Here is a 57,671-nt window from a genome sequence, read left to right on the forward strand (position 1 = left end):
ATTGCATTTAACATTCCTGCCGCTGTTTCTGCTACACGCGGAGTTGGATTACCAGGACGTGTTTCCACAGTCGTTGCTTTTATCATAATAGCGCCAAGTTTTGATAAATCGTAAAGCTGCGCATATTCACGCCCAAAGCCGAAGCAGCCTGAAGCTGGCATTATTGGATTTTTTAAATCTAAACCTGGTAATTGAATAGTTAATCGACTCATAATGCCACCGTACCTTTCGGGAAAACTGGACCATCAGAGCATACTTTGACATAATCTTTTGCTACTTGATCTGTTGTTTTACACACGCATGCGAAACAAGCACCGATACCGCAGCCCATACGCTCTTCAAATGATAAATAACCTTCTTTTTCTGGATAGAAGCCTTCTAATGCTTTTAACATTGGTAGCGGACCACAAGAATAGAATACATCGAATTCAGGTGCTCGTGACTCTAATACATTTGTCACAAAGCCTTTTGTTCCTTTAGAGCCATCAACCGTTACATAATGTGTTTCTCCAAGCGCACTGAATTGTTCCTCATAGAAGCATACATCCTCCGTTTGGAAGCCAAGTACATGAATCGTTTTAACACCTCGAGCATTCAATTGTTTAGAAAGCTCATGTAATGGTGGTACTCCGATTCCTCCGCCAACTAAAAGTGCAGTACCGCCCTCTTTTACTGCCTCAACAGGGAAACCATTTCCAATTGGACCGAGTACATTGACGAGCTGCCCCTCGCGATTTGTCGCTAAAACCTTTGTTCCGCGACCTTCCGCACGATAGATCATCGTAAATTCGTTGTTGTCTTTGTCTATATTTGCAATACTGATTGGTCGACGTAAAAGCGGCTCCATTGAATCTGACACCTTTACATGGACAAACTGGCCAGGAGTCATATCCTGAACCAGTTCACCACGAAGTGTCAATTCGAAAATGTTTGTCGCAATTTGCTTTTGAGAGACGACCGTCATTTTCTCTTGACGAATCATATTAGTGTACTACCTCCGCTTTTGGCATTTGTTCTGCTGTAAATGTCATTGACTCAATAACACGTACCATCGCTTCTGCTGTATCTAATGAAGTTAAGCAAGGTACGCCGTTTTCAACTGACTCACGACGGATTCGGAAGCCATCACGTGCCGGTTGCTTACCTTTTGTTAATGTGTTGACAACAAGCTGTGCCTCACCGTTTTGAATTAAATCGATTAATGTTTGACCTTTTGCACCGATTTTGCCAACTACATCTGTACGTACACCTGCTGCTTCGAACGCTTTTGCTGTACCTTCAGTAGCGACAATACGATAGCCTACTGTTGAGAAGCGTTTTGCTAGTGCAATTGCTTCCTCTTTATCTTTATCAGACACAGTGAACAATACTGTGCCTTCTGTGCGAATTTCCATACCTGCTGCAACTAAGCCTTTGTAAAGTGCTTTTTCTAATGTTGCATCTTTCCCCATTACTTCACCTGTTGATTTCATTTCAGGTCCTAGTGTAATGTCTACACGACGTAATTTAGCAAATGAGAATACTGGCACTTTAACGAAGACACCTTTTTGCTCAGCCGCTAAGCCTGTTGGATAGCCTTGTTCTACGATTGATTTACCAAGGATCGCTTTCGTCGCAATATTCGCCATCGGGATGTTTGTAATTTTACTTAAGAACGGTACTGTACGAGATGAACGTGGGTTAACCTCGATGACATATACTTCGCCCTGTGAAATAACGTATTGAATGTTCATTAAGCCTACGATGCCAAGACCTTTTGCAAGGCGAGTCGTATAATCCACTAACGTATCTTTTTGCGTTTGCGTTAGTTTTTGTGGAGGGTATACAGAGATAGAGTCACCAGAGTGAACCCCTGCGCGTTCGATATGCTCCATAATACCTGGGATTAATACATTTTCACCGTCACAAATGGCATCTACTTCAATTTCTTGACCCGTTAAGTAGCGGTCTACTAAAACTGGATGATCAGGAGAGGCTTCTACTGCGTTCTCCATATAGTGTTTTAATTCCTCTTGGTTGTAGACGATTTCCATCGCACGTCCACCTAGTACGTATGAAGGACGAACTAGTACAGGGAAGCCTAGACGTTCACTAATAGCAAGTGCTTCTTCCGTAGATACAGCTGTTTGACCTAATGGCTGTGGAATATTCAAGTCGCGTAATGCTTGCTCGAATTTGTCTCGGTTTTCTGCACGGTCGATATCTTCAAGTGTTGTACCTAGGATCTTCACGCCATTAGCAGCTAATTTATCAGCAAGATTAATAGCTGTTTGACCACCAAATTGTACAACTACTCCAATCGGTTGCTCTAGGTCGATAATATGCATAACATCTTCGATTGTTAATGGCTCGAAGTATAATTTATCTGAAATCGAGAAGTCCGTTGATACTGTCTCTGGATTCGAGTTAATAATAATCGCTTCGTAACCCGCTTCTTGAATTGCCCATACTGAGTGTACTGTTGCGTAGTCGAATTCTACCCCTTGACCAATACGGATTGGACCAGAACCAAGTACAACAACTGATGGCTTGTCTGATTTAATCGATTCATTTTCATCCTCATATGTGCCATAGAAGTATGGTGTTTCAGATTCAAACTCCGCTGCACATGTATCGACCATTTTATATACTGGGATAATGCCATGTTCTTTACGATATGCATATACTTCCTCTTGAGTTGTTTCCCAAAGCTCAGCAATTTTCTTATCTGCAAAGCCTAGACGTTTTGCTGTACGTAATACGTCTTTATCGTTTTTATTGTCAGCAAGTGTTTGCTCCATATCTACGATGTTTTTGAATTTATTTAAGAAGAATAAGTCAATTGCAGACCATTCATGAATTTGCTCAATTGTTACACCGCGACGAAGTGCTTCACCGATGAAGAATAGACGCTCGTCGCCTGCTTTACGAATACGTTTTTCAATCCAAGAATCAGTGTTTTCTTCTGCATGTTTCAGCTCTAAGTGAACTTGACCTGTTTCAAGAGAACGCACTGCTTTTAGCATCGCTTCCTCAAATGTACGACCAAGTGCCATTACTTCACCCGTCGCTTTCATTTGTGTACCAAGATTACGCTTTGCAGATTCAAATTTATCGAATGGCCAGCGAGGGATTTTCGCCACGATGTAGTCTAGAGCTGGCTCGAAGCAAGCATACGTTGAACCTGTTACAGGGTTTTTGATTTCATCTAATGTTAAACCAACTGCGATTTTTGCTGCTAGCTTTGCAATTGGATAGCCTGTTGCTTTTGACGCTAACGCTGATGAACGAGATACACGTGGGTTTACTTCGATTACATAGTAATTAAAGCTATATGGATCAAGAGCTAATTGTACGTTACAGCCACCCTCGATTTTTAGTGCACGGATAATATCTAAAGAGATATTACGTAGCATTTGGTTTTCACGATCCGAAAGTGTTTGCGTAGGTGCAACTACGATGGAGTCACCTGTATGAATACCAACTGGGTCAACGTTTTCCATGTTACATACAACGATTGCGTTGTCAGCAGCATCACGCATTACTTCATATTCAATTTCTTTATAACCAGCGATTGATTTTTCTAGTAAACATTGTGTTACTGGCGAATATTTTAGACCAGATGTCACAATTTCCTCTAGATCTTGATCGTTGTAGCAAATACCGCCGCCTGTACCCCCAAGTGTGAAGGCAGGGCGAACGATTACTGGGTAGCCAATTTTCGCTACAAAGTTTTTCGCTTCGTCTAGGTTATGGATAATATCTGATTCAGGTACTGGAGCACCTAGTTCATACATTAAATTACGGAATAGATCACGGTCTTCTGCTTTATGGATTGCCTCTAATTTCGTACCAAGAATTTCAATATTAAGCTCATCTAGAATTCCTGATTTATCTAATTCAATGGCCATGTTTAAACCTGTTTGACCACCAAGTGTTGGTAGGATGGCATCTGGGCGCTCTTTACGTAAAATTCGTGATACAAACTCAAGTGTAATTGGCTCAATATATACTTTGTCTGCAATTTCTGTATCTGTCATAATTGTCGCAGGGTTTGAGTTTATTAAGATAACGCGATAGCCTTCTTCTTTTAGTGAAAGACAAGCTTGTGTTCCTGCGTAGTCAAATTCTGCTGCTTGTCCGATAACGATTGGACCTGATCCGATTACTAAAATAGTTTCTATATCTGTACGTTTAGGCATGTTGTTTCCCCTTCCCTGCTTCTACTTCCATCATTTCGATAAATTCATCAAATAAGTGATTTGAATCTTCTGGACCTGGTGATGCTTCTGGGTGATATTGCACGGTGAAGATTGGATATTTCTTATGGCGTACCCCTTCACAAGTACCGTCATTTAATGCGATATGTGTTAATTCTAAATCTGTATCTTTTAATGAATCGATGTCGATTGCATAGCCATGATTTTGAGATGTTAAATCAGTACGGCCAGTACGTAAATCTTTTACTGGATGGTTACCACCGCGGTGACCGAATGGTAATTTGAAGCTTCGTGCACCACATGCTAGTGAGAAGATTTGGTGCCCTAAACAAATACCGAACATCGGTACTTTTCCGATTAAATTACGAACTGTTTCAATACCTTCTTGCACATCTTCCGGGTTACCTGGGCCGTTAGAAAGCATGATGCCATCTGGATGCCACGCTAAAATTTCTGCTGCTGAAGTATTGTAAGGTACAACTAGCACATCACAATCACGTTTGTTTAACTCACGAAGAATACCATGTTTCATACCAAAGTCTATTAATACTACGCGTTTGCCACGACCTGGTGATGGGTAGGCTGCTTTCGGTGATACTTCATGTACATGGTTTGTAATAGCTGGTGTCGCCTGTAATTTTGCCACGATTTCGTCAACATTCACTTCCTCATCAGCCGCTGTTAAAATAGCCTTTACTGACCCTTTGCTACGAATAATACGTGTTAATTTTCGTGTATCGATTCCTTCAATCCCTGGAATATCCTTTGATGTTAAGTACTCATCAACTGTTAAATCACAGCGGAAGTTTGAAGGTGTTTTTGCTAATTCACGAACTACAAAGCCACGAATAGCAGGCGTGATTGATTCAAAATCATCACGGTTAATACCGTAATTACCGATTAAAGGGTAAGTTAACGTTACGATTTGTCCGTAGAAAGAAGGATCTGAAATTGTTTCCTGATAACCCGTCATCCCTGTTGTAAATACGACCTCACCTTGTGAAGCTCGCTCACTACCGAACGCTGTACCTGTAAATACTGTGCCATCTTCTAAAATAAGTAAACGTTTTTTCATTACTCTGCCTCCTGGTATACGATATTGCCTTCAAAAATTGTAAGGACTGGCCAACCTTTTGCAACCCATCCATTGAATGGTGTATTGCGTCCTTTAGATACAAAGCCTTCTGCATCAATTGTTTGTTCTTTATTTAAATCTATTAAAATCATATCTGCTGAAGATCCAACTTCTAATGTGCCATATGGTAAATCGAAAATTTGAGCTGCTTTTACAGACATCCAGTCGATCAACTGTTTTAACGTCCATTTCCCTGTTTCTACAAATTGTGTGTAAAGTAGTGGGAAGGCTGTTTCAAAGCCTACAATGCCAAACGGTGCGCCTACCATGCCACAGCATTTTTCTTCTACTGTATGTGGAGCGTGATCCGTAGCGATACAATCGATTGTGCCATCTAGTAGAGCTGCGTGAAGTGAGTCTTTATCATCAGCAGCACGTAATGGCGGGTTCATTTTCCAGTTTGCATCATCTGATGGAATATCCATTTCTTCAAGTAATAAATGATGCGGGCAAACTTCTGCAGTGACACGAATACCCGCTGCCTTAGCGTCTCGTACTGCACGTACAGATTCCTTCGTTGACACGTGACATACGTGGTAGCGTGCGCCAGCAGCTTCTGCTAGTAGAACATCACGTGCAATTTGAACGGATTCACAAATCGATGGAATTCCTGGTAAACCAAGTTCTTGATTACGCTTCCCTTCATGCATAACGCCGTCGTAAATTAATGAGTTGTCTTCACAGTGCGCTACAACTACCACATCATGCTGTGCCGCATCTTTCATTTGCTCATACATTGTTGATGCAAGCTGGATCCCAACACCATCATCTGAAAATGCAACAGCTCCATGTGCTTTTAATTCTTCAATACTCGTGCGAACCTCACCTGAGATGTCCTTTGTTAAAGAGCCGTATGGAAGTACTCGAATGACTGCACTTTCTTTAATAAGACCGTTAATCAACTGCATGTTTTCTACTGAATCTGGAACTGGTTTTGTGTTTGGCATCGCACAAATAGTTGTGAATCCGCCTTTAGCTGCTGATGCAGAACCTGTAGCAATTGTTTCTTTATGTTCAAATCCTGGCTCACGTAAATGTGTGTGTACATCGACAAAGCCTGGTGCCACAACTAAACCTTTACCTTCGATAATTTCTGCGCCTGCTACATTTACGTTTTGTCCAATTTCAGTAATTTTGCCATCTACCATAGCGATATTGACTGTTTGTAGCTCGCCTTGTTCATTTAACATTTGTACATTTTGAAGAACCTTTGTCATATTATTCTCTCCCCTTTAAAATTGTTTCGACAATAGCCATTCGCGTATATACTCCATTTCGAACTTGCGCGAAAATTCGAGAACGCTCGCATTCAACTAGCTCTGAAGCAATTTCCACATCACGATTGACCGGTGCTGGATGCATAATAATGGCCTTTTCCTTCATTTGTTTTTCACGTTCAATAGTTAAACCGTACTCGTTATGATAACTCTCTTTTGAGAAGCTTTTATTAACCTTATGACGTTCATGCTGCACACGAAGTAACATAATCACATCACTTATTTCGATTAAATCATCCCAAGAGTGATGTGCTTCGAAACCGCCAGCCCACTCTTCTGGACAAAGAAAATGAACATTTGCCCCCAATCGCTGTAACGCTGATGCATTTGATTTTGCTACACGGCTATGGGATACATCCCCAGCGATTGTTACATTCAACCCTTCAAAAGAACCAAACTCTTTTTTGATTGTATAAAGATCCAGTAATGATTGGGATGGGTGTTGACCTGCACCATCACCTGCGTTAATGATTGACACATTAATGCCTTCTAGCAGTTCATTGTAATACTCGTCTTCTTTTGCGCGAATGACTACCGCATCCATACCAATCATTTCTAACGTTTTTACCGTATCGTACATTGTTTCCCCTTTAGTGACACTTGAAAAACCCGCATCAAATGGGATAACAATACAGCCAACTTTACGCTCTGCCATTTCAAAGCTCGTTTTCGTACGTGTACTCGGTTCAAAAAATAAGTTTGCTACGTTGTATTCTCTAGATAACAATGATGCTTCACCATTTTCAAAAGCTTGCGCACGATCTAGAATGTGGTTAATTTCTTCAGTTGTTAAATGTTCCATCGATAATAAGTTCTTCATCATGTAACCTCCATTAGATTGTGTTTCATGAACGTCTATGTATAAACGTTCCGTATTCAGTAAGCTGAATATAGTAAAAGCCCCGCTGATGTCATCAACGAGGCATAAGGAGGCGTGACAAACTAGAGCAGAACATATTCCTACGTTTAGCTTGTCTACAACTTCCCTTTTTTTGCCTCTCTGGACAATTCATTAAAAGGTACTACTTATTTAATTAATCTTCTAAAATTTCTTTCTCTCGCCCTGGTAATACTAAGTTTAAAATCACACCTATAATTGCTGCTAATGCCATACCTTCAAGGGCAAATGACTCAGAGAATCTAAGTGCAGCACCGCCGATTCCTACTACTAAAATTACAGATGCAATAACCATGTTTCGATTATTCCCAAAGTCTACTTTACTTTCAACTAGCATACGTAAACCACTAGACGCGATAATACCAAATAATAAGATTGAAATACCACCAAGAACTGCGGTTGGTATTGTTGAAATTAATGCCATGGCTTTCCCAAAGAACGACACGACAATCGCAATGACTGCTGCTCCCATGATAACATACACTGAATAGACACGTGTGATTGCTAAAACACCTATATTTTCACCGTATGTTGTTTTCGGTGGTCCGCCGATTAAGGCACTCAGCAATGTCCCTAAACCATCCCCTAAAATTGATCGGTGAAGGCCTGGATCTTTGACATAATTTCGATTTACTACTTTCCCCAAAACTAATTGGTGACCTATATGTTCTGAAATCGTTACGATGACGATTGGTACCATTGCAAGTAAAATTTTAGCTGTAATATTGAATTCATAGTCCACACCTGGTATCAAAAAATCCGGTGAAGCGAAAAATGATGCTTCTTTTACTGGAGTGAAATCAACGATTCCAATAAACACTGAGTAGATATATCCAACAATTAGACCCATCAGAATAGGCATAGCACTTAAAATATTCTTAAAGTATACCGTGAATATAATCGCTGCTAATAAAGTAACTAAAGCCGCTGAAAAATGTAATCCACTGTATTGAGATACAGTTTCAACAACCCCCGTTGTCTCATTCACCTGTTCTACATTTATATTCATTGCCATATTTACTGCTGTACCTGACAGTCCTAAACCAATTACGATAATAACGGGTGCCACAACAATTGGTGGTAGCAAACGCATTAACCATTTATAACCTGTCTTCCAAATGATTAAAGACACAATTCCGTAAACTAGGCCGACTGCTAGTGCCCCAATCATCGCATTCCCCGGATTCACACTAGCATTATTTGTATCTAATCCATTCGCTGCAATTAGAATTGGTGAGATGAAAGCAAATGATGAACCTAGATAGGCTGGTACTTTAAACTGTGTTACTAATAAGAAAACAAGTGTAGCAATCCCACTCGTTAAAAGAGCAATTGCTGGACTAAGACCTACCAATTGAGGGACTAAGATCGTTGACCCAAACATGGCAAACATGTGTTGGAAACTTAATGTCACTAGTTGGACTGGAGTCGGTTTATCCTGAATATCTAATACTGCTTTTGACATAGTGTTTCCTCACTTTATCGTTAGTCTTCTTTATAAATAATGACGCAATCTTCGTCGTCTACCTCTTGTAAATTTACTACTATACGCTCGGATCCAGATGTTGGAACATTTTTACCAACATAATCAGCTCGTATCGGAAGCTCTCTATGACCTCTGTCGATAAGGACTGCCAGTTGAATTTGTCCAGGTCGCCCTAAATCCATCACTGCATCTAGTGCTGCTCGTACTGTACGCCCAGTGTATAATACATCATCAACTAGTATAATCTTTTGATTCGCTACAACGTAATCAATATCAACTTGCTCTACATGTGCCTGCTCGTTTTCATGCTTTGTTGATAGATCATCTCGATAAAGTGTAATATCAAGCTCCCCAGTACGAATTGCTTTACCTTCAATTTTTTCAATTCTTTCTGCAAGACGTTTTGCGAGAAAAGCACCTCGCGTTTTAATACCGACTAAAATACATTCATCGATCCCTTTATTACGTTCAATAATTTCATGAGCAATTCGTGTTAATGCTCTTGCCATTGATGGGCCATCTAATAGCTCATTTTGTGCCATGTAAATTTCCTCCTCTCTTCTATCTATTGTTGGTCATGTGTCCATAAAAAAACCTCTCGAGGCGAATAGCCTGAGAGGGTTGTATACGTGTTTAAATAGCATGTTGAAAAAATTTGCAGCACAAATTTTAAGCAACACGATCACATGTACCTTCTCAGCCTCTCTGGACTGTCATTAAAGGTGAATATTTAGTTAAGTTGTTCATTTCACTTTCGTTAGTATAGACCTTCTTTTACTATCCGTCAATGCCTATTTCGTAAATCATTTAATAATTGTTCATAATCAGCAGGAAGTGGTGTTTCAAACTCGATATATTCGCCAGATGCAGGATGATCGAATCCTAAAATTCCCGCATGTAATACTTGTCCACCGAAGTCTATTGTCTTTTTTGGTCCATATTTTGGATCACCAACAAGTGGGTATCCAATATAATTCATATGCACACGAATTTGATGAGTTCGTCCTGTTTCTAAACGACATTCCACTAGTGTATAGTCGCCAAAGCGTTCAATCACTTCGAAGTGAGTTACTGCATGCTTTCCATTATCAACAACCGCTTGTTTTTGACGATCTTTTTGATCGCGTGCAATAGGTGCATCAATTGTTCCTTTATCATGTGCAATATGTCCGTGTACTAGCGCAGTATATTTACGAGTCACTGTTTTATTGACTAGCTGATTCACTAACGATTCATGAGCCGCATCATTTTTAGCAACCATTAATAAACCTGAAGTGTCTTTATCAATACGATGCACAATTCCCGGACGCAGAACACCATTAATGCCTGATAAATCCTTACAATGATACATTAAACCGTTTACAAGGGTACCTGCCATATGTCCAGGTGCTGGATGCACGACCATGCCCTTTGGTTTATTCACAACAAGGACATCCGCATCCTCATAAACAATATCAAGGTCCAAGTTTTCAGCAATAACATCTAATGGCTCTGCTTCAGGTACATCTATTTCCACTAGATCTCCTACTTTTACCTTATACTTCGCCTTGACAGTCTTTCCATTTACTTTAACAATACCTTCAGTAATCCAATTTCCAATTTGTGTACGAGACCATTCTGATTGCACACTTGAAAGCGCCTTATCAATGCGCTCTCCCTTTTGCTGTTCTTCCATTGAATATGATACTTGCGTCATTCTTTCACCTGTTTCTTTTCTTTTTTATCTTCAGCGATTAAACCAATCATTATTACCACTACAGCAATTGTTAAAGCTGCATCTGCAATATTGAAGATTGGGAAATCATAATTAATTACCGGAACTAATACATCTATAAAATCGACCACTTCGCCTCTAAATAAACGATCAATAAAATTACCTATCGCTCCGCCTAATAAGAGCATTAAGCCTACTTGAAAAATAGGTTTCCCCTTTGCCTCTTTATGATAATAGTAAATAACGGCACATATAACAACTACAGTGACAATCGTAAATAGCCACATACGTCCTTCAAGCATGCCCCATGCTGCCCCTTTATTTCGATGAGACAATATTCCAAACCATGGATCCCATACTGAAATTCGTTCACCAAACTCCATATTTTTCACAATTAGCCATTTTGTCCATTGATCTAATAGGACAACGAATGCGGCCAATCCATAATATTTATACACAGTCATTCCTCCGTTCACTCAACATCTAACCTATTCTACCATAACAGCCCATCTCAGAATAACTAATATAGCACGAAAATATGGCTGAATACTTTATGTGGGGATGATTTTTGCTCCGAAAGCGTTTTCTTGTGGGCGTTCGCTTTGCTATCCATCGTTTCGACTCTTCTTTCCGTCGCTCTCGGCTTTCTTTCCGTCACTTTGACTCTTCTTTCCGTCGCTCTGGGTTTCTTCCGTCGCTTCGTCTCTTCTTTCCGCCGCTCTCGGCTTTCTTTCCGTCGCTTTGACTCTTCTTTCCCTCGCTCTGGATTTCTTCCGTCGCTTCGTCTCTTCTTTCCGCCGCTCTCGGCTTTCTTTCCGTCGCTCTTTCCGTCGCTCTGGATTTCTTCCGTCGCTTCGTCTCTTCTTTCCGTCGCTCTCGGCTTTCTTTCCGTCGCTTTGACTCTTCTTTCCGTCACTCTAGCTTTCTTCCGTCGCTTCGACTCTTCTTTCCGCCGCTCTCGGCTTTCTTTCCGTCGCTTTGACTCTTCTTTCCATCGCTCTGGGTTTCTTCCGTCGCTTCGTCTCTTCTTTCCGTCGCTCTCGGCTTTCTTTCCGTCGCTTTGACTCTTCTTTCCGTCGCTCTGGGTTTCTTCCGTCGCTTCATCTCTTCTTTCCGTCGCTCTTGGCCTTCTTTCCGTCGTTCTGGTTTTTCTTTCCGTCGTTTTAACTCTTCTTTCCGTCGTTCTGGCTTTTCTTTCCGTCACTTTGACTCTTCTTTCCGTCGCTTTTGTTCCCACAAAAAAACTATTGCCATCACTTCATAAGTAATGGCAATAGCTTTTCAATTTCTATTCAAATCTAGACTGTTTCAGATTCCTTTGAATGTACACGTCTCATGAAATCATTCACATCAGCCGGTACTTTTCGATCTAATAATGACACGATAATAACCGATAAGAAGCCAGCTGGTACTGTCACAATGCCAGGAATTTTAAATTGCAAAAAGCTTGGCAGCGTTCCAGGTAAAAATATCATCCACATAGATACCCCAAGTCCAATAAGTAAGCCCGCAATTGCTCCTTTTTCTGTCATTCCTCTCCACCAAATACCTAATATAAATATTGGTGTAAATGTACTCGCCGCAACAGTAAAGGCAAGAGCCACTAAATGTCCGATGGATGCATCCTTAACAAGTAAGCCCAATGCTCCATATAAAATACCTAATATCACAATTGCTACTTTCCCTGCAATCACTCGTTGTTTTTCTGTAATATCCTTTTTCATAACACTTGCATATAAATCATGAGCCAATGCCCCTGAGCTTGTGATAAATAATCCTGATAAATTTGAGAATATGGCCGCAAATGCCCCCGCGATGACAAGCCCAAGAAGCCATTTGCCTCCTAGTGCAAGTGCTGTTGTAGGAATAACCATATTGTTCCCACCAAGTACTAAATCTCGCATTACTTCCTCACTTGCAGTACCCGAGATAAAAATAGAACGGCCTACAACACCTAGATATACAGCTAGTAAGAAAAACGCACTTGCAATCCCAATCGCCATAAGCGCTGATTTACGAGCTGCCTTTGCACTTGGATTTGTATAAAATCTTAGTAATATATGTGGTAAACCAATCGTACCTAATGCTAAACCTATTGTCATACTAATAGTTTGCCAAAATGTTGGAAAATAAAAGCCTGTCCCTGTCCAAGCAGCACCATCAAAATTAATATCCTTTCCATCTAAAGCATATGGTGAAGTCCCTGTAATAGGGCCGCTAAATGAATTAATGGCAGCTAAAATCTTATCATAATGTAAACCGCTATACATTGCTGCGATCAACATAACAATAAACGCACCAAGGCGAATCCAAAGCTCTAAAGCTTGGTTGATTGTTGTTCCTTTCATACCGCCTATTCCTACATAGAAAATCATTACGATACATGTAAAGATGATACCAAATTCATAAGAGGTACCAAAAAACATACTTAAAATTTGTGCTGCACCTAATAATTGTGGTGCTGCATAAAAACCAGAAATCGCTAAAACTACAGCTACTGCTACTAGTCGAGCTCGTTTGCTATGAAAACGATAAGCTAAAAAATCAGCAACGGTAAATGCACCAAAACGTCTTAATGGACCTGCCACAAAAATTGCTAACAATGTTAATCCAATGGAGAAGCAAAATGCATAATAAGCACCATCATATCCTAATTGGAAAGTCAAACCAGCTATCCCAAGGAAAGTAGCTGCACTTAAATAATCTCCTCCAATTGCCGAACCATTTGTAAACCAACCAAAACTTCTTCCCCCTACAAAGAAGTCAGATGCCGTTGCATTTCTTTTTGTTAAATACGTAATATATACAATTGTTCCCATTAAAGCAATGGTCATTAACATCTTCGGTTCTAATAGAGCTTTTATCATTTAACAAATCCCCCCCTAAGCTAAAGCTACTTACTTAAGTATTTCGTATTTCTTTAGGCGTTTTTCGTACAATGCTGTATGCACATAGGCAATAATAAATGCCATTGCCATCATTACGACTGTTGTCACAAACCAGGTAACTGTTATACCACCCCAAATTTTCTTAAAAGCAAGTTCTGGAGCAAACCAGTTCATCACTGGAATACTAAAAATTAAAATGAAATAAAATACCGTTAAGCCAAAACCTGTCGTAAACTCATCTTTCATAATTTGGTTAGTAGTTGCATCTAGTGGTGGAAGATCCTTCACATCTATTGTTCCAGCTTCCACGTATTCATAATCATGACTCCCTACTTCTGCCATACTTCAAATCCCCCTTTCTATCTGGGCAAATAATTATCTGAAATTTCAAATTATTATTTACTACAATTATTTTATTCTATTTAACCCATAATTTAGTTACAAAATATTGCTGTATTAGTACAAAAAAATGCTATTTTAAGTTAAAATATTTTTATCATTTTTCATTTACAACGAAAGGGAGTTGTTAGCATTTTAAACATTGTTTGGTATATTGAAAATTCAAACGAAAAACAACAAATGGGCTACTGGTTAGAAGAATTTCTACCTCATACCTTTATGAACTGCGAAGAATTCAAAACAGAAGATGTCGCTCTCATTTTCTATGAAATCAACCGCTTATTTGACTGGGTAAAGATAAATCGGTTAAAAAGAAATTATCCTAACAGTATAATTGTCCCTATTGTTGCAGAACACCTTACTTACTCAACTGGTATAGCAATTGAACTAAATTTGCCCGCACTTCTCATAAAACCATTACAGAAGGCAAAATTTCTGCGAATTGTTAAAAAGCTTTATACGTCCTATAAAGAAAAACAGGCAAGTACTATTACAATGCTTGAGCTATCACAGCAAATTTCACAAGACCATACTTCCCCTTTCCGAGAAGCCTTTTTAAAACGACTTATACGGGGAGAAGTTGAAAATGAGCAGGAAATTATCCAGTCTGCCTCTTTTTTATCAAAAAATTGCATCCCAAATATCGTGTTTTTAATTCAGGGCTATATAGATGTGAATGAAAATCGACCTATCCTTTATGATGCGAGCAGTGTTATAGCAAATGTGTTTCGTCAAAACTTTGCTAACAACGCACCTTTATCCTTTTTAAATTTTGAACGTTATTTATTGTTGCTTATGCGCCTTCCAAATGAATACACATCATTTAAGCATTGGTCTGAGGGGGTAGCTTGTTTACTTGAGGTTATTGAAGTGTTAAAAAAAGATTATGGCATTCATCTTTTTATGGGGATTGGCGGTGTTTTTCAGGACGCCATGCAAGTTAAAGAATCTTATAGCCAAGCGCGAAAAGCGCGGAGAAAACCACCTGTCCATAATATTCATATACGATTTTATGAAGATTTAACAAAGCAAGAATCGCTTCAAAAGGCTATCCACTATATCGAAGAACACTATGATGAACAAATAACGATTAGTGATGTTGCCAAATATATTAACTTTAGTTCTACGCATTTTAGTAGATTGTTTAAAAAAGAGACTGGTCGTAATTTTGTGGATTATGTAGCTTTTACACGTATCATCAAGACGCTACCCTATTTACGAAAATACGATTACACCATTGAAAAAATTTCATCCATCTGCGGTTTTAACACTCCTAATTATTTCAGCATCACGTTTAAGAAGTATGTTGGCATATCTCCAACTGACTACCGCAATACGCAAGAAATATTATTTAAATAGTTCATAACGCATCGTTGAGTAACTAAACCTATAAAAAGAATCTGCTAGACCTCCATAAAAGTAAACAACGCAAGCCCCCCTTCATCAAGGAGACTTGCGTTTTTATTACATAGCATGCAAATTCTTGTTCTTAGTTTGCATTACTGTTTGTTTTTATCAATTATGCCTCGGCATAATTGCGTCCGGAATCGGCTGAAAGAACTTAAACGTAATATTTTTCTACAACTTCCGCACAACGTGTACACACTGTTGGATGCGCTTCATTTGAACCAACTGTTTCAGAAATTGACCAGCAACGCTCACATTTTTCGCCTGTTGCTTTCTCTACAACAATCGATGCATGTTCTAGAGCTAATGCATTTGCAGGTGCCGCTTCTATTGGTGCTACTTCAAAGGCAGAGACGATTGAAAGTTGCGCAAAGTCAATGTTTGCATCTTTCAATAAAGCTGCCACATCTTCTTTTGCATAAACTGTCACTTTTGCTTCAAGTGATTTACCGATTGTTTTTGCATTACGAGCTTCCTCTAATGCTTTTAAAAGATCATCACGAACATCAATGATTTTTACCCATTTTGCACGTAGACTTTCAAAGTTTTCATGTTCATCAACCTCTGGGAAGTCTGTTAATTGTACAGATACCTCTTCGACAACACCTTGAGCATGTAAATAAGACCACATCTCATCAGCTGTATGAGGGATAATTGGTGACATCACTTTTACTAACGTCATTAATGTGTCATAAATAACTGTTTGCATTGCACGGCGATCTTTGTTGTCATTGCCTTCAATGTATACAACGTCTTTTGCAATATCTAAATAGAATGAAGATAATTCTACCGCAACAAAGTTATTCACTGCATGGTAAACGGCTGCGAAATCATAGCGATCGTAAGCAGCACGTACAGTTTTTAACACATCTTGTAGACGCATATAAACGTATTGATCCATTTCACGAAGGTCTGCATACGCTACTCGATCTTTCGCTACATCGAAATCAGCTACATTGCCGTGTAAGAAACGGAATGTGTTACGGATTTTTCGATAAACCTCAGATACTTGCTTCAACATATCCATCGAGATACGAACATCGGCTGTATAATCCACTGAAGCAACCCATAAACGAAGAATATCTGCTCCGTATTGATCCATAACCTTTTTCGGGATAATGACATTTCCTAAAGATTTACTCATCTTACGACCTTCACCATCTAGAACGAAACCATGTGTTAATAGTCCCTTATATGGTGCATAGCCATTAATAGCTACTGACGTAATTAATGATGAGTTAAACCATCCACGGTGTTGGTCAGAGCCCTCTAAATATAAATCAGCTGGATATTTCATACCACGTTCTACTAATACACCTTGGTGTGAAGAACCTGAGTCGAACCACACGTCCATAATATCATTTTCTTTTGTAAATTCGCCGTTCGGGCTACCTGGATGTGTGAAGCCTTCAGGTAATAATTCTTTAGCCGTTTTTTGGAACCAAATATTTGACCCATGTTGACGGAATAATGCTGAGATATGGGCAATTGTTTCTGGTGTAATAATTGGCTCACCATTTTCAGCATAGAAAATCGGAATTGGAACACCCCATGCGCGCTGACGTGAAATTACCCAGTCTCCACGGTCACGAATCATATTATAAAGGCGTGTTTCACCCCAAGCAGGTGTAAATGCTGTTGATTTCACAGCTTCTAGTAACTCATCACGGAATGCATCAACAGACGCAAACCATTGTGGTGTTGCACGATAAATAACTGGTTTTTTCGTACGCCAGTCATGTGGATAAGAGTGCGTGAAGAAGTTAAGCTTTTCTAATGCGCCTACTTCTTTTAATTTTTCTGTGACCATTTTATTTGCATCATTGTAGAATACACCTTCAAAACCAGGTGCCTCATCTGTATAGCAGCCACTATTATCAACAGGACTAAGAATTGGTAGACCATATTGCTTACTAATATGATAGTCATCTTCCCCGTGTCCTGGTGCTGTATGAACACAGCCAGTACCCGCTTCAGCAGTTACATGCTCTCCAACCATCACAAGCGATTCACGGTCATAAAATGGATGCTGTGCAACAACTCGATCTAGTGCCTCACCCTTTACTTCCTGAACTACTTCATATGCATCCCACTCAAGTTCGTTAGCAACTGTTTCTAATAACTCTTTAGCAATGATGAATTTTTTATCTGCAACTGCTACAACAACATAGATAAATTCAGGGTTTACAGAAATCCCTAAGTTCGCTGGAATTGTCCAAGGTGTTGTTGTCCAGATAATAAATTTAGCATCTGCTGGTACAACATCTTTAGCATCTTTAATTGCAAAGCTTACATAAATAGACGCCGATTTAATATCTTGATATTCAATCTCTGCTTCTGCAAGTGCAGATTCAGATGATGGAGACCAGTAAACTGGTTTTAACCCTTTATAAATATAGCCTTTTTCAGCCATCTTGCCGAATACTTCAATTTGACGTGCTTCAAATTCAGGCTTTAATGTAATATATGGATTTTCCCAATCACCGCGAACACCTAAACGGCGGAATTGTATACGTTGGTTGTCGATTTGCTCGTAAGCATACTCTTCACATAATTTACGGAATTCAGCAACAGACATTTCTTTGCGCTTTACACCTTTGTTCGTTAGAGCCTGCTCGATTGGTAAACCGTGTGTATCCCAACCTGGAATATAGTTTACATGGTAACCAGTCATAGAGCGATGACGTGTAATCATGTCTTTCAATACTTTATTCAAAGCGTGACCGATATGGATATCACCATTCGCATATGGAGGGCCATCGTGTAACACATATTCAGTGCGTCCTTCAGTGCGCTCCATCTGTAATTTGTTAATGTCCATTTCATCCCATTTTTCTTGCATCTTCGGTTCATTTGCCGGTAAGTTTCCACGCATTGGGAAATCTGTTTTTGGCATTAATAAGGTATCTTTATACTCAACCATTTTTCAATTCCTCCTTTATTTTTACAAACAAAGAACATATGCACTAAGGCTTTCATTCACATACGACAGTTATTAGCAAAATCAACACATTTTAACAACGAGAGTATAAATTCAGATTTAGGATTCAAAGCATTTATCCATTTCACATTTATAGAAATGGAAGCCTTCCGCCATTTGAACATAAAAAAAGCCTCTCAATCCCTCAAAGGGACGAGAAGCTTATACTCGCGGTACCACCCTAATTGCAGCACAAAATTGTACTACCACTTAAAGCACGTTAACGTCGTGCATCACGAAATAACTTACTTCATTCAGTTATTTAGCTCCGAAGTGATGTTCATTGTTATTTGCATGTTTGGGCTCACACTATCCCCAAATCGCTTAACTACGCCTAACAAATACTGTCTTCGTCTCTGCCTGTATGCATATCTGTTCAAAATAATTACTATTACAATAGTATATGAAAATCAAACAATCACGTCAAGTTTCACTTATTGCATTTAAACTTGATCGGCCTCCTGAGCTTCTTCAACAGATGCTTGAATTTCTGTAAGATCAATATCATATTGTAGCAAGTGATCCCAGTCATCTGCATTTAGTAAATCAAGCTGTGCTTCTACAAGCATTTTAAAACGATTACGGAATACTTTTGATTGTTTTTTTAGCTCATCAATTTCAATTGTCACTTTACGAGCTTTCGTTAAAGCCTCATTGATAATACGATCAGCATTTTTTTCTGCTTCCTTTACAATGAGTTTAGCTTCTTTTTGAGAATTTCTTCTTACTTCATCGGCTGCTTCTTGCGCGACTACAATTGATTTTTGTAATGTTTCCTCTAACGTGTTAAAATGTCTCGCTTGTTCTAAGGACATTTCTAATTGTCTGTCTACTTCCTTTTTTTCACGTAGCAAAATTTCATAGTCTTTAATAATTTGATCTAAAAATTCATTTACTTCATCTTCAGCATAACCTCTGAACGATTTGGTAAACTCCTTATTATGTATATCAATAGGTGATAATGGCATACGATCCTTCTCTCCTTTACATGTACATTCGTATTTCCTATTATACAATTGTTCCAACAACTTAGCAGTAAAAATTAATGAAATTTACTTGGTTTTTAGCTTTTTTGAGTCAATCGACCGACTTGTAAACGAATTTTATCTTTTTTTGTACGGCCTTCTGTCATTATAATTTTTACTCGACCGCTTCCGCGTACTGATAAAATATCTCCTTCTTGTAATTCAAAAGCAACTGTATCCCGCTCAGTCCAATTAACACGTACCTTTTTTCCTGTAATTAACGCTTGTGCTTTTTGGCGGGAAATTTTTAAAACCGTTGAAATAATAACATCTAAACGCATGGAAGAAACAGTATGAGACTCTTCTAGCCACTCTTCCTCATTTTGTAGCAAAGGCTCCATCTCTTTAATCGATTCTACATGTACCTTTACTTTGCCAATGCCTGTTAAATGTAAGCGTACATATTGTGCTACCTCATTCGCTACTACAAATTGTACTTGGTGTTCATTTACACGAATATCACCGAATTTGCCACGATTCAGTCCTAATGATAATAATGCCCCTAGAACATCTGGATGTCGTAGTTGTACAAATTTCACAGGATATTGAATTGAAAATACTGTAAGCTGAAAATCTTCCTCCACAGGCTCATAATAAGTAGGATAAATAAGCATACGTTGTCTTTCTGCTTCATCAAAGAGCCCAGCACTAACTGTTTTCAATGTGTCTTCTTGACCAATAATCGATGTAACAATAAAACGTTGTCGAGGATCTAAAAAATCAGTAAGCTTTGGAGCATATCGATCCTCCACCTCATGTTGCCAACTCACAACCTGTTCAATAAAAGGCTGTTCATCTTTCCTAAAATGCTGAATTAAATGCTCCATGTTTACTCCACCTCTATTATCTCTCTTTTACTAGTTTAATTTCATTGGTATTTTAAGGATCTATTCAGATGTTGTTTAACCATTCTTTCTTATCTACACTAATTAATTAGTAGGCTCTGATTTCCGCTACGGGCTACTCGCTTTGTTGCTGTCGCTTCGCTTTCGCACAGATAAAACATTTGTTGCTGTCGCTTCGCTTTCGCACAGATAAAACATTTGTTGCTGTCGCTTCGCTTTCGCACAGATAAAACATTTGTTGCTGTCGCTTCGCTTTCGCACAGATAAAACATTTGTCGCTGACGCTTCGCTTTCGCGCAGAGCAAAGCTTCCTGCGGGCGAGCGTCGAGCCGCTTCCTCCACTAAAGGAACGAAGGCTAAGTGCGTCACGTCCTGTGACAATGCCTTCGTAACCAACATCGTGTTGGCCTCAGGGTCTCGTCTGTCTCGCTTTCCCGCGGGAGTCGAGTAGCCCTACGCTACAATCAGTTAGAATGGGCATATATTAGCAAAATATCAACCAAAAAATCCTTTTATCAGTCAATAAAAAAACTATATTTCCCTAATCAACACGCTTAGTTTTATATTTAAAAATAGGAGCAGCTACAACCTCCACTCCAATCAACCTATATACAAAGCATACGTATTAACAAATGTCATCCCAACAATACTTTTTAATCAAGAACAGATTTAGTATTGATCCTTAATTTCAGTTGAATTTGCTTTAGATTGCCAAAACACCGTTCCCTACTCACGCTTATGAATTCTAGGGAATCATCACTAAGTTGTTAGCAATATTTTTGTTAAATATAGTATTCCCAATAAATAAAAAATCCCCACCGTTCGTGAGGATTTCTTTTAGAAGAACATTTCATATATTTTTTCAATAACAATAAAAAGTCCGTTTTGAATAAAATTAAGCATAAAAATTGCCACAATTGGCGAGATATCAATCATACCAATTGGAGGGATGAATTTCCTAAAAATCCCCAAGTAAGGCTCACATACTTTTTTAAGAAAACGACCAATTGCTGAATCTTGGGCAGCAGGTACCCAAGACAGTAAAACATATCCAACTAACATATAAGAATATATCCTAAATGCTAATGATGCATAACCTAGAATTACCCATAAAGTCATATAAACTACAATCCTCGCTATTAATTATCGTCTAAAATAAAATTCGAAATTTCGCCAGACACTTCTACATTATCAGGTGTACATAGGAAAATGTCTTTTCCAATCCTTTGAATATCACCGCCAAGTGCATAAACTGTGCCACTTAAAAAATCAATAATTCGTACACCTTGCTCTCGCTCAATACGTTGCAAATTGAGGATTGTTGCGCGTTTATTTTTTAAATGTTCAGCAATATCCTGTGCTTCTGCATAAACTCTAGGTTCAACTAATACAACTTTTGCACCTTTAGAATTCATAGCTGCCTGTAAACTTACAATGTTGTTTGTCGTATTTGTACTCTGCGGAAAAATTTCCTGAACGGGTGCCTTTCGCTCCTTAATAACTTTTTTTGGCTTCACTGATTGAATTTGTTGCTGTTGTTGTACGGGTTGTTGCTGTTGAACAGGAGCTTGCGTGATTTCTTCTTCTATTTCTTCCTCAAGATAAAAGAAATTTTTAATTTTATTTTTCATGCTCATCCTCTTCCCCTCTTTCATTTCCAACAAGAGCCGTTCCAACTCGAACAAATGTAGCCCCTTCCTCTACCGCCATTTCAAAGTCATTAGACATGCCCATTGATAACTCGGTACAAGGCGCGTGTACGAATCCTTGCTCGGCTATTTGCTGTTGACATTGTTTTAATTGCTTAAAAACAGAGCGAATAATTGTTTCCTCATCTGTATTTGGTGCCATTGTCATTAGACCAACAACTTGAATTTTTGTAAAACTCTTTAATGATTCAATAAAAGGCAGAATTTCCTCGATTGCTAAACCATGTTTTGACTCTTCGCCGGATACATTAACTTGTACAAAACATTTGACAGGTTTGTCTGCTCTTTTTTCAATTTCTTCTGCTAAACTCAAACGATCTAATGAATGCAAATAATCAATGCTGTTAATGACTTGTTTTACCTTACGTGTTTGTAAAGACCCAATATAATGCCAATGTACATCAGCTTGAATCGCCTCAATTTTACGATTTAAGCCTTCAGGACGGTTTTCTCCTAAATGAATCAGTCCTGCATCAATAGCTTCTTGTGTTCTTTCTACTGAAACCTCTTTTGTCACTGCAATAATTTGGACTTCGTTTTCTTCTCGATTAGCACGTTTTTTTGCTGCTTGTATAAGATCATTAATTTTATTCAAATTTGATATGATTTTTGTCACTGTTTTTCCCAACTTTACAACAATAGTTTCTTTTATTGTAACAAGCAATGCTTGAATTATCAATGAATAGCCTGACCTAAGTGAAATTACATTTAACCCATTTGCAGCTTAAAAACAGCTTTGGTTTTAATAAGCGTAAAAACTGCGCACTTTAGGATAATGCTTTTACTAAAATGACATCCTTGCCAACCACAAGTACATCTTTCATATACACTTTCCTAACAGATTCTTCCCCGCGAAAAAGGCCTAAATATTTTCGGGGCTCCGCAATCATAAAAGCCGTTACATAGCCTGTTTCTTTGGATACCTCTGCATCAACCACAAATCCTAAAAAGCGTCCATTGCCTGCTTCAATAACTTCTTTTTGCTGCAACATCGAGAAACGCATATTTTCCCTCCCTAACTAAATCAATTACTCTCAACATCGTTTTATCTCAATCAATTGTGCCTTGGTCTGGAATCGGCTTTGTGCTTGCACAAAGCCGATTCCATGACATCCTGCCGGGGGCTTTAACTTCTTTCAGCGGGCGTTTGGACACCCGCTGAAAAATAGCTTACATTCGCATTAATCTCACCACTTATAGAGATGGGAGACTTCTGCTGAAAGAAGTTAAACTATGTTCTCTCTTTATATTTATGTGTTCATTGTTGTTTAAATGAAAATGAAATGATCAAGTGAATGTTGTAAAAATGTCATAGTTAAATTGAATTTGGCTCTTTGGCAAAACGTGTGGTTGATTTCCGTTCCGACTGAGCGCTTTGTTGCTGACGCTTCGCTTTCGCACAGATAAAACATTTGCTGCCGCTACGTTAACACTACGCTTTCGCACAGAAAACATCCGCTTCGCTGCAGGGTCTCGGGCCTACACGATGTAGGTCACGAAGGCGTTATCACACAGGACGTGATGCTCTTAGCCTTCGTTCCTCTATCGCTAATCCCCAAGGAGTCGCTCAGTCTCCACTACAATCAACTAATTCATTTAGTATGTATCTTCTAGCACGTCACTCTCTAATTTATAGTGATAATATGCGAAAGCATAACATCATAATAAATATTTAAATTCGTAATCAAAGCCACAGCAGATATCAATAACATTCTCTATTCTGTTCGATTATAGTAAGTAGCCAGCGTTCATTGTTGAATACATAAATTAAAAGTACTACGCTATCATTGATTGGAGCGGAAGGCTACTCGACTCCCGTGTGAAAGCAAAGCGATAGCAACGTAGCGGAGGAAGCGGCTCGATGCTCGCCCACAGGAAAGCGGGTAGGCTGAAACGGAAATTACTTACATTTTGTTATAATTAAAATGCGCACCGAGGAATTCGGATGCGCATTGTTTTTACTTATAATCTTTCTGCATTGTTTCAATTGCATTTTTTTCTAGACGTGAAATTTGCGCTTGAGATATTCCCAATTCCTTTGCAATTTCAGTTTGTGTCTCACCGTAATAAAAACGCTTTGCAACAATCATTTGTTGACGATCATCTAACTTTTGTAAACTTTCCTTTACCGACACGTAGGCAACCCATTGATCTTCTGATACATCATCATCACGTAATTGGTCCATCATATAAACAGCGTCTCCACCGTCAGAATAAATGGGCTCTTGTAATGAAACTGGATCTTGAATGGCATCTAAAGCAAATAATACATCTTCCTTTTTCATGTCAATCATTTCAGCAATTTCTTCAATTGTTGGTTCTCTTAAATTATCGGTTATCCATTGCTCTTTTGCCTGCATCGCCTTATACGCAATATCTCTAAGAGAACGAGAAACACGTAATGCATGATGATCACGCAGATGGCGACGAATTTCACCAATGATCATTGGTACAGCATATGTTGAAAATCGCACATTATGCTTCAAATCAAAATGATCAATGGCTTTCATGAGGCCAATACAGCCTACCTGAAATAAATCATCTGCCTGTTCACCCCTGTAGGCAAATCTACCGACAATACTAAGCACTAACCTTAAATTGCACATTACAAGCTCTTCTCTAATCTCTGTTTCTCCAGCTTGTAAACGGATGAATAATTCCTTCATTTCCTCGTGCTTTAAAATTGGCAAAGTCGATGTATCTAAGCCGCAAAGATCTACTTTAGTTCGCATATTCGATTCCTCCGGATGTTATTCTCTGACTAAACCGTGACATCAGTTTGTCCGAGAGAAACGAGAATATGCACAAAAGCTAAGACCAATTTTAGGTAGGTTAAATTTCCCTACTTAAGATATCGGTTGATTCAAGTTTTCACGTAAATCTTGAATAATTTTCTTCTCTAATCGGGAAATATATGATTGCGAAATACCTAAATGATCAGCTACTTCTTTCTGAGTCATTTCAATTTTTCCATTTAGTCCGAAACGACATTCCATAATATATCTTTCACGCGCCCCTAGTAAATTAATGGCATGAAACATATGTTGACGTTCAATTTTTTTCTCTACATTATCTAAAATAATATGTTCTTCTGTTCCTAAAATATCAGACAATAACAATTCATTTCCATCAGCATCGGAGTTTAATGGTTCATCTAATGAAACTTCACCCTTCATGCGACTTGTTTTACGTAGATGCATCAAAATTTCATTTTCAATACAACGTGATGCATATGTGGCAAGCTTAATATTTTTATCTGTATTGAACGTTTCAATCGCCTTAATTAAACCGATCGAACCAATACTTATTAAATCCTCAATCGGCGTACCTGTATTATCAAAACGTCTAGCAATATAAACAACAAGACGCAAATTACGTTCAATTAGTGTATCTCTAGCTCGTAAATCACCATTCATAAAGGATGCAATGACTGTAACTTCTTCTTCTCGACTTAGTGGCACTGGCAATGAATCATTTCCCCCTATATAGTACGTTTCACGACTTCGAAACTTACTCCATAATTTTTTCAAGCTAGCAAGTAGCCTAAGAAGCAATAGTTCTCCCCCTCTATGAGTTATTTGAAAGCGCTGAAAAATGTAAAATTGCTGCTGTGCTATGCGGAAAATTTTTAGCTTTTTTTGTTAATACGATATATTCATTCGTTTTCACTTGTGAGTGCTCCCCCTTTATATGCCACTCCTCAAAGCGGAAACCTAGTACAACTGACTGCTGTTGCACTGTATTAACATGAATAAATCGAATATAACGCTGATAATCTTCTGAAAACATGGATACATTATACGGATCAGTTTCTTGCCATTCCAATAATGATTTGCAAAATGCTGCAGGTAAATGTGGTTTTAAAGCGGCATAAGAGACAAAGTGAACAGGTTTCCCTGATAATGGCTCGATAGCTTGATTACCTGTATCTAGGAATGCAGAAAGCGGTATCTTTACATTAAAAATTTTTAACGTCGTATCAAACACAAACTGACCACTTAACCGCTCTAGCTTTACAAATCCCCATTGCTTATAAAAAGCAATAAGATTACTAACAGCTAATAGTAGGCAAATAATTATAAAATGGACGGCAGAAAGACTTTTTAAATATGGTTGTAACGCCGTTAACAATCCACCGATAACGATTGTTGCTGTCAAAACAATTGGTCCTTGCTTTTGAAAGCTTCGAATCTTGAAACGAAAAGCTATCCCAATTAGTATGAAAAAGCTCAGCAGCGTTGTTAACAGCATTTGACCACCTATTACAGCTACAAAACTACTACAAATAGAACTCATTAATAATCTCGTATTCTTTACAAAAACCCCTGTTACCTTTGCCGTAAACTTGAGTATCGCTAGGTTAAAAAGCGTATTAATGAGCACCAGCCATTCTCCATACATAACAGCCGCCTCCTATATACAAAGTTAGCATGTTACACTCACAAATATTGTCAAACAATCGCATCATTTCCTTAAAATGTTTTGACAAAATACATCCTTTCCTTACACAATCTGAACAATCAATTAATTTCTCATAATTATTAGCGCTGTCGCCTGTTTACGTTTCTCTAGGCAAACGACCAATCAACATTGGTACTTCAATTTTACTTTCGCCACAATAACATTTGCCGAATAAGATAAAATTTTTACTTTGGAAATATAAAAAACTCGTATTTTACATATGTAAAATACGAGTTTTTTAGAAGTCAGATGCTTTCAATTTATCAGCGATTTCTACGATTACGTAAAAATGCTGGTACCTCAAGCATGTCATCCTGCGCATAATTTTGTTGATTTTGACGTGGTTGCTCTTGCTGTACATGTACATCTTGTCGTGGTTCACGCACCGGAGCTTGCTGTTGCTGTACAGCTTGTCTATTTGTATTGATCGTCGGACGTGTAGTATTACGTTGTTGCTGTAAAGCTTCCTCCGAGAAACCTGTCGCAATAACTGTGACAATAATTTCATCTTTTAGATTTTCGTTAATAACAGAACCGAAAATCATATTTACTTCTTCATCTGATGCTGAAGCTACGATGTCTGCGGCTTCTTGTACTTCAAATAAGCTAAGATTCGAGCCACCTGTAATATTCATAAGAACACCTTTAGCGCCATCAATTGAGGATTCAAGTAAAGGACTTGAAATAGCTTTCTTAGCTGCTTCAGCAGCACGGTTTTCACCTGTAGCAATACCAATCCCCATTAACGCTGAACCTTTGTTGGACATAATTGTTTTAACGTCTGCAAAGTCTAAGTTAATAAGACCTGGTGTTGCAATTAAATCTGAAATACCTTGTACACCTTGACGTAAAACATTATCTGCCTCACGGAATGCCTCTAGCATTGGCGTTGATTTATCAACGATCTGTAATAGCTTGTCGTTCGGAATGACGATTAGCGTATCAACAGACTCTTTCATGCCACCAATACCACCGATAGCTTGTGTTTGTCGTTTGCGACCTTCAAACGTAAATGGACGCGTTACAACACCGACTGTAAGAGCTCCTAAATCACGAGCAATTTGTGCAATTACTGGCGCGGCCCCAGTACCAGTTCCTCCGCCCATTCCAGCTGTAACGAATACCATGTCTGCACCACGTAGAACCTCTTCTAATTGTTCACGGCTCTCTTCTGCAGCTTTTTTCCCTACCTCTGGATTTGCACCTGCACCTAACCCACGTGTTAATTTTGTACCAATTTGTAGCTTTATTTCTGCTTTCGATAAATTTAGCGCTTGTGCATCTGTGTTAACTGCGATAAAGTCAACACCTTGTACACCATGTTCTATCATTCTATTGACAGCGTTGTTACCGCCGCCACCAACACCAATGACTTTTATTACTGCAAGTTGATCAACACTTGTATCAAATTCTAACATTTCTTTTTCCTCCCACGGTAACTCGACTCTGTATCATTCATTACGCATTCTAGATCAATTATGCCTCGGTATAATTGCGTCCGGAATCGGCTTTGTGCTGGCACAAAGAACTCCTTTCCGATTCCGTGACATCCGCCGGAGGCATTAACTTCTTTCAGCAGGTGTTTGGACATCTGCTGAAAAGTAGCTTAAATCCGCATTCACCTCTCACTACCAATAAAGGCGGGAGACTTCAGCTGAAAGAAGTTAATCAAAAAACTTATCAAATAATTTTTTTGCTCTCCCAATTACGCTCCCTTTTGATTCTGAAGGTGTAGCATATTCTTGCTTTTTATGTGTGGCTGCTGAAGATCCGACAACTGCATATTCAATAGGCTGCGTATTAGTACTTTTCCCATAAAAATCATCTTCTAAATAGGCGTAACGAATAAGTCCAACCGCTGTCGTAAATGAAGGCTCTCTAACGCCAATATAATCGGGTGTATAAATTCTAACACGGGTTTGCAGAATCTGACGTGCCAATTGAGCAATACCCTCAAGTTTTGCAACGCCACCAGTTAAAACAACACCGCCTGGTAAATCTCGAACACCTAGACGTGCTAACTCGTCAATCACTAACTCAAATAGTTCTTCCAAGCGAGCGCCTATAATTTCAGATATATAGCGCTGGCTGTACTGATCTGTTGAATCTGTCCCGACAACCGGTACTTCAAAGAGTTCATCATCTGATGCATCATCATAAAAGGCATGTCCAAATTGATGTTTTATTTGTTCTGCCTGTTCTGTTGGTGTTTTTAAGACGATCGAAATATCTTTCGTGATGTGATCGCCACCAATAGGAATAACACCCGTATGTGTCAACAGTCCCTCTTCGAATACTGCGATAGTAGTTGAACCGCCGCCTAAATCAACGAAAGCCGTACCTTGGTTTTTTTCATCCTCTGTTAATGCAAAAAAGCCTGCTGCTAATGGTTGCAAATATATTTCTCGAATACTTAAACCTGCACGTTCTACACAACGTAGAACATTGTGTAAAAGTGTCTTAGAGGTTGTAATCATTGTGGCATCCATTTCTAAACGGATACCAATCATACCTCGTGGATCTTTAATCTCATCTAAGTTATCGACAATAAATTGTCTTGGAATGATGTTAACTAATTCACGTTCAGGAGGTATTGACATGACTTGTGCAGATTCTACCACTCTATCTAAGTCATCATCTGTAATTTCTCTGTTTTCACTATTTACAGCGACAACACCTTTAACTAGCTGTAACATCGTTTGGTTTGCAGGAACACCTAAAACGACTTCATTAATTTGATATCCTGTCATTCGTTCAGCTTGTTCTATTGCTTTTCGAATCGATTGAACTGTTGCATCAATATCAACAATTGCACCTTTTCTTACTCCATTCGATTTTACATTTCCGACGCCAATTACATGTAATTGACCGTCACCCATTTCACCTATTAATACCTTGATAGAGGATGATCCTATATCAAGAGAAATATATAAATCTTGCTGATTCAATTAGCTGCACCTCCTTGAAAAATGCTCTTATCCTCATTCTATTGTAAATTCAGCATAATGTCTAAGCAAATCGAGCATTTTGCACAATTTTTCTCTAATTATATGGTATTTTTCCTTTTCTCGTGACGTTTTTCGTCTATCTTAGTTAGTAAAATTCGCCTAATTATTGCTATATTCTGGAACAAACGTACTCCAAAAGCGAAAATAGCTGCTAAATACAAGTCTACCCCTAAATACACACCTAAAAAGGCTAATCCTGCTGCAAGAATTATATTAAAAAAGAATCCAGATACAAATACTTTATCATCATATACTTGCTGTAGTTGAGCACGAATACCGCCAAATAATGTATCCAGGGCTGCTAAAACAGCTATCGACAGATAATTTTCATATATAGAGGGTATTTGAATATTTGTTAACAAGCCAAGGGCAAGTCCAAATATCAGACCTAAAAATGGTAGCCACATATATTATTCTCCTTTTTCCACCTCTGTTAAATAATCATTTGTCAATGGCTGATCAAATGCCGGGATTGTTAAATGCTCTGTCGGTTCCTCTATTATTAAATTAAAATTATCTAAATAAAAGGAATCGATAAATGTAGAGGCCTGTAACGAATTGTACATTTTTTGAGCTTCTTTAAAGGAGCTTGTCCCAATATAAATTTCAAAAGGTGGTGAGGACAGTGGTATACTGTTCACTGTAGTCTTTCCATTTATGTCTCGAATGGCTGTCGTATGGACAACACGATTTCCATCTATCGAAACACTCGCTGCATTGTTTTTAAACAGCGCATTCAATAATTGGGTTAGTAAATCAGGTGAAATTTCTTTGATTTCATAGCCCATTTCTATTAATTCTGGCGCTGGTTCAACACGAAGTACAACACCTGGCCCTTTAACTTCTGTTAGCCCAGCTTGTAGCTTTAAACGATTCAATGTTTCATATAATGCTGACTGTAAATTTGCTTTCTCAGATTGCTCATAGCGACCCACTACTTCATTTAGTGAGCGAATTTCTGCTAATAATGTGGAATGCCTTTGCTTTTCTTCTGCTAATTCCTCTCTTATGGCCCAAATATCTCGTGTATCTCGCTCAGCTGGTTGCTTTATGGTATTGTATTGTACCGCTATCATCAAACCGATAATAAATAGCACGATCGTTATTCGGGTGTACATATTTTTTTTCAAAATAGCCCCTCCTAGACGTATCGTAACCCCCCACAGATTTACGCCTTGCCTTATATCTTGAATTATGCAAATGCATATTACAATCTATAACTTATCTGGAGGCTATAACCAAGGTTTAGTTTGTAAATATTAACTGGAAATCATTTAACTTTCTACTATTACTTTTGGCATTATAAGCTTTTGTTCTTCTTCTAATGACACAACAATATTGTCATTTACTAGTTGATCCACAATGCCACCATTTAAATTTAAGGAAGCCATCAATGTTGCTGAATCCCCTACAGCCTCAATAACAAATGGAGCTGGATGCTGCTTGCCGTCTATAGTAATGACTGGTCCATTACAACGAATATAAGAATTCGCCATAACGCGTTGTCCATTAATAGCAATTGCTTGAGCACCAGAAATTTTAAGTTCATTGAGTAATTTAAATACATGGCTTTCATGCACAATATAATCATTAGGATTAGCAGATTTCGGGTCGTAATCACCGTCTTGAAGGGTAATACGTATCCCTTTTCCCTCTGCGTTTAAATCGCCTAGCAACAAGCGTAAATCCTCTGCTTCTTCAACCAGCTTTGTATAATCCTTTTTACTAGCAACAAATGACTTTTCATACTTGCGAATTTTTTCTTGTAAAGAAGTCAACTCTTCTGACAATTCTTTATTGCGCTCTTGCTGTGCAATTAACTCCTCACGATATGACTCTTCTTGCTCAAAAAGCTCTGCATCACTAGCACCTGCATGTCGATTATCTTTTGCCTGATTGTACGAATAGCCAACGATAAACCCCATAGTCACACAAACAATAAGCAACTCAAATTGTTTTCTTGAAAAGAAATTTCCTTTGCTACTCTTTTTCTTGTTGTTCATCTTTTTTCACTTCCTGGTTGGCCGTATCTCCTTCTAAGTCAATGCTTTCTTGGTTGTACTCATCATTGAAAGATTTATAATACGAGCCGACCTCTAAATCGATAACACCCTTTTCTAAATTCGGGATTTGTGCCACGAGCGATGGATAATGATTTAGCTTTTCTGCCAACGTTTGAATAACAGCACGTACCTCATAGCCATCGTTCATATACAGCGTAACTGCATTAGGATTTGACTCATTACTGTTAATATTGACTTGAGAAATTAATGCTAATACTTCTGGCTTTAATTGTGCTAATTGCTTAACAAGCTTCTTAATAGTCTTTTCGCCAGTTATGCCGATAAATACAGGTGCGTCGATCGGAATGTCATCTCCAGCTTGTTCAAAACGCTCGCCATTTTCAAGTAATGGATAATAAGTACCGTCACCGGCTAAGTATGCAACTTTTTTCCATTCTTTAATTTCAATAGTCACGCCTTGAAGCCAATCCCGTTTAACATGTGCATCTTTCACCCATTTATCCTTTAGTAATGATTTCTCTACATCTTCTACTTTAAATCCCCACATCGACTTTCCAGGTGCAAGCGTACTGGCTTGTACGTAGTATTGTGCATCTGCTAACTGAGCGCCGTTGACTGTTATTTTGTTGATTTTACTGTAAGGAGATTGAAAATAAAGGAGTACTGCTAACACGATAAAGAAAAGTAATATTAGCACTATAAATTTCCGATTTGTACGCTTTTTTCGTCGCTTTTTTAGCGTAGGTATGCGATCTTCTATATCAATTACTTTCTCCAAAAAGTACTCCTCCTTTATATTTATTTCGCTAATTGATAAATAATACCTATTATTAACCACATTGTTACTAAAGATGTTCCTCCGTAGCTAATAAACGGTAATGTAACACCTGTTACAGGAACTAAACCAATCACTACTGCTATATTTAGAAATGCTTGTACGGTCAGCATTGTGACAAGTCCTATTATCGCGTAATAAGATGTTCTTGTTTTAGCCTGTACTGCGAATTTATAGCCTGTATAAACGATCAGTACAAAAAGCGCTAAAATAACTAGCCCACCTAGCAATCCTACCTCTTCTAGAATAATTGCGTAAATAAAGTCATTTTGTGGTTCAGGTAAATATAAAAACTTTTGCCTACTTTGTCCAAAACCATGTCCAAAAATCCCTGCAGGACCTATAGCCATTAACGATTGTACAGCCTGAAAGCCACTTCCTAGGGGGTCGACCCATGGATCAATGAAGGCTTCAATTCTCTTTAGTCGGTATGGCGCTGTGACAATTAAGCCCACTAACCCAGCAATTCCAGCAACCATAAACATCGCATAAAGCTTTAAAGGATAGCCCGCCACAAAAAACAATAAAAACACAGAAACAACTAGAATAAATACTGAACCAAAATCGGGCTGCAACATAATAAGTACAACAGGTAATAATAAGATCAAGCCATGACGCCAATTAATAATCGGCGTACCCGTTTTATGTTGCGCTAAAATATGACTCAAGTACACAATGACTGTAATTTTCGTTAGCTCTGCTGGCTGGATTGTTAACGGTCCTACTCCAATCCAGCTTTGAGAACCATTTCGCACAAGTCCAATTCCTGGTATAAGTACAAGGACCAGTAAAATTAACGAAAATATATAGGCCATTTTCCAAAAGGACTGCTCTCTCAAAATATTTAATCGGATGGTGATTAAAAACACTACAATGGCAACGGCAAAGTACAGACTTTGCTTCATATAAAACGGCATTTTTCCACTATAATGAATGGCACTCCAATAGGTACCTGCAGAATAGACGAAAATAATGCCGATTATTGAAAGCAGCAATGTTGTGACGAGCAATAAATAGCTTTCTTTCCCTCTCAGTAATGCCATCCTTCCAAGTCAAGTATATTCTAAAATAGTTACAGGCTCATTACAGCTTCATTACAGCATCAATAAAAACATCGCCTCGTATTTCAAAGCTGTCATATTGATCCCAGCTTGCACACGCCGGAGATAAGAGAATAACATCGCCTTCTGTCGACATCGGTGCCGCATAATGTACGGCATCTTCAACATTTTGGGCAATGACAGTTTGCTGTACGCCACACGACTTTGCAAATTCTACAAATCGTAGACCTGTTTCTCCAAAGGCAACAACACCTTTTACATGGTTCATGCATGGACGTAATTCTTCAAACGAATGTCCTCGATCTAAGCCACCTGCAAGTAAAATAACAGGTGCTTGGAAAGCATCTAAAGCACTTTTTGTAGCTAAACAGTTTGTCGCTTTAGAGTCATTGTAAATTTTTCGTCCGTTCCATTCGCGCACAAACTGAGTACGGTGACGAACTCCTCCAAACTTTGCTAAAACTTCTTCCATTTTAGCTTTGTCACAGCCTACTAAAATACAAGCGGCTACAGCTGCTAAAATATTTTCTAAGTTATGCTTACCAGGCAAAGCGATATTTGCTCGATTTAGATATGGTTCACCTTGCCAGTAAATTGTTGTTTCATCTGCACTAATACCCTCTTCTGTACGCCCCTTAGAACTAAATGGTACCTTTTTAGCATTGGATTTTGTTGCATAACCAACAACAATTGGCTGATCGGCATTGTAGATGAAATAATCGCTTTCATCTTGATTACGTGTGACACCAAATTTTGCTTCTGCATAGTTGTCAAATGTCCCATGATAATCAAGATGAGCATCATAAAGATTAGTTAAAATAGCGATTTTCGGCTTGAATGTCTCTATGCCCATTAGTTGGAAAGAAGATAACTCTGTAACAATTACATTCTCTTTTTGAGCCTCTCTTGCAACACCACATGCTACTGTCCCAATATTCCCTGCAATTAACGGTGTTGGACCACCATTATTCAGCATATCAAAAATTAAAGTTGTCGTTGTTGTTTTACCATTTGACCCTGTAATACCAATAAATGGAGCTTCACTAATTAAATAAGCAAGCTCAATTTCTGTCCATACGGGAATTTCACGGCTAATGGCATCTGCTACTATCTTGTTGCTATAAGGAATCCCCGGATTTTTCACAACTAATTCAAAGCCTTCATCCAGTAAATCCTCCGGGTGACGCCCACAAATAACGGTAATCCCCTTTTGCAATAAGCCTTGCGCATCTGGGCTTTCGTCAAATGGTTTTGAATCATTGACCGTCACAAAGGCGCCAAGCTCATGTAAAATCTCAGCTGCAGCCACACCACTTTTTGCTAGACCTAAAACAAGGACTTTTTTATGTTGTAAATCTGTATAGTTTCTCATTAGAACGCCTCCGATAAGACTGCAATCAATGCTACTGCTAATGCAGTTGACCAAAATACAAGTACTACCTTCCATTCTGACCAACCTGATAATTCAAAATGATGATGAATAGGACTCATTTTAAAAATTCGTTTTTTACGTAGTTTGAAGCTACCTACCTGTAAAATTACAGATAATGTTTCAATAACAAACACCAATCCAATTAGTAACAGTAAGAATTCTTCTTTTACTAAAACAGATACCATTGCTAAAGCTCCACCTAATGCTAACGAACCTGTATCTCCCATAAATACTTTTGCTGGATTCGCATTAAAAAGTAAAAATCCTAATAATGCACCTGTCACCGCAAATGTAAATAAGGCGATATCAGCTTGATCTTGGAACAGAGCAATAACACCAAATGCCGCAAAGGCAATGGATGCAGTACCTGCCACAAGTCCATCTAATCCATCTGTTAAATTCACTGCATTCGAGAAGCCAACTAACCAGAAAATTAAAAAGGCTACATAGAAATTACCAAGATCAACCGTCCACTCAGTAAATGGTATAGCAAGTGTTGTATCAAACGATCCTACATGTAGTAAAAAATATGCTAGGACCGCAATGACAATTTGACCAACCAGCTTTTGAAGTGATGTTAGTCCTAAATTACGTTTAAAAACAACCTTTAAGCTATCATCTAACAAGCCGATTAACCCAAACCCTGCTAATACTAATAACAATACGACGGTTTGTGTTGTAAATAAATCTAAAAAGCTTCCTACACCAACAGTAGTAAGGATAATGGCAAGTAAGAAAATAATGCCGCCCATTGTTGGTGTACCAGCTTTTTTCATATGTGATTTTGGTCCTTCTTCACGAATGCTTTGACCGAACTTTAATCGGCGAAGAAGTGGAATACTAATTGGTGCCAGGATAACTGTTACTATAAAAGCAAGAGCTAAAATGGTAAGCGTTGTTGCGAGTTTCATTGATAAATCTCCTTTAAATCTTGTTTCACTTTCTTCTTCAAGAAAAAAGCACAAACTTTCATTTATTTATTACTACCCTTCATAATAATAGTGGTTCTTTCCCATTTTTTAAAGGTAAAGTTATATTAGTTCTCTAAATATAGATGAATGGTGCCATCTTGTTTAATAACACTATCCACTTCAGGCAGTTGATTGCCAATTTTAGTCCCTTCTCCATGCCATTCAATACGGAATGGATAATGTTGCTTGGCAATATCATCCTTCGTTTGACCAATAAAACTTGGTACCTTCACAGTGATTGGGTCACCCCAACGATAATCCTTTTCAAGCTGTTCCTTCGATTTTTCAATGCCAACAAAAGGTGCAACATCTTCAATAATTTGACCAACGATTGGAGCTGCTACAACACCACCAAACTGCGTTGTCTTTTTTGGGTTATCTACTGCTACATAAACGACAATTTGCGGATTATCCGCAGGAGCGAAGCCAATAAACGATACGATATATTCACCATTTATATAACGGCTGTTCTCTACCTTTTGCGCTGTACCCGTTTTGCCACCAATACGTAATCCGTCTCGATAGGCTTGACGTCCCGAACCCTTTGCTACAACGGATTCCAATGCACCTCTTACCTTCGCAGACGTCTCCTCTCGAATAACCTGTTTTTTAACTACCGGCTCAGTCTCTTGTATAACTTCTCCAGTATTCGGATTAAAAATCTTCTTCACAACATATGGCGTATAAAGCTTACCTCCATTTACTGCTGCGGCTACGGCTTGCACTTGTTGAATGGGTGTAACAGCTACCCCTTGACCGAATGAAGTGGTTGCCTGCTCAACTGGTCCAAAGGCTTCTTTTGAAAATAAAATCCCAGAAGCTTCGCCTGCAATATTAGATCCAGTTTTTTGACCAAAACCAAAATCTTTAATATATTGCAGTAGTCTTTCATTACCAATTCGCTGCCCTAATTCAACGAAACCTGGGTTACAAGAGTTTTCTACAACTTCTAGGAAAGTTTCATGTCCATGACCACTACGTTTCCAGCAACGTAGTTTAGCTCCAGCAACCATTGTATAGCCTGGATCATAAAAAGTATCCTTCTCTAAATCTACTAAATTTTCTTCTAGTGCTGCACTGAGCGTTATAATTTTGAACGTCGATCCCGGCTCATATGTCATCCAAACTGGTAAATTCCGATTGTAGATAGCAGGCTCCACCAGTTGATATTCTGCCGGATGGAAGGTAGGATATGAGGCTAATGCTAAAATCTCGCCATTGTTTGGATTCATAGCAATCGCCAATGCTTGATCAGCTTCATAACGCTCCATAGCCTGTGACAATTCACGCTCGACAACCTGTTGTACATCTACATCTATCGTAAGCTCGATTGTCGCGCCATCTTCACCGGCTTTCCAAGCACTTGCTACGTTCTGCAAATTATTCCCTTTCGCATCTGTAAAGAGCCGTATTGCCGAAGAATTAGCCTGTAACAGCTTATTGTATTCATATTCAATTCCTGCTAAACCTTGTGCATCATAGCCTGTGAAACCTAAAAAGCGGGATAGTAAGGTACCGTAAGGATAATCCCTTGAATAATCAACACCACTATACAATCCGTCAATCTGCATCCCTTGTAACTGTACTGCTTTCTCATAGGAAATGTTTTTCCCTTCAGGTGCCAGCTTTACTAAGTATTCTTTTTTCTTCATTTTTGCCAATAACTTTTGTTCATCTACCCCTAAAACTTGTGCAATTTTTGCTGCTGCCCCTTCAATATCCTTACTTTGAGAAGGCATAAAATATAAAGTTGGCGCTAGCTTATTGGTAACAATATTTTTCCCATCACGGTCTGTAATATGCCCTCGCTCATTGGCAAATGGAATTTCTCGGTCCCAGTTCTCTTCAGCTTTCTTGGTCAGTTCTTTTTGATCTAATACTTGCAAGAAGAAAAGCCTAATGACAATCGCAGCTGCTACAAACATAAACAATACGTATAAAATACGCAATCGCTTTTTAGAATGGATAGAAATCCACTTCATTCGACATCACACCTTGTTTTTTACAACGTATGAAATAAAGTGGACTTCTATTCAGTATCTATTCATCATCTATTTGTTCAATGTCACCCTCAGATGGGGTCTCTACATCTTTTTTAAAGCTTTCAGCTGGTGTTTTCAGCTTCACGACAATCGGTGATTTATCTGAAATTACGGTACCTGCCGATACGCTTTGACTAGCTACAAAGCCCTCTCCAACGACTTCAATTTCTAAATTTGCCATTGATTTAAAGACAAGTACATTTCGCAATGACCAATTGGTGAAGTCTGGCAGTGTCACATCACCTTCTGTCTTTAAAAACACAAGGTTCCCTTTAACAAGTTTTTGAGGACCTTTAGGATACTGGTCAATTATTTTGCCGCCACCACCAACAATAACTGGTTGTAGACCATCATTTGCAAGCTCTACTTGTATAGACTCAGCACTTTGACCTGTGTAATCCTGTATTGTTGCATTGTTAACATGCTGTACATCTTCAGGATTAATGTTTAAGTACTTTAAACTATTTAACATAACTGGGTTAAATACTTTTGAAACTGGTACAGAACCAAGTTCACCCTTTAATTTTGGTCTTTTTACCGAGACATACATAATGAGCTGCGGATCATCTACAGGAGCCATTCCTAAGAATGAATACAGGAATTCGTTTGAACCCCACGAATATCTACCATTTCCTAATGGAATTTGGGCAGTACCTGTTTTTCCTGCGACTTGATAATCTTCAAGTATAAAGTCCTTCGCTGTCCCATATTTTGCTGTTAATGTAGACGCAAGAATTTCACGTACTTGTTTTGCTGTATCCGCTTTAATCGGCTGTCCCTTTTCAATAGGCTCATGATTTTGAATGGTTTTTCCTGTTGATGAGTCTACAATACGATCAATCACATATGGCTGCATCATCTTTCCGTCATTCGCAATTGCCGTCATTGCTTGAATAAGCTGTATAGGTGTTACAGTAGAACCTTGACCATAAGTCGTTGTAACACGTTGAATAGGATATTTCGATAAAATCGTACCTGTCGCTTCATTTGGCAAATCAATGCCTGTTTTGTGACCAAAACCAAAGCGATCTAAATATTCAATAAAGACATCATCACCAATAAGTTTTAACAAATTTGCCATCGCTGTATTTGATGAACGCTGGAAACCTTCTAAATAAGTAATTGGCCCCCAACCGACCCCGTTATGATCTCGAATTGTACGATCAAGCACTTTGTAACTACCTGACATATACTTTGCATTTGGTTGCCATACTCCAGTATCAATAGCTGAGGCGAGCGTAAATGTTTTCATCGTCGAACCCGGCTCAATGGTTTCCTCAATAACTTCATTTAACCACTTCATATTTGTGCCTTCACGTGTATCAGGATTAAATGTGGGACGTTGAGACATTGCTAGGATTTTTCCTGTTTTCGGATCTGCTACAACAGCCGTCATGGATTCAGGGTTGTATTCCTTTTCCACCTGCGTCATCGCTTCCTCTAAAAAGCTTTGAATGGTTTTATCAAGAGTTAAATAAATATCGTCGCCATCCTTCGCAGGTGTGATCATTTTCTCACTATCTGGCAATAGATAACTGAAGGCATCAGTTTCATATTCTACCTTACCGTCTTTTCCAGTTAGCTCTTTATTGTAGGTGTATTCAAGACCCATCTTACCTTTTGTCGTAAACGTTCCATCTTTATTTTCCTCTTTTACTGCGAAGCCAATTAAGTGCGAGGCAAAAATACCATTTGGATAATAACGTTTTAAATCTTTCACAAATAAAATCCCTGGTAATTCCTCTTCTTTGATTTTACTCATTACTTCATGACTAATTCCGCGACCTACACTACCAAATTCAACTTGATAAGGCTTTTCGCCATTAGCATTTTCCTTAGTAAGCTGTTTATATATTTTTTCTTCGTCTGAATTAGGAAGATTTTCTGCTAATATCTTTGCAGTTTTTTCAGGATCTACTACATGCCGAGGGTTTTTTGGATCCGTCGTGGCTTTATCACTTACAATTGCAATCAATCGATAGCTAAGTGTGTCCTCAGCAATGACTTGACCGTTGTGATCGTAAATTTTCCCACGATTTGCTGTAATGGCACTTTCTTTGCTATATTTTGCAGCTGCCCTAGCCGCAAGCTCCTGACCTTCCGCTTCACCTGTTGCCTGTAACGTAACCATTCTCGTGAACAATAGAAAAAAGAGCCCTCCATAAAAAATTAATAATAGAAAGGCTCCCCATTGGAATCGAAATCTCTTTTTTTTCATTCTCCCGGCACTACCTTTACATTTTTCTCATTTTGAGTTAAACCGAGTTCTTTAGCTTTTTTCCATATGTTATCGTATGTAGAAAGTTCACTTACACGAACTGTCAAGTCAACATTCTGTTTCGCAATCTCATCTGCTTCAGCTTCGATTTTTTGAATGTCCATGCTTGTCGTTTGAATTGCTGCTTGCTTATTTAAAACCAGTACTGATAATACAGCAATCATACCAATTAAAAAAATTAGCATTGTCTTTTCAAACTTCTGGTTCGTTTTTTTACGACGTATGATAGTGGGTTGTGGACTAGGTGGTGTTAACGGTTGTTGCACATGTTGCTGTTGGTGCTGCCTTACACGAACTGCTGCCATTTACTCACGCCCTTTGTCGTTAATTTTCTCTACCACTCTAAGCTTTGCTGAACGAGCACGATTGTTTACTGCCAATTCTTCATCAGAAGGAACAATCGGCTTTCTTGTGATAAGCTTTAAAGTTGGCTTCATGTCATCAGGAATTACTGGTAAATTCGGTGGTAATTCCGGTAATGATGACGCTTCCTTAAAAATAGTCTTGCATAGGCGGTCCTCCAATGAATGGAACGTAATGACACTAATGCGTCCACCTACGTTTATCATATCAATCGCATCGACTAATGAATCCTCTGCTGCGCCTAGCTCATCGTTAACAGCAATTCGTATTGCTTGGAATATGCGCTTCGCTGGATGTCCACCTTTTCGGCGAGCCGCTGCTGGGATACCCTCTTTAATAAGTTCTACAAGTTGTCCAGTTGTTTCAATCGGCGCCACTTTTCGCGCCTCTTCAATTTTACGAGCAACTTGCTTTGAAAATTTTTCTTCTCCATAACGGAAAAATATACGCACTAAATCTTCATATGCCCATTCATTCACGACATGAAATGCTGTAAGTGATGCCGTTTGATCCATGCGCATATCTAGAGGTGCGTCATGATGATAACTAAAACCTCGTTCTGGTGTATCTAACTGTGGTGATGAAACACCTAAATCATATAAAATGCCATCAACTTGCTCGATACCAAGAGCTAATAACTCTTCTTTTAAATAACGGAAATTCGAGTGGACAAATGTCACGCGCTCAATATATGGCGCCAATCGAATTTTTGCATTGTTAATAGCTATCGTATCTTGATCAAAGCAAATCAAACGACCTTTTTCAGATAATTGTTGTACTAAATATTCACTGTGTCCTGCCCCACCTAACGTACAGTCCACATATACACCATCAGGATCGATGTTCAACCCATCAACTGTTTCTTTTAATAACACGGTTGTATGATCGAACATACCACTCGCTCCCTTCAGGCCTTAACCTTCATATACAGCAGACACCTAAGCGTCTAATAAGTTAAAAATCAAAGCCAATCATATTTTCTGCAATTTCATTAAAGGATTGTTCAGACTCACTAAAGTAAGTCTCCCAAGCATCTTTCGCCCATATTTCAATCCGATTCGAAACCCCTAACACTACACATTCTTTCACAAGATGTGCATGCTGCATAAGAGTTGAAGGAATATTAATGCGGCCCTGCTTGTCTATCTCTACTTCCGTTGCTCCAGAAAAGAAAAACCTTGCAAATGCACGTGTGTCCTTTTTGGTCATCGGTAAGCCCTTTAATTTTTCTTCGAGTTTTCGCCATTCATCCATAGGATAGCCAAATAAACAATTATCAAGTCCGCGTGTCACAACAAACGTTTCACCTAAGGCTTCACGAAATTTTGCGGGTACGATTAATCGTCCTTTCGCATCAACAGAGTGTTGATATTCTCCCATGAACATGCTATTCACCCCACTTTATTAAATAATGTACCACATCCCCCCACTTTCCTCCACTTTTTTTAAAAAAAACTTGACATTAAAATATTTAATACGAAATTAGACCTTAAATTCAATATCCCACCTGTGCTAAATGACATAAAAAAAGAGCTACCCTTAGTAGGATAGCTCACCACTTATTATTAATATACGACATTGCACATCAAATCTATATTGTATTAAATCATTATTTAGGTATAAAGAAATACTATTTAGAAATTATAAGTAAAGTATATAGTGATGGTTTCCAATGTTATAATTTTGCTTCAGCATTTCAGTAATTAACACAGGTCCAAACTCATTGAAATATTGATAAGGATTATAAGTTCTTTCCTGCAATCCTTCATTTGGATATAACTCATTGTGTAGCGTCATAAACTTTCGAATTGTCGTTTCATGCTTATTAAGTACTGTTTGTTCAACCTTTTGCTGTAAATACTCAAATTGCTTAAGATGATTCTCTTTATTTTTCCCAAGTATTTTATCTAACGAAAGATGTTGCTCTTCTAAATAAGATCGAAGCTCATCATATTTTTCTAAAAGCATCTGTTGCATCATTTGAATTTGACGCTTCGCTTCAGTATCTTGTACTTCAGCAATAAACTGCTCTTTAAGTTGCAATGCTTTCCCATCCCACACATCAGCAACATTCAAATGATGTTCACGCAATAGTTGTTCTACATGACGTGTGACAATTGTGATATGAAGACGCGGAGCAAAAATCGGCATTTGTAAGCCTAATACTGTAAACGCATCCTTCAATGTTGCCCAGTACGCAAGTTCTCCTGGCCCACCTACAAATGCAAGCACAGGTAAAGTCATCTCCTGCATTAATGGTCTTGTTACAACATTATTACTTAATTGCTCAGGATGCTTGTTAGCAATTTCTAAAAGTTCTTCACGCGACACCTTAATATTTGCAGCTAAATTAACAAATAGCTGATTCTTTCTCTCCAATAGATGACGTTCCCCATCTTCTACAAAAAATAAATTGGCCGCTTCATCCGTTGCCAATATAGGCTCACCGTAACCCGCACTTGCTAGCTGAGCTTCCTTCTCCGTTACTACCCTAGCAATTTCTTCATTATTACGAATGATGTGGGTAAAATTTTCACTCTCAAATTGACGGAATTTAAAGTCTGCCGCATCAATCATCAGTAAACCTTCATCTTCAAATAGTTGGTTCATGAGTCGCGCAAAGAAATCCGTAAATGTTTCACTCTTATTCAGAGTATCCACTAATTGTTTAATAAGTATTTCAGTGAATTCTGTTTCACCAATATCTTTCACAATTGTATTTAATAATTGTGTCATAGATTCTTTGTTTATACTTGTTACGGAAGCCATTGTTTTACGTCTCGAACGTTCACTGTACGCTCTTTTTTTAATGTCAGCGCCATGGACTGTATACGTATGGTTAATTTCCTCTAAATCATGATCCTCTCCAGCTATCCAAAAAACAGGAACAACCGGTCGCTGAAGCTTCACACTTTGCTCTTTCGCTAATGTAATGACTGAAATCGCCTTATGCACCGAGTAAAGAGGGCCAGTTAATATCCCCGCCTGTTGTCCACCGACAACCGCAACAGCCCCTTGCTCTAGCTGCTGTAAATGTTCATCCGCTTTCTTTGAAATACCAAGCGGCTCCATAAATCGACGGATGATGGCCGTTAATTCTTTTTGATCACGCGCATGCTCATCTAAGTATTGTGCTCGTTTTTCAAAAGATTCATCGTTATATTCATATTCAAAAAACTCATGGATAGCAGTATTTGGCGACCAATAATCTGCTAGTAAACGATTTTTTATGGGTACTCGGATTGACTCCAGTTTCATTTAACACAAACTCCTCTACTCACTAAATCATCTTCTGACTCTAACAAGCAAATTTGAAATAAATTCTTCTAATACTTACTATTATGCGATTTACCCTTAGTATGTTATCAATCGCTAAAGTACATTGGAATTTATTTAATATTTTTTGCACATATAGAGTTATTATTAAAAACAATTTATAATGCTATCATTTTAACGCTTATGGCTTCAACATGAAAAGAAAATGCTTAGATAGCCTGTAAATATTCAATTACCGATTGAATAACACCTATTAGACAAACAACAATATACGCCGTACTTAGTACCAAAAATTGAAAGCGCCAAATTTTCCTAAGTAACGATTTCACTTCAATCTCTTTTTTTGTTCGCCAATCAATATATGTAAAAACCATTGCCATCATTATCGCTAACGTTACTAATAGAGCGCTAACATTAACATTCCATAGTACATCAATCGCTAGTGGTACTGAAAAAAACAAACACAATGTCGTCACATCCGATGCTGCTCCAAAAGCATGAGTGCCTCGAAATTTAACCTTTCGACTAATTAAATAGACAATCATAAACAGGAGGATTGGACAAAAAATAACGACACTAATAACAATATGTAAAAAATCTTTCAACGTCTTTCACCGCTCTCCTCTATTGCAAGTACTTGGTGATATAAAGTACGTAAAGTAGGCAAATTATGACCACCTGCCAGAGCTTTTTCTAGTATTACTCCAACAATCGTGTCAATTTCACTTTTTCTTCCTTGCATCCGATCTGCTAACATAGAGGATGTATTACTTGCTGTTTTTTCACATAAGTCTATCACTCCCAAAAAAGGTATAGCTTGTTCTAGACCTTCAAAAGCAGCCGTTAGCTCTCGATAGATAGTTTGCATTAATAAAAATGCTTGCTTATTCGTTACTAGCTCTCCATTCTTCACTTGTAAAACAGCCGTTAATGGATTAATCAAGCAATTGAATACAGCTTTCTCAAATAGCATTTGTTCAGCATTAGCAGCCAATTCAACTGGATAAAAGGAATTCCCAAGTTGTAACAGCTCGTTAAATGCATCACTACTCCCCCGCTCTATCGCGATTTTACAAACCCCTACACCTCTATGTCGTACAGTTGACTGATTTATCATTTGAGCACCAAATGACACAGAACAAAAAGCTATATTTCTTTGTGGTAAACGTAGTGCTTCATCGAAATGTGCTAAACCATTTTGCATAAATAGCAAGGGTACTGCACTTGGTAATGAAGACAATTGTTCATAAAGCTTTTGTAATTGACCATATTTAACCGCAATTACAATTAAATCTTGCTGTTGCAACTCTTCTATTTTCGTAGTTGCAGCAACCTTTTGAACCGTTTTTGTTCCATCAACATTCACTCGTGTTAAATACTTTTCATTAAGTTCATCCGCTTGTCCTTCCCTTCTTGCCACCAATGTTACAGAGATACCAGACTCAACTAAAAAACTTGCCGTTAACTGACCTACAGCCCCAGCACCAATAATCGCTACATTCACAACATTCTACACCTCCCACATTTATAAATAGACACACTAAATAAAAGAATACCCTACTAAACAGCCTTATCACAAACCATCGTGACTTTCACTGTCTTTGCCCCTCTCTACAGAAGGAGGTGCCTTAGAAATAAATCTAAGGCACCTCCTATGCAGGTTCTTTTATTATACACCAATCAGGCTTTTATGGTCAGTCAATGCGGGATAAATAATTGCTGAAACACTTAGGGGATTATGTTTTCATTCAAGTTCAAACTTTTTCTAAGTAACTTACTCTACAGCACTTTTAACTTCCAAGAGTTGCTACCTCATTTTAATCTTTCATTAAAGAATATCCTTGTTGCAACCACTTCACTAGTTTTTCATGCTCATTTTGTAATTCTCGGTGCCTCATTTCAAGAGTTTGGTAGGCCTCTGTTAATTCATCAAAACTTGTCAATGCCAATTTCAAATGGCTGCGCATAGATTGTTGCGGTTGATTTCGCACGGCTAGTAGTGACTGACTATATTGACCACGTAACGTTTTATTCCAACGGAAACCACACGCTTGTTTTGTACGACCTAGTTCAACAGCTGCCAATTCAAAAGCTTCCAGCTGCGTTTTGCCATTTTGCACATTATGCAACACAATTTCTGCTAATCTTTCATCGTCTTCCTTTGTCCATTGATCTTTTCTTTTTTTCAATTCCATAATCTATCACCCTCGCATTTTTTACTACTATATGCATGAGCGAGCAAAATAGAATCACCGAAATCAATTTCGCCTTGATGTAAAAAAAAGAGACAGCGATTAGGTTTTGCTATAATCACTGTCGTTAAACATTATTTATTGTTCTTCTTTGTTAGGAAATTAGCAACTGCCTCATGATGAGCTTCACTTTCCCACAATTTTGCACATGTTCGAACTTCCTCCATAACGCGCTCATACATATTACGCTCACGCCACTTACGAAGTTCAATTTCTTTATAAGCCTTATGAACAGAAGGATGAATTTTACGCATATGTTCGATAAAATCATTCAACGCCTCTTCTTTTGAACCTTCAAACACACGCATTGCCCAACCAATTTCATATAGTAATTGCGCTGGATAAGGCTTCGCATCGACCAGCATCTTCATCGCACGATCATGGCGTAACCCTCGTTCGAATAAGTACGTGCCTCCACCCCAGCCACTTGTAATTGCTAATGTCCCTTGTATAAAACCACACTTCGCATGACTTGCCACTAAACGAAAATCGCAAGCTGTCGCAATCTCACAGCCTCCACCAACCGCTGTTCCATTTATCAATGCAATCGTTGGCACAGGCAATGTTGCAAGGTCATATAGTATTTCACCCATCTTACCTAACATCCCAAACGCCTCATCCTCAGTTTCAAGCGAATGAAATTCAGATAAATCTCCGCCCGAGCAAAATGATTTATCCCCCGCACCCGTCACGACTAAAAAACGTACATCATCATGATTTCGAATATATGTAATGACCTCTTGTAGCCCATCCATCACCTCATCATTAACCGCATTCCGTTTTTCTTCTCGATTAATCGTAAACGTCATAATACCTTCTTTGTTTTCAATTATATATGCCATACTATTTCCCCCTTTGTCCCGATGGATAAATTGTATCATACAATTATTATAGTACTATATATCTTTTCATTATTAACGAAAGATTCCGTCTTTTTGAACTAACAAAAAGACTAGTAAAGAGCCATGGTCTCTCTACTAGCCTTTTAAGTGAGCAAACACTGTATTATTTGCTTACTACTTCTTTACCTTTGTATTGTCCGCAAGCTTTGCAAACACGGTGTGATAATTTCGCTTCACCACAGTTTGGGCAAGCTACCATACCAGGTACAGATAGTTTGAAATGCGTACGACGCTTTCTTTTTGCAGTTTTAGAAGTTCTTCTAAATGGTACAGCCATTGATGGCACCTCCTTACAGATCGTCTATTCGTCTGTTTGATCAAAATACTTAGCTAATGCAGCTAGTCTTGGATCCACTTTTTGTTCGTCAGCTTTTTTGTGTAGCTCAACGTCTTCATCTGTTGCGTAAGACCAATTTTTACCACCATGCATTTGTCCTTCAGTATTCTCTTTGAACACTTGCATAGGTACCTCAAGAAGAATAATCTCCTCAAGAACTGGCTTCATGTCGATTACTTCACCATCAATATAGTGAATATCTCCATCATCTTCCCCTCGTTTTTCTTCGTCAATCCAGCTGAAAACTTCAACTGTCTCAACTTCGATAGGAAACTCAACATCTTCCCACGTACGTGCACATGGTAGTGTTAACGTCGCCGTCACAGTTAGCTGACATGTCATTTGCGATGCACCGAAAGTACATAGCCCTTTTACATGAACGGGCGAAATTGCTCGAATATCCTGGTTTCGCTCCATCACCTCGTCCAACTGGACACAGGCATCGATTGGCATCCCGTTTTGGCGGTATTTAGATAATTGATGAATTGACCATTTCATTCGTTTAATCACCTCGAGACAACACTGTTGATTATATAATGTGTAAAAATAGATGTCAAGATAATTTCTTGTCACCACAATAAAACCCACCTATAATTATATATTATGAAAAGCTTATTTGCTCCAAACCGTTCTAAATATGCAACAGGCAAACAAATTTATTGAGAACGAAAAGCAAATAAATTTGATAAAGGGGGCTTAAATAATGCAAGCAGTCGGAATAGTTGTTGAATACAATCCTTTTCACAATGGACATGCCTATCATTTGGAACAGGCAAAAAAAGTAGCACAAGCGGATATAGTCATCGCGATCATGAGCGGGAATTTCTTACAGCGCGGTGAACCAGCCATGGTCGATAAATGGACACGCACACAAATGGCTCTAGCAGGTGGTGTTGATATCGTCATCGAGCTACCTTATGTCTATAGTACCGCACCTGCAACTGATTTCGCAAAAGGAGCAATTTCCTTACTATCTGCAATTGGTTGCGATTCTTTTGCCTTCGGAAGCGAAGATGGTTCCATTCAACCCTTTATGAATACGTTTCAGCTCATTAAAAATCATCGCACTGAATATGACGCTTTTATTAAAGAAAGCCTTAAAACGGGTGCAAGCTATCCTAAAAGTCTACATTATGCCTATGAACAGCTTTCTCAAAAGTTTCCTGCTACATACATTGATTTGGCACAACCAAACAATATACTCGGTTTTCATTATATTGAGGCAGCCATGGCATTAGATAGTAAGATTAAACCTTTAACAATTCCTCGCATAGCTGCGGGTTACCATGACGCTTTACAAGAAGGTTCATCCATTGCTAGTGCCACAGGAATACGTAAGGCTCTATCATCAACCAGTGCTCTACAAAGTGTCCAAGACGTTCTCCCTAAAGCATCGTTTGATTATTTAACTGATTGGCATGGAAAATACGGTAAATTTGCAAGTTGGGATACTTTTTGGCCTTTCTTACAGTTTACACTTATTCGGCAAACACCTAAGGAACTTACTCGCTACGCTGAAGTAACAGAAGGAATTGAACATGCTCTAATTAAAGCAGCGAAAACAAGTCATTCATTCAGCAGCTTTATGGAGAAGATTAAATCAAAACGCTATACTTGGACACGACTTCAGCGTATGCTCACACACATTTATACTGGATTTACAAAGGAACAACTGCAAAGCTTTAAGGCACCCTCTAATATTCGTTTACTTGGTATGAGTAGAGAGGGACAAGCCTATTTAGGAATGCATAAAAAAGACATACCTTTACCTTTGATCAGTCGTGTTGCAGCTATAGACAATGCTATGCTTGCTGTGGATATTCATGCAGCAGAGGTATACAATTTAAGTATAGAACATGGCGCAAAGGAACAAAATCTCCCTAAAGATTATCAAACACCGCCTATTCGTTTTTAAGTAATTAAAGAAAAATACTTCTAATTCACATCAAAAGGATGCCAGAAAATCTTCTAGCATCCTTTTTTGCTGTTAGAAAACAATTACGTCAATGAAATTAGTTAGCGGGCAAAGCGAAGGTTGAGTTCCGTTCGGGTAGACGCTTCCCTAGGGGCGTACGATGAGCCGCTTCACTCGCGGCAGATCTCGGGCCAAGAGATGTTTTTGCGCGAAAGCGAAGCGCTAACGTAGTGTCAGCGGCACGATGTTGGGCACTCAGTCATTGCCACTGGACGTGGCGTTCTTAGGCAGTGTTCCTCTTTAGCAGATGTTTGGACAGCTGAAAGAAGTTCATTTTTATCGATAAACATTCACGCTTTATCAACCAACCTCAGAATTTTATCGACTAACTTTCACGTTTTATCAACCAACTTTAAGTTTTTACCGACATTCACCTTCCAAAGAGCAAAAAAAGGATTCATACACAAAACTATGTGTGAATCCTTCTACTTTGTTATGTCGCCAAGGATATCACCTTAATTATTAGGGTGTTTTTTCCTGCGAAAGCGCGGAGGAAGCGATTCAACGCTCGCTCACAGGAAATCAACCCCATGTTACGATGATAAAACTTTATTTCGGTGGTAACTGTTTTAAATATTCGATTGCATCATCAACTGTTTTAACTGGAACTATTTTCATTTTTGTACCAATTTCTTTAGCCGTCTTAACTGCTGTAGCATAATTAGATTCAAGCTCGGGATATTTAGCTTTCATTTCTGGAGAAATTTCATCATCTGGCGCAAAAAAGATTTCCATACCATCTTTATCCGCAGCAATGACTTTATAGTCTATTCCACCAATTCTTCCAACGGAGCCATCAACCAACATTTCCCCCGTACCTGCAACAGCATAGCCTTTTGTTAAATCTTCTTCGAGAAGTTGATCTAAAATTTCTAATGTAAACATTAGCCCAGCAGACGGACCTCCAATATCTTCTGTTTTCATAGACACCTTTGGATCCGTTTCAATAGACTTACTTTCAGCATACGTAATACCTAAACCAGCTCTTTTCTCTTCTGATTTAGGGATTTCCTTTAATGTAATCGTTTCTTCTTGTTCTTTTTGATTACGTATAAATTTAATAGTCACCTTATCTCCAAGTTGCTTTGGCTTCAAAAGATCTACAAGCATTTGTTGGTTCCTAATTTTTTGTCCATCAACTTCAATAATTTCATCACCAGCTTTTAATAGATTATCTGAAGCACCGCCTTCTAGGACATTTAATACAAAAACACCGTTGAAGATAACTTTTGTTTGAATACCAGCCTTTTGAAAAGCTACATACTTTGCATTAAATTGTGAGTCTGACATTAATTTAAGCTGGCGTACATTATATTCTTCTTCATCCTCCAATGGATTTCGAACTTGACTAATATCCATTATTTTTTGATGTTTTTGTGTTTTCGCCCACAAATATGAAAAAGGCGTTGCTTGCTGCATAGCCACTGTCATTAAACTCATAGATCCTTTGTTTTCCGTGTGGTCATTTTCAACGGTAACAAATTTACTGACATCATAAGCACTTCCAGGTTTCATAATATAAGCGTCTAGACGGTATAACATAAAAAAACAAATCAAGACGGTTAACAATGCATAAATACTAATTTTTTTCTTCATTTAGAAGAACACCTCCTAGGACGCTCGCAAATCCATACGTTCATGTTTTTGCCTTTTTTACATATATTGATTTTAGCATTTGCCTATGTGAATGACAAAAAGTTGAAACGAGATGATAACATGTATGCGACAATTCAAATAGCGATTTGCATAGTTCTTATTCTATTACTCTTGTTATTCCCACAAACAGCTCATAATGGTACTGATTTAGGTTTAACCCTTTTTATGGATGCGCTATTCCCTTATTTATTACCCTATCTTATTTTAACGCAATGGCTTCTCCGTTTAACGGCTCCTATGCGAACGAAAACAAAAAGAGCTTCGTTATACGTACAAGCCTATATTATTAGCGCACTCGGGGGATATCCATCTGGAGCAACAACAATCGTTTACTTAAAAAACAGTGGGCAACTACATCCAAAAGAAGCAAATTTTTTATTAGCCGTATGTCATGCGCCAAGTCCACTTTTCGTGTTGGGCTTTGTAAGCCTCGATTTATTACAAAGTAATACGTTCGGATGGTTGTTTTTATGTTTACTACATAGTTTTAATATTTGTTGTTTACTAACGGGTTACTTCTTATTTCGTAAAACAGATCCTTCTAGCATCTCCATACACAATACACCTTTGCATACAGCACCATTCTCTGAAAGCATAAAAGAAACCGCACCAACAATACTATTAGTTGGAACGACAATAATTTTTTTCACTACCATCCAGACGATTGTTCAGCAAGGCTTAGATTCACTGATACCCAAACTTCCCTATACAGCCGAACTTTCCATTGCCGCAATTCTCGAAGTTACAAATGGTCTTAAAATGACCGTCTCGGCTTTTCCCAATCTTTCATATTTACCATTACTAGTTGTTATCTTGTTAACGATGCAAAGTATAAGCATCCACTTACAAATTTTTGTTATTGCGAAATCAGCCAAGCTTTCCGTTCGACCATATATAAAATTCCGCCTACTTAGCATAATCATTGTACCCACTATTTATGCTCTTTTTTTCTTAAAATAACTAAGGCTCATCACCATAACGTGTGGTTGATTTCCGTTTCGACTAGGGGCTTTCTCAAGGTGCCCACTGAGCCACTGGTGCATAAGGGTTTGGCTACTCTTCGTTCCTCTACAGGCTCGCTATAGTGCACGAAAGAGAAGAAATACGCTCGACACTCATCCGCGGAAATCAGCGTCTCCTAATTAACATGAGACATCAAAAAAGAGGCTTGGACATAAGTAAATTTTCAAAGCAAAATTTTTAAAAATTACATCAGAAAAGCGTGAGAAATCAAAGTTTCTAAAATTGATTTCTCACGCTTTTTAAGGTTTTGAGCTGTTATGTCCCAGTCTCTCTTTGTATTTTATTTAGTAAAATCATACTTTTCTTTTAAGGCTGCTACAACACAAACAGGAACAAGTTCGCTGACATTACCACCATATTTCGCAACCTCTTTGACGATGCTCGAGCTTAAGAATGAATATTGATTTTTTGTCATAATGAAAAATGTTTCGATGGTTTCATCAAGAAAACGGTTCATCGACGTAATCTGCATTTCGTATTCAAAATCCGAAACTGCACGTAAACCACGGACAATCGCCTTTGCCTTTTTTTCCTTAGCATAGTCTATTAACAGTCCAGATGAACTCTCAATGCGTACATTGGGCAATGTTTTAGTCACCTCAGCCATTAAAGCCATGCGCTCTTCTACTGAAAATAATGGTCGCTTTGATGAATTATTTAAAACAGCAACATAAACTGTGTCAAATACATCTGCCGCACGTTTAATAATATCTAAGTGGCCAAATGTCACCGGATCAAAACTTCCAGGAACTACAGCAATTTTCTCTGACAACTTATTCTCCCTCTTCCTCTGCACAACGATCATTTCGCATTGGCGTAATTGTAGCTGTCACTTCGTTAATGTGAAGCTCTTAGCCTAAGTCTCTCTATTCAGTAGGTGTTTGGACATCCACTGAATGAAGATAAACAGAAATAATCGTTCCGCCATAAGTTTCTTGTCTCTTTAATACAAAATCCCCAAAACTTTGTGGTAATTCTACTTCTTTTGCATGCTCACATAAAATAATGCCATCCGTCTGAATCTTATTATTGTCGACAAGTACCTGCACTAAGTCATAATACTCTTGATGATGGTATGGTGGATCTAAAAATACTAATTTAAACGTAATATCACGTTTTAACAACGCTTTCACAGCACGCTTCGCATCTATACGAAAAAGCTCAGAATAATCCTCGTAACGACATTTTTTTATGTTTTCCTGTAGCACTTGGAACGCCTTTGCATCCTTTTCAATAAAAACGGCGTGCTCGGCTCCTCTACTTAAAGATTCGATGCCTAAGCCACCGCTTCCTGCAAATAAATCGAGCACAATGCCTCCATCAAAGAATGGACCAATAATATTAAAAATGGATTCCTTCACTTTATCTGTTGTAGGTCTCGTCGTGTTTCCTGCAATGGCCTTTAACGGCATCCCTTTACGTTCTCCTGCTACAACTCTCATATATTCAAATCACCATACTTTCTTAATTCCATATATCAATTTCACCTTGGTGTAATTGCATCCAGATTTTGAATTATGCATGCACACCCCAAAATCTGTGACATCTGCCGGAAGTTTTAGATAAAAACATTTTTGCAGCGAAAGTCAAACCTCCGCTGCAAATGTTTATTCTTGTTGTTCTTGAGTTATAATTTGGATACGATCATCACTTTTTTGTAATTCTACTAAAAATAATCGTTGTAGCCAAGCTTCTTCAACATAATAATGATTGGCAATTTTAATAATTGGTTCTGAAATAGTAGAATATCTACGTTGATTGAATACATAAAATCCAGGCTCGTTCGGGAATCGGAAAATGCGATTATCATTATTTACATAATACCCATTCTTGCCTTCACCAGCAGTATAGCCTAGATACGGCAACAATGTATCAGCAGTATATAATACTTGTCCTTCATGGAGAATAACATGAACATCTTCTTTTAAAACGTCATTAACGTAAACACTTCGATCATCCTCAAATAACAGTGGATATGTGCCATTTTCTTGTGCCGCATTTAACTTAAAATAAGACGTTTTTGCTTCTAACACCTCTGATAAAAGCTTGTCCATTGTATCAGGAGAAATCGGCTCTTCTCCAAGCTCATTCAGAGCCTCCTGCCATGCTGCCTCTTGATCAGCTGTCATATATTCTTTTAACGTCTTCACAATATCCTTTGTTTTATCTGAACCAATCGTATCCTTCACTAGATAGGATGCCAAAACTTCCGGCAACCATGTAGGCGAATCTTTAAACTTATATTGTGACTTTATTTGAGACATGATAACTTCTTGCTCAACAGCTTGTTCAGTTAGTTCTGGCAAGAATAAAAGTCGATCATCATGTTCTTTCGCTGGACTCTTCTCTTGAATAATAGCAACGTGTTCCTCATTCAAAAACTGTAAATTTTCTAATGACGTTAAGAAATCCTTTGAAATAGCTTCCGGTGCATAAATAGATAACACAGGGGTTTGCTCTTGTACCTTTAGATTACCCGCTTGCCAATAAATATCACGAACTGTACCACTTCCACTAAACATTGTATAGTTAACAAGTGATAGTTGTTGTTGACCTACTAAAGGCAAGCCAGTTATCCACTGACCAACAATTTTACTATCAGTTGAAATATGTACAACAGAATAAGACGCTTCACCATTTGTTAATGTAGCGAAAGCATTTTGGATGAGCATTTTATCTTTTAAGCCACCCTCAATTGGAATTATGTATGAAACAGATTGCGATTTAGTCTCTCCTTTTTTAAAGTATGAGACTTCTTCTGATAAACGACCACAACTTTTTTCATTTTCGATAAAGCAACTAGGATTTACCGCATTTTCTGGCCATTTTATATTCACCTTTTGGTTGGGTAAATTTTTAAAATGTTGGCGAATATCCAAGCTATTTTCCCGATAGACAATTTCGATTTCTTGCGAATAATGGAATTCGCCATTTCCTGTTTCTAAATCAGATGAATAAGCATGGTACTGGAAAAATAACGTTCCGGTAATGATTAGTCCTAGTATGGAAAAAAAACTCATTGCAAATTTCATGTGCTTGACCTCCCGCAGCATGATACTATGTGTATTGGAAAGGATGTGCAATTATTATGCCACAACAATTTATAGAATTAGGTGAGGGCTATGGTGATGTTTATGAGCTACTTGAAATAGTGAGAACAAATCAAGATCGCTTCCACCAAGCCTTTATACTAACCTCCACAAAAGAAGAAAAAAAGTTTGCTTCTTTAGCAGTCGCTTTAAAACCAGTCGGTGACAGTAAATTCATGCCGATTTATATTTGTCGAGAAGGCATCCCTTTTAATGAGGAGCAGCCTTCAAAGCGACAAAATATGTTCGAAGAAAGTATTAAACAACTAGATCGAAAAGCGGTTGTTGTAGAAATAAAGCACTCATCTATATTTTCGGAATCAAAACTATTTTATCAATACTTAATCGGGATAATGAGACTTCATCACTATATTCCAGCATTAGTGTAATATTATAGTCCTACTTTATAGTCATATTCCTTCGCTTTATCTGGTTTTGCATTTTCAAACTCAGTTTTAACGAATGGACGATAAGACTTCACAACGTCTTTCACAAATGGAAGGCGTTGTAGTTTTGTTGTCATTGTTTCAATTTCCTCTCGCTCGCAATAAAGCACTACATATTTTTGCCTCCGAGAAATATAAAGAACATGCCCATATTTTCGAAGAGACTTCGCATGTTTTAATTGATGGACGTAAACGATTAGCCCTTGTCGTTCGTTCATATATTATTCCCTCATTTCTTACATAAAAGAATACCATAGACCGGAAAATGATAGCAACAGAGTTTAGCTGACAGAACGCTCATTTTTCCGTTATAATAAAAAAGCATACAACGTTGATTCAGAGTTTTACTTTCACTTATATAAGTTAATAGGGAACTAGACACAAAAAATTCTATAAGTGAATTTGCCAGTACTTTTTATATCATTTTATTGTTAAGGAGGACGAATATGGGTAAGAAAACAAAGATTGCGCTCGCAATTGCAGCAGCAAGTGCAGCTGCTTGGGCAGGTAGTAAAGCTATTTCTAAACCTCAACAACGAGAAAGTAAACAAGCATTACAATTCGATCATCCAGTTATTCTTGCACATCGTGGCGGTGCCGATTTAGCACCTGAGCATACAATGCCTGCTTTTGAAAAAGCCGCACAGTTAGGTGTTGACGGCTTTGAAATAGACATTCGCTTAACTAAAGATGAGGAAATCATCGTATTCCACGATGATACTGTTGAGCGTACGACAGATGGCTATGGTCTTGTTGCAGACATGACTTTAGCAGAAATAAATGCATTAAACCACGGTTATCAATTTGAAGATTTGGATGGGGAATTTCCTTATCGAAATGAAAAAATAGACGTCGTAACGTTACGTGATCTACTAGAAAATTATCCAAATATGTTGATAAATATTGATATTAAAGATGCACCAGATACGTATGAGGGAAGTTTAATGCCATCTAAACTATGGCGTTTAATTGAAGAGCTTGGTGCTGAGAACCGAGTAGTTGTCACAAGTACTTACGGTGAACAGATAGATCGCTTTAATCTATATGCACAAAATCAAGTAGCACTTGGTGCAGGTGAATCAGATGTTCGTAAAGCATTCGCTTCTTTCTCAAGCCAATTTGGACATTTATATCACCCAAAGGTAGATGTATTCCAAATACCGCCAAAATCAGGGGTTATTGCACTGGATTCACCGAAGTTTATTCAGTTTTTAAGCAACTTAAACATCCCTGTTCACTATTGGACAATCAATGATGCGGCAACAATGAGTAAGTTAATTCACAACGGTGCAAAAGGTATCGTTACAGATCGGCCTGATATCGCTGTAGAACTATTACAAAAAAATGAAAACTAGAATGGAGCTTACTCTCTATTTTTAAGCTAGTACTAGATAGAAACTAGGTTACTACTTGAATTGGTAAGGGCCACTTTTAACAGCCCTTACCTTTTACTTATAAAAATTAAATATTCTGTCTTTTATACCCGTTATGCCCCGAATCCCGCTGTATTCAAAGAGTTTGATTGTAGCTCTCACCCCATGCATTTTGAGCTTTTATTTCAGATAACATAATACTGTATCTGTCACATCTCGTAATGTTGCTGTTCCGCCCAAATCGGCTGTTTTAACACCTTGTGCTAATGTTGCTTCTATTGCATTTAGTACCCTTGTGCCAAGCTCATGATAGCCTAAAAAATCAAGCATCATTTTACCCGTCCAAATTTGTCCAAGTGGATTGGCTATCCCTTGACCTGCAATATCGGGCGCAGAGCCATGGACTGGTTCGAACATAGATGGATATTGTCGCTCAATATTTAAATTTGCTGCTGGAGCAATTCCGATGCTCCCCATAATTGCACCACCTAAATCTGTTAAAATATCGCCAAATAAATTTGATGCAACGATAACATCAAAATGATCTGGCTTCATTACTAAAAAGGCAGCTAAAGCATCAATATGATTAGATTCTTGTCCTATGTTCTCATAATCTTTACCTACTTGCGCAAATACTTCATCCCAAAAAGGCATACTGTATGTAATTCCATTCGATTTTGTGGCACTTGTAACATGCTGACGTCGAGTTTTCGCCATTTCAAATGCATACCGCATCGCACGTTCTGTACCCTTCCTTGTAAAAATGGCATTTTGGATAGCAACCTCATCTTGTCCACTATGTATTCTGCCACCACTTTCAGCATACTCTCCCTCTGAGTTTTCACGTACAACGACAAAATCGAAGCCGTTTGGGTTACGTAACGGCGAAGGCAAACCTTGAAGTA

The 57,671-nt window shown here is 38.3% G+C and carries 57 protein-coding genes and 1 other annotated feature (2 of these 58 running past the window's edge); of the genes, 5 read left to right on the forward strand and 52 right to left on the reverse strand.

What is annotated here, in order from left to right; genetic code table 11:
- From BFJ97_RS03415 to BFJ97_RS03475, 13 genes are all read right to left on the reverse strand, one after another.
- Positions 1-212, reverse strand: the 5' portion of a protein-coding gene (locus tag BFJ97_RS03415) for a dihydroorotate dehydrogenase (RefSeq protein WP_068983222.1). It extends 703 nt beyond the left edge of the window; 212 of the gene's 915 nt are visible here — the first part of the coding sequence; it begins with the start codon at positions 210-212; the stop codon falls past the left edge of the window.
- Positions 209-982 (reverse strand): dihydroorotate dehydrogenase electron transfer subunit, encoded by a 774-nt coding sequence (locus BFJ97_RS03420; protein ID WP_068983223.1) that lies wholly within the window; start codon positions 980-982, stop codon positions 209-211. Before BFJ97_RS03420 ends, BFJ97_RS03415 begins: the two co-directional genes overlap by 4 nt.
- A 1-nt stretch (position 983) precedes the next feature.
- Positions 984-4,181 (reverse strand): carbamoyl-phosphate synthase large subunit, encoded by a 3,198-nt coding sequence (gene carB / locus BFJ97_RS03425; protein WP_068983224.1) that lies wholly within the window; start codon positions 4,179-4,181, stop codon positions 984-986.
- A complete protein-coding gene (locus BFJ97_RS03430; RefSeq protein ID WP_068983225.1) occupies positions 4,174-5,274 on the reverse strand; it encodes a carbamoyl phosphate synthase small subunit in 1,101 nt (366 codons plus the stop codon). Before BFJ97_RS03430 ends, carB begins: the two co-directional genes overlap by 8 nt.
- On the reverse strand, positions 5,274-6,551 hold the full coding sequence (locus tag BFJ97_RS03435) for a dihydroorotase (RefSeq protein WP_068983226.1): 1,278 nt from the start codon (positions 6,549-6,551) through the stop codon (positions 5,274-5,276). The genes BFJ97_RS03430 and BFJ97_RS03435 overlap by 1 nt, the downstream gene beginning before the upstream one ends.
- A 1-nt stretch (position 6,552) precedes the next feature.
- Complete coding sequence (locus tag BFJ97_RS03440) at positions 6,553-7,431, reverse strand: aspartate carbamoyltransferase catalytic subunit (protein WP_068983227.1); 879 nt, start codon at positions 7,429-7,431, stop codon at positions 6,553-6,555.
- A 214-nt stretch (positions 7,432-7,645) separates the two neighbouring features.
- Entirely contained in the window at positions 7,646-8,974 is a 1,329-nt protein-coding gene (locus BFJ97_RS03445) for a solute carrier family 23 protein (protein ID WP_068983228.1), read from the reverse strand.
- A gap of 20 nt (positions 8,975-8,994) precedes the next feature.
- Positions 8,995-9,537: a bifunctional pyr operon transcriptional regulator/uracil phosphoribosyltransferase PyrR gene (gene pyrR, locus BFJ97_RS03450; RefSeq protein WP_068983229.1), complete on the reverse strand. Its 543-nt coding sequence runs from the start codon at positions 9,535-9,537 to the stop codon at positions 8,995-8,997.
- A 242-nt stretch (positions 9,538-9,779) separates the two neighbouring features.
- Positions 9,780-10,691 (reverse strand): RluA family pseudouridine synthase, encoded by a 912-nt coding sequence (locus tag BFJ97_RS03455; RefSeq protein ID WP_068983230.1) that lies wholly within the window; start codon positions 10,689-10,691, stop codon positions 9,780-9,782.
- The gene (gene lspA / locus BFJ97_RS03460; RefSeq protein WP_068983231.1) at positions 10,688-11,167 is read right to left on the reverse strand and encodes a signal peptidase II; all 480 of its coding nucleotides are present in this window, start codon (positions 11,165-11,167) and stop codon (positions 10,688-10,690) included. The genes BFJ97_RS03455 and lspA overlap by 4 nt, the downstream gene beginning before the upstream one ends.
- A gap of 62 nt (positions 11,168-11,229) precedes the next feature.
- On the reverse strand, positions 11,230-11,913 hold the full coding sequence (locus BFJ97_RS03465) for a hypothetical protein (protein ID WP_068983232.1): 684 nt from the start codon (positions 11,911-11,913) through the stop codon (positions 11,230-11,232).
- Positions 11,914-12,007: 94 nt separating this feature from the next.
- Complete coding sequence (locus BFJ97_RS03470) at positions 12,008-13,576, reverse strand: sodium/solute symporter (protein WP_068983233.1); 1,569 nt, start codon at positions 13,574-13,576, stop codon at positions 12,008-12,010.
- Positions 13,577-13,606: 30 nt separating this feature from the next.
- On the reverse strand, positions 13,607-13,939 hold the full coding sequence (locus tag BFJ97_RS03475) for a hypothetical protein (protein WP_068983234.1): 333 nt from the start codon (positions 13,937-13,939) through the stop codon (positions 13,607-13,609).
- Positions 13,940-14,176: 237 nt separating this feature from the next.
- Here BFJ97_RS03475 and BFJ97_RS03480 point away from each other — a divergent pair, with 237 nt between their 5' ends.
- Positions 14,177-15,355, forward strand: a complete 1,179-nt coding sequence (locus BFJ97_RS03480; protein ID WP_254660109.1) for an AraC family transcriptional regulator — start codon at positions 14,177-14,179, stop codon at positions 15,353-15,355.
- 202 nt (positions 15,356-15,557) lie between these two features.
- Here BFJ97_RS03480 and ileS read toward each other — a convergent pair whose 3' ends face one another.
- The 33 genes from ileS to BFJ97_RS03640 all read right to left on the reverse strand — a co-directional run bounded on the left by ileS (position 15,558) and on the right by BFJ97_RS03640 (position 47,702).
- A complete protein-coding gene (gene ileS / locus BFJ97_RS03485; RefSeq protein ID WP_068983236.1) occupies positions 15,558-18,326 on the reverse strand; it encodes an isoleucine--tRNA ligase in 2,769 nt (922 codons plus the stop codon).
- Between the two features lie 203 nt (positions 18,327-18,529).
- Positions 18,530-18,749: a binding site (T-box leader), on the reverse strand.
- Positions 18,750-18,826: 77 nt separating this feature from the next.
- Positions 18,827-19,351 (reverse strand): DivIVA domain-containing protein, encoded by a 525-nt coding sequence (locus BFJ97_RS03490; protein ID WP_068983237.1) that lies wholly within the window; start codon positions 19,349-19,351, stop codon positions 18,827-18,829.
- Between the two features lie 95 nt (positions 19,352-19,446).
- Positions 19,447-20,235: an RNA-binding protein gene (locus tag BFJ97_RS03495; protein ID WP_068983238.1), complete on the reverse strand. Its 789-nt coding sequence runs from the start codon at positions 20,233-20,235 to the stop codon at positions 19,447-19,449.
- 126 nt (positions 20,236-20,361) lie between these two features.
- Positions 20,362-20,652, reverse strand: coding sequence for a hypothetical protein (locus BFJ97_RS03500; RefSeq protein ID WP_068983239.1), 291 nt, complete (start codon positions 20,650-20,652; stop codon positions 20,362-20,364).
- A gap of 438 nt (positions 20,653-21,090) precedes the next feature.
- On the reverse strand, positions 21,091-21,372 hold the full coding sequence (locus tag BFJ97_RS03505; RefSeq protein ID WP_068983240.1) for a YggT family protein: 282 nt from the start codon (positions 21,370-21,372) through the stop codon (positions 21,091-21,093).
- Between the two features lie 20 nt (positions 21,373-21,392).
- The gene (locus tag BFJ97_RS03510) at positions 21,393-21,890 is read right to left on the reverse strand and encodes a cell division protein SepF (protein ID WP_068983241.1); all 498 of its coding nucleotides are present in this window, start codon (positions 21,888-21,890) and stop codon (positions 21,393-21,395) included.
- Positions 21,874-22,578: a YggS family pyridoxal phosphate-dependent enzyme gene (locus BFJ97_RS03515; protein ID WP_068983502.1), complete on the reverse strand. Its 705-nt coding sequence runs from the start codon at positions 22,576-22,578 to the stop codon at positions 21,874-21,876. Before BFJ97_RS03515 ends, BFJ97_RS03510 begins: the two co-directional genes overlap by 17 nt.
- 151 nt (positions 22,579-22,729) lie before the next feature.
- Positions 22,730-22,966, reverse strand: coding sequence for a PRC-barrel domain-containing protein (locus BFJ97_RS03520; RefSeq protein WP_053594630.1), 237 nt, complete (start codon positions 22,964-22,966; stop codon positions 22,730-22,732).
- Between the two features lie 283 nt (positions 22,967-23,249).
- Positions 23,250-23,408: a hypothetical protein gene (locus BFJ97_RS24505; RefSeq protein WP_175401661.1), complete on the reverse strand. Its 159-nt coding sequence runs from the start codon at positions 23,406-23,408 to the stop codon at positions 23,250-23,252.
- Between the two features lie 512 nt (positions 23,409-23,920).
- Positions 23,921-24,694 carry an RNA polymerase sporulation sigma factor SigG gene (gene sigG, locus BFJ97_RS03525; protein WP_049668350.1) on the reverse strand — a complete coding sequence of 258 codons (774 nt, stop codon included), beginning with the start codon at positions 24,692-24,694 and terminating at the stop codon, positions 23,921-23,923.
- Positions 24,695-24,808: 114 nt separating this feature from the next.
- A complete protein-coding gene (sigE, locus tag BFJ97_RS03530) occupies positions 24,809-25,516 on the reverse strand; it encodes an RNA polymerase sporulation sigma factor SigE (RefSeq protein ID WP_053594633.1) in 708 nt (235 codons plus the stop codon).
- A 13-nt stretch (positions 25,517-25,529) separates the two neighbouring features.
- Positions 25,530-26,363 carry a sigma-E processing peptidase SpoIIGA gene (locus BFJ97_RS03535; protein ID WP_068983242.1) on the reverse strand — a complete coding sequence of 278 codons (834 nt, stop codon included), beginning with the start codon at positions 26,361-26,363 and terminating at the stop codon, positions 25,530-25,532.
- A 323-nt stretch (positions 26,364-26,686) separates the two neighbouring features.
- The gene (ftsZ, locus tag BFJ97_RS03540; protein WP_068983243.1) at positions 26,687-27,841 is read right to left on the reverse strand and encodes a cell division protein FtsZ; all 1,155 of its coding nucleotides are present in this window, start codon (positions 27,839-27,841) and stop codon (positions 26,687-26,689) included.
- 246 nt (positions 27,842-28,087) lie between these two features.
- A complete protein-coding gene (gene ftsA / locus BFJ97_RS03545) occupies positions 28,088-29,371 on the reverse strand; it encodes a cell division protein FtsA (RefSeq protein ID WP_068983244.1) in 1,284 nt (427 codons plus the stop codon).
- Between the two features lie 98 nt (positions 29,372-29,469).
- Complete coding sequence (locus tag BFJ97_RS03550; RefSeq protein WP_068983245.1) at positions 29,470-29,838, reverse strand: small basic family protein; 369 nt, start codon at positions 29,836-29,838, stop codon at positions 29,470-29,472.
- 3 nt (positions 29,839-29,841) lie between these two features.
- Complete coding sequence (locus BFJ97_RS03555) at positions 29,842-30,561, reverse strand: DUF881 domain-containing protein (protein ID WP_068983246.1); 720 nt, start codon at positions 30,559-30,561, stop codon at positions 29,842-29,844.
- A gap of 144 nt (positions 30,562-30,705) precedes the next feature.
- Positions 30,706-31,434 carry a DUF881 domain-containing protein gene (locus BFJ97_RS03560; protein ID WP_068983247.1) on the reverse strand — a complete coding sequence of 243 codons (729 nt, stop codon included), beginning with the start codon at positions 31,432-31,434 and terminating at the stop codon, positions 30,706-30,708.
- The gene (locus BFJ97_RS03565; RefSeq protein WP_068983248.1) at positions 31,412-32,233 is read right to left on the reverse strand and encodes a cell division protein FtsQ/DivIB; all 822 of its coding nucleotides are present in this window, start codon (positions 32,231-32,233) and stop codon (positions 31,412-31,414) included. Before BFJ97_RS03565 ends, BFJ97_RS03560 begins: the two co-directional genes overlap by 23 nt.
- Positions 32,234-32,253: 20 nt before the next feature.
- Positions 32,254-33,333 (reverse strand): putative lipid II flippase FtsW, encoded by a 1,080-nt coding sequence (gene ftsW, locus BFJ97_RS03570; protein ID WP_068983249.1) that lies wholly within the window; start codon positions 33,331-33,333, stop codon positions 32,254-32,256.
- A 40-nt stretch (positions 33,334-33,373) separates the two neighbouring features.
- The gene (gene murD / locus BFJ97_RS03575) at positions 33,374-34,723 is read right to left on the reverse strand and encodes a UDP-N-acetylmuramoyl-L-alanine--D-glutamate ligase (RefSeq protein ID WP_068983250.1); all 1,350 of its coding nucleotides are present in this window, start codon (positions 34,721-34,723) and stop codon (positions 33,374-33,376) included.
- Entirely contained in the window at positions 34,723-35,694 is a 972-nt protein-coding gene (mraY, locus tag BFJ97_RS03580; RefSeq protein WP_068983251.1) for a phospho-N-acetylmuramoyl-pentapeptide-transferase, read from the reverse strand. The genes murD and mraY overlap by 1 nt, the downstream gene beginning before the upstream one ends.
- 125 nt (positions 35,695-35,819) lie before the next feature.
- Positions 35,820-37,736, reverse strand: a complete 1,917-nt coding sequence (locus tag BFJ97_RS03585; RefSeq protein ID WP_068983252.1) for a stage V sporulation protein D — start codon at positions 37,734-37,736, stop codon at positions 35,820-35,822.
- A 58-nt stretch (positions 37,737-37,794) separates the two neighbouring features.
- Positions 37,795-40,014 (reverse strand): penicillin-binding protein, encoded by a 2,220-nt coding sequence (locus tag BFJ97_RS03590; protein WP_068983253.1) that lies wholly within the window; start codon positions 40,012-40,014, stop codon positions 37,795-37,797.
- Entirely contained in the window at positions 40,011-40,379 is a 369-nt protein-coding gene (ftsL, locus tag BFJ97_RS03595; protein WP_068983254.1) for a cell division protein FtsL, read from the reverse strand. The genes BFJ97_RS03590 and ftsL overlap by 4 nt, the downstream gene beginning before the upstream one ends.
- The gene (gene rsmH / locus BFJ97_RS03600; RefSeq protein ID WP_068983255.1) at positions 40,380-41,330 is read right to left on the reverse strand and encodes a 16S rRNA (cytosine(1402)-N(4))-methyltransferase RsmH; all 951 of its coding nucleotides are present in this window, start codon (positions 41,328-41,330) and stop codon (positions 40,380-40,382) included.
- Positions 41,331-41,391: 61 nt separating this feature from the next.
- Positions 41,392-41,823, reverse strand: a complete 432-nt coding sequence (gene mraZ / locus BFJ97_RS03605) for a division/cell wall cluster transcriptional repressor MraZ (protein WP_068983256.1) — start codon at positions 41,821-41,823, stop codon at positions 41,392-41,394.
- A gap of 255 nt (positions 41,824-42,078) precedes the next feature.
- A complete protein-coding gene (gene bshC, locus BFJ97_RS03610) occupies positions 42,079-43,695 on the reverse strand; it encodes a bacillithiol biosynthesis cysteine-adding enzyme BshC (RefSeq protein WP_068983257.1) in 1,617 nt (538 codons plus the stop codon).
- 227 nt (positions 43,696-43,922) lie between these two features.
- A complete protein-coding gene (locus BFJ97_RS03615; protein WP_068983258.1) occupies positions 43,923-44,318 on the reverse strand; it encodes a DUF3397 domain-containing protein in 396 nt (131 codons plus the stop codon).
- Positions 44,315-45,217: a ketopantoate reductase family protein gene (locus BFJ97_RS03620; protein ID WP_068983259.1), complete on the reverse strand. Its 903-nt coding sequence runs from the start codon at positions 45,215-45,217 to the stop codon at positions 44,315-44,317. The genes BFJ97_RS03615 and BFJ97_RS03620 overlap by 4 nt, the downstream gene beginning before the upstream one ends.
- Before the next feature lie 313 nt (positions 45,218-45,530).
- A complete protein-coding gene (locus BFJ97_RS03625) occupies positions 45,531-45,908 on the reverse strand; it encodes a transcriptional regulator (protein WP_068983260.1) in 378 nt (125 codons plus the stop codon).
- Between the two features lie 131 nt (positions 45,909-46,039).
- On the reverse strand, positions 46,040-46,807 hold the full coding sequence (locus tag BFJ97_RS03630; RefSeq protein WP_068983261.1) for an enoyl-CoA hydratase/isomerase family protein: 768 nt from the start codon (positions 46,805-46,807) through the stop codon (positions 46,040-46,042).
- 163 nt (positions 46,808-46,970) lie between these two features.
- Positions 46,971-47,144, reverse strand: coding sequence for a 50S ribosomal protein L32 (gene rpmF, locus BFJ97_RS03635; protein ID WP_010858320.1), 174 nt, complete (start codon positions 47,142-47,144; stop codon positions 46,971-46,973).
- Positions 47,145-47,168: 24 nt separating this feature from the next.
- Positions 47,169-47,702: a YceD family protein gene (locus BFJ97_RS03640; RefSeq protein ID WP_068983262.1), complete on the reverse strand. Its 534-nt coding sequence runs from the start codon at positions 47,700-47,702 to the stop codon at positions 47,169-47,171.
- 205 nt (positions 47,703-47,907) lie between these two features.
- Between BFJ97_RS03640 and BFJ97_RS03645 the strand changes: the two genes are divergently transcribed.
- Positions 47,908-49,119 (forward strand): nucleotidyltransferase, encoded by a 1,212-nt coding sequence (locus BFJ97_RS03645; RefSeq protein WP_068983263.1) that lies wholly within the window; start codon positions 47,908-47,910, stop codon positions 49,117-49,119.
- 609 nt (positions 49,120-49,728) lie between these two features.
- On the opposite strand, the gene BFJ97_RS03650 is transcribed toward BFJ97_RS03645, so the two are convergent.
- The gene (locus BFJ97_RS03650) at positions 49,729-50,775 is read right to left on the reverse strand and encodes a SepM family pheromone-processing serine protease (RefSeq protein ID WP_068983264.1); all 1,047 of its coding nucleotides are present in this window, start codon (positions 50,773-50,775) and stop codon (positions 49,729-49,731) included.
- Positions 50,776-50,895: 120 nt separating this feature from the next.
- Between BFJ97_RS03650 and BFJ97_RS03655 the strand changes: the two genes are divergently transcribed.
- Positions 50,896-51,795, forward strand: a complete 900-nt coding sequence (locus tag BFJ97_RS03655; RefSeq protein WP_223552794.1) for a hypothetical protein — start codon at positions 50,896-50,898, stop codon at positions 51,793-51,795.
- Between the two features lie 343 nt (positions 51,796-52,138).
- Here the strand turns inward: BFJ97_RS03655 and coaD are convergent, their stop codons facing one another.
- The 3 genes from coaD to BFJ97_RS03670 form a co-directional block, all read right to left on the reverse strand.
- Positions 52,139-52,630 carry a pantetheine-phosphate adenylyltransferase gene (gene coaD, locus BFJ97_RS03660; protein ID WP_068983266.1) on the reverse strand — a complete coding sequence of 164 codons (492 nt, stop codon included), beginning with the start codon at positions 52,628-52,630 and terminating at the stop codon, positions 52,139-52,141.
- Between the two features lie 94 nt (positions 52,631-52,724).
- A complete protein-coding gene (rsmD, locus tag BFJ97_RS03665) occupies positions 52,725-53,300 on the reverse strand; it encodes a 16S rRNA (guanine(966)-N(2))-methyltransferase RsmD (RefSeq protein ID WP_068983267.1) in 576 nt (191 codons plus the stop codon).
- Positions 53,301-53,465: 165 nt separating this feature from the next.
- Positions 53,466-54,890, reverse strand: coding sequence for an RNA polymerase II (locus BFJ97_RS03670; protein ID WP_068983268.1), 1,425 nt, complete (start codon positions 54,888-54,890; stop codon positions 53,466-53,468).
- Between the two features lie 56 nt (positions 54,891-54,946).
- On the opposite strand from BFJ97_RS03670, the gene BFJ97_RS03675 reads away from it, so the two are divergent.
- Positions 54,947-55,336 carry a DUF7147 family protein gene (locus tag BFJ97_RS03675; RefSeq protein WP_068983269.1) on the forward strand — a complete coding sequence of 130 codons (390 nt, stop codon included), beginning with the start codon at positions 54,947-54,949 and terminating at the stop codon, positions 55,334-55,336.
- A 2-nt stretch (positions 55,337-55,338) separates the two neighbouring features.
- On the opposite strand, the gene BFJ97_RS03680 is transcribed toward BFJ97_RS03675, so the two are convergent.
- Complete coding sequence (locus tag BFJ97_RS03680; protein WP_068983270.1) at positions 55,339-55,611, reverse strand: YlbG family protein; 273 nt, start codon at positions 55,609-55,611, stop codon at positions 55,339-55,341.
- Between the two features lie 228 nt (positions 55,612-55,839).
- On the opposite strand from BFJ97_RS03680, the gene BFJ97_RS03685 reads away from it, so the two are divergent.
- A complete protein-coding gene (locus tag BFJ97_RS03685; protein ID WP_068983271.1) occupies positions 55,840-56,748 on the forward strand; it encodes a glycerophosphodiester phosphodiesterase in 909 nt (302 codons plus the stop codon).
- Positions 56,749-56,946: 198 nt separating this feature from the next.
- Here the strand turns inward: BFJ97_RS03685 and BFJ97_RS03690 are convergent, their stop codons facing one another.
- Positions 56,947-57,671, reverse strand: the 3' portion of a protein-coding gene (locus tag BFJ97_RS03690) for a tartrate dehydrogenase (protein WP_068983272.1). The gene runs 328 nt beyond the window's last position; the window shows 725 of its 1,053 coding nt (coding positions 329-1,053); its start codon lies off the right edge, out of view; its stop codon occupies positions 56,947-56,949.

Origin of the sequence: Lysinibacillus xylanilyticus (assembly GCF_001708185.1) — a bacterium.
Lineage (GTDB): Bacteria > Bacillota > Bacilli > Bacillales_A > Planococcaceae > Lysinibacillus > Lysinibacillus xylanilyticus_A.

Excerpts from the sequence above, each read along its gene's own strand:
- BFJ97_RS03440 (WP_068983227.1), bottom strand. The coding sequence starts at position 7,431 with ATGAAGAACTTATTATCGATGGAACATTTAACAACTGAAGAAATTAAC.
- mraZ (WP_068983256.1), bottom strand. The coding sequence starts at position 41,823 with ATGTTCATGGGAGAATATCAACACTCTGTTGATGCGAAAGGACGATTA.
- BFJ97_RS03670 (WP_068983268.1), bottom strand. The coding sequence starts at position 54,890 with ATGAAATTTGCAATGAGTTTTTTTTCCATACTAGGACTAATCATTACC.
- ftsZ (WP_068983243.1), bottom strand. The coding sequence starts at position 27,841 with ATGTTAGAATTTGATACAAGTGTTGATCAACTTGCAGTAATAAAAGTC.
- rsmD (WP_068983267.1), bottom strand. The coding sequence starts at position 53,300 with ATGAGAGTTGTAGCAGGAGAACGTAAAGGGATGCCGTTAAAGGCCATT.
- rpmF (WP_010858320.1), bottom strand. The coding sequence starts at position 47,144 with ATGGCTGTACCATTTAGAAGAACTTCTAAAACTGCAAAAAGAAAGCGT.
- BFJ97_RS03625 (WP_068983260.1), bottom strand. The coding sequence starts at position 45,908 with ATGGAATTGAAAAAAAGAAAAGATCAATGGACAAAGGAAGACGATGAA.
- BFJ97_RS03500 (WP_068983239.1), bottom strand. The coding sequence starts at position 20,652 with ATGTTGGTTACGAAGGCATTGTCACAGGACGTGACGCACTTAGCCTTC.
- BFJ97_RS03435 (WP_068983226.1), bottom strand. The coding sequence starts at position 6,551 with ATGACAAAGGTTCTTCAAAATGTACAAATGTTAAATGAACAAGGCGAG.
- BFJ97_RS03445 (WP_068983228.1), bottom strand. The coding sequence starts at position 8,974 with ATGTCAAAAGCAGTATTAGATATTCAGGATAAACCGACTCCAGTCCAA.
- BFJ97_RS03550 (WP_068983245.1), bottom strand. The coding sequence starts at position 29,838 with ATGTGGCTACCATTTTTAGGTCTGATATTTGGACTTGCCCTTGGCTTG.
- BFJ97_RS03475 (WP_068983234.1), bottom strand. The coding sequence starts at position 13,939 with ATGGCAGAAGTAGGGAGTCATGATTATGAATACGTGGAAGCTGGAACA.
- BFJ97_RS03685 (WP_068983271.1), top strand. The coding sequence starts at position 55,840 with ATGGGTAAGAAAACAAAGATTGCGCTCGCAATTGCAGCAGCAAGTGCA.
- BFJ97_RS03490 (WP_068983237.1), bottom strand. The coding sequence starts at position 19,351 with ATGCCATTATCACCTATTGATATACATAATAAGGAGTTTACCAAATCG.
- BFJ97_RS03480 (WP_254660109.1), top strand. The coding sequence starts at position 14,177 with ATGGGCTACTGGTTAGAAGAATTTCTACCTCATACCTTTATGAACTGC.
- BFJ97_RS03430 (WP_068983225.1), bottom strand. The coding sequence starts at position 5,274 with ATGAAAAAACGTTTACTTATTTTAGAAGATGGCACAGTATTTACAGGT.
- BFJ97_RS03520 (WP_053594630.1), bottom strand. The coding sequence starts at position 22,966 with ATGCGTTTCTCGATGTTGCAGCAAAAAGAAGTTATTGAAGCAGGCAAT.
- BFJ97_RS03655 (WP_223552794.1), top strand. The coding sequence starts at position 50,896 with ATGTATGCGACAATTCAAATAGCGATTTGCATAGTTCTTATTCTATTA.
- BFJ97_RS03645 (WP_068983263.1), top strand. The coding sequence starts at position 47,908 with ATGCAAGCAGTCGGAATAGTTGTTGAATACAATCCTTTTCACAATGGA.
- BFJ97_RS03505 (WP_068983240.1), bottom strand. The coding sequence starts at position 21,372 with ATGACTTTATGGGTAATTCTAGGTTATGCATCATTAGCATTTAGGATA.
- rsmH (WP_068983255.1), bottom strand. The coding sequence starts at position 41,330 with ATGTTCGATCATACAACCGTGTTATTAAAAGAAACAGTTGATGGGTTG.
- BFJ97_RS03420 (WP_068983223.1), bottom strand. The coding sequence starts at position 982 with ATGATTCGTCAAGAGAAAATGACGGTCGTCTCTCAAAAGCAAATTGCG.
- BFJ97_RS03560 (WP_068983247.1), bottom strand. The coding sequence starts at position 31,434 with ATGAACAACAAGAAAAAGAGTAGCAAAGGAAATTTCTTTTCAAGAAAA.
- BFJ97_RS03630 (WP_068983261.1), bottom strand. The coding sequence starts at position 46,807 with ATGGCATATATAATTGAAAACAAAGAAGGTATTATGACGTTTACGATT.
- ftsW (WP_068983249.1), bottom strand. The coding sequence starts at position 33,333 with ATGGCATTACTGAGAGGGAAAGAAAGCTATTTATTGCTCGTCACAACA.
- mraY (WP_068983251.1), bottom strand. The coding sequence starts at position 35,694 with ATGAAACTCGCAACAACGCTTACCATTTTAGCTCTTGCTTTTATAGTA.
- BFJ97_RS03495 (WP_068983238.1), bottom strand. The coding sequence starts at position 20,235 with ATGGAGCATTTAATTCAGCATTTTAGGAAAGATGAACAGCCTTTTATT.
- BFJ97_RS03535 (WP_068983242.1), bottom strand. The coding sequence starts at position 26,363 with ATGTATGGAGAATGGCTGGTGCTCATTAATACGCTTTTTAACCTAGCG.
- BFJ97_RS03590 (WP_068983253.1), bottom strand. The coding sequence starts at position 40,014 with ATGAAAAAAAAGAGATTTCGATTCCAATGGGGAGCCTTTCTATTATTA.
- BFJ97_RS03585 (WP_068983252.1), bottom strand. The coding sequence starts at position 37,736 with ATGAAGTGGATTTCTATCCATTCTAAAAAGCGATTGCGTATTTTATAC.
- BFJ97_RS03470 (WP_068983233.1), bottom strand. The coding sequence starts at position 13,576 with ATGATAAAAGCTCTATTAGAACCGAAGATGTTAATGACCATTGCTTTA.
- murD (WP_068983250.1), bottom strand. The coding sequence starts at position 34,723 with ATGAGAAACTATACAGATTTACAACATAAAAAAGTCCTTGTTTTAGGT.
- BFJ97_RS03680 (WP_068983270.1), bottom strand. The coding sequence starts at position 55,611 with ATGAACGAACGACAAGGGCTAATCGTTTACGTCCATCAATTAAAACAT.
- BFJ97_RS03640 (WP_068983262.1), bottom strand. The coding sequence starts at position 47,702 with ATGAAATGGTCAATTCATCAATTATCTAAATACCGCCAAAACGGGATG.
- pyrR (WP_068983229.1), bottom strand. The coding sequence starts at position 9,537 with ATGGCACAAAATGAGCTATTAGATGGCCCATCAATGGCAAGAGCATTA.
- ileS (WP_068983236.1), bottom strand. The coding sequence starts at position 18,326 with ATGGTTGAGTATAAAGATACCTTATTAATGCCAAAAACAGATTTCCCA.
- carB (WP_068983224.1), bottom strand. The coding sequence starts at position 4,181 with ATGCCTAAACGTACAGATATAGAAACTATTTTAGTAATCGGATCAGGT.
- BFJ97_RS03455 (WP_068983230.1), bottom strand. The coding sequence starts at position 10,691 with ATGACGCAAGTATCATATTCAATGGAAGAACAGCAAAAGGGAGAGCGC.
- BFJ97_RS03510 (WP_068983241.1), bottom strand. The coding sequence starts at position 21,890 with ATGAGCATGAAAAATAAAATTAAAAATTTCTTTTATCTTGAGGAAGAA.
- BFJ97_RS03650 (WP_068983264.1), bottom strand. The coding sequence starts at position 50,775 with ATGAAGAAAAAAATTAGTATTTATGCATTGTTAACCGTCTTGATTTGT.
- ftsL (WP_068983254.1), bottom strand. The coding sequence starts at position 40,379 with ATGGCAGCAGTTCGTGTAAGGCAGCACCAACAGCAACATGTGCAACAA.
- BFJ97_RS03675 (WP_068983269.1), top strand. The coding sequence starts at position 54,947 with ATGCCACAACAATTTATAGAATTAGGTGAGGGCTATGGTGATGTTTAT.
- bshC (WP_068983257.1), bottom strand. The coding sequence starts at position 43,695 with ATGAAACTGGAGTCAATCCGAGTACCCATAAAAAATCGTTTACTAGCA.
- sigG (WP_049668350.1), bottom strand. The coding sequence starts at position 24,694 with ATGCGAACTAAAGTAGATCTTTGCGGCTTAGATACATCGACTTTGCCA.